We start from the raw sequence: 57,671 nt of genomic DNA on the forward strand, positions 1-57,671 counted from the left end.
ATCGCGATAAAGTGTAATATCCAGTTCACCCAGTTCTATTTCCTTGCCTTCTATTTGATTGATGCGCTTTGCAAGTCGGTCAGCGAGGAAAATCCCGCGTGTACGTATCCCGATTAAGACGCAATCTTCTATACCCTTATTTTTCTCAATAATTTCATGGGCAATTCTCGTCAAGGCTCTGCTAATGGCCTTCTCATCAAGTACTATGGCTTTCTCATTCAACACGTCGGCCACCCCGATTCCATTTTTCTGATAGGTCAATTTCAACAAAAAAATCCTCATGCCAAGAAGGCATGAGGATTTTATCGCCATGGGCATAATTATCCCATTTTGCGTATCCGTTTCCTTCTCAGTCTCTCTGAACTGTGTTAAAGGTTCTTATTAAGTTGTTATTATAATATATCAGAAAAACGAATTTGTCAATCCTTACTTCTACGCAATTGATTAATTAGATTTTCTAACTCTTCCGGAATCGGAGCTTCGAATTCCATATACTCATTTGTACGAGGGTGAATGAAACCTAGAAGTCCGGCGTGCAATGCTTGTCCATCTAATTTCAGGGTCTTTTTCGGACCATATTTAGGATCACCCGCTAGCGGGAAGCCAATGTATTTCATGTGAACACGAATTTGATGTGTCCTTCCTGTTTCAAGCTGGCATTCCACTAAAGTGAAATCCTTGAAGCGTTCGATGACCCGGAAATGCGTGACAGCATTTTTGGCATTCGAATCTGTTACAGTCATGCTTTGGCGATCTTTTTTATCGCGGCCGATCGGTGCATCGATCGTTCCGAAGTCATGTGGGATCACACCATGAACTACAGCTTGATACTTACGGGTAACCGTTTTGTCCACAAGCTGCTGTACCAGTTTTTCATGTGCCATATCATTTTTGGCAACCATCAATAGACCTGAAGTATCTTTATCGATTCGATGGACGATTCCAGGCCGCATGACACCGTTGATTCCAGAAAGGTCCTTGCAGTGTGCCATCAATCCATTTACAAGCGTACCGGATACATGACCAGGTGCAGGATGGACGACCATACCGCTCGGTTTATTAACCACAAGTACATCTGCATCTTCATAATAGATATCCAAATCCATTTCCTCTGCTACCGCATCCAATTCCTCAAGTTCAGGAATCGTCACTTCGATTGTATCGCCAGGAACAGCTTTGTAATTCGTCTTTATCGCCGTGCCATTTACCAAAACATGATCATCCTTAATCCATTGCTGGACCTGAGTACGTGACCATTCCTCATTCAAAGTGGAAAGAGCCTTATCAATCCTGACTCCTTTTAGTGTTTCATCGATGCTGTATAACCTTTTATCCATTATCTTTCTCCTTAGCGTTTTTTTCTTCTAAAAACATATGAATCACGAGCAGTCCGACACCAATTGAAAGCGCAGCATCAGCAACATTAAATACCGGGAAACTGTAGCTGAAAATATAGGTATGAACGAAATCCACCACTTCTTGACGAACAACACGATCGATGAAATTACCAATCGCACCGCCTAGCATGAGAGCAAGTGCAGCTCCAAGCAAAACGCTTTCCTTCGCCATTTTCTGAATATAATAGACAAGTCCAATAATGACAGCGATGGTGATGATGTAGAAAAACCACATTTGACCTTGTAGAATTCCCCATGCTGCCCCACGATTACGATGCGAGGTGATATATAGAAGGTTTTCAATAATTTCAATGCTTTCTCCGTACTCCATTTTTTTCACAATCATCCATTTTGTCAGCTGATCGAGAGCTATGACCAAAAGGGCAATCAAATAATAAAACACATTTTTTCCCCCAAACTAATCAAATCTTCACTTTTGAATTGTAGCATAAACTAGAAATAATGACTAATCCGAAAAGCAGAATCTGCTGTCGGTACCTGAAGAATATAGGGCAGATTGAATAAAGGCAATTCCCTATGGAGGTTAAACACAAAAAAGCCGGTCCCTTCATGAAGGGACCGGCTTTCCTTTTTTGAATTATTGATTCACGTAATGCTCTTTCACGACTGTAGCACAACGCGGGCAAAGTGTCGGATGTTCTTCCACTTGACCTACTTCCTTCGAAACATTCCAGCAACGTTCACACGTTTCACCTTCTGCTTTTGTAACAAGGATCGCTATATCCTCAAGTTTAACCGCTTCTGCCGGGGCACTTCCCACATCACCAGCGATTTCGAATTCGGATACGATGAATAGCTGTTCAAAGCTTTCCTTGATGCCATCAAGCAGATTCTTCGTTTCTTCATTAACATAGACCATCACTTTAGCGTTCAGTGATTTTCCGATGACCTTCTGGTTACGGGCTTCTTCTAATGCTTTAAGTACATTATCACGGACATCCATGAACGCCGTCCATTTTTCTTCAATGACTTCAGCATCATCAATTGAAATTTCTTCAGGCATCAATGTCAGCTGTACACTTTCTTCCGTTACACCCGGAATGAACGCCCATACTTCATCAGCTGTATGCGAAAGGATCGGTGACACCAATTTCGTTAAGCTGACCAATGATTCGTAAAGGACCGTTTGAATGGCCAAACGCTCTTTACCATTTGGTGCTTCACAATAAAGAATGTCTTTTGCATAATCAAGGTAGAATGAACTTAAATCCTGTGTACAGAAATTATTGACCATATTATAAATTGTAGCAAACTCATAATTTTCATAACTTAACTTCGACTGTTTGATCAGTTTATTCAATTTAACCAGCATGTATCGATCGACTTCAGGCAATTCTTGAACTGCCACTTTATCGGTTTTTGGATTGAATCCATCCAAGTTCCCTAACAGGAAGCGGAATGTATTACGGATTTTACGGTAAACTTCCGAAACTTGTTTTAAAATAGGATCGGAAACCCTGACATCCGATTGGTAATCCACCGAAGCTACCCAAAGGCGTAAGATATCTGCTCCAAGTTGGTTCATGACCTTTGATGGCAGCACAACGTTCCCAATTGACTTACTCATTTTACGGCCTTCTCCATCCAATGCGAACCCGTGGCTAAGTACACCTTTATATGGCGCTTTGCCTGTAACCGCAACACTTGTTGAAAGTGATGAGTTAAACCAGCCGCGATATTGATCGGAACCTTCTAAATAAAGGTCAGCAGGACGCTGCAAGTCATCTCTTTCTTCAAGTACCGCTTGATGGGAAGAACCGGAATCAAACCATACGTCCATGATATCCGTTTCTTTCGTGAAAATACCATTCGGGCTGCCTTCATGTGTATAGCCTTCAGGCAGAAGTTCTTTCGCTTCACGCTCAAACCAGATGTTTGAACCGTGTTCGCGGAATAGGTCTGAAATATGGTCGATGGTTTCATCCGTAATGATCGGCTCGCCATTTTCTGCATAAAACACTGGAATTGGCACGCCCCAAGCGCGTTGGCGGGAAATACACCAATCCCCGCGGTCACGAACCATATTGAATAGGCGCGTTTCGCCCCAAGCCGGTACCCATTTGGTTTCTTCAATCGCTTCCAGAAGCTCACTGCGGAAGTCTTTGATTGAAGCGAACCATTGTGCTGTTGCACGGAAGATCGTCGGCTTCTTCGTCCGCCAGTCATGTGGGTAAGAGTGCGTAATGAACGTCAAGTTCAATAACGCGCCTGCTTCAGTTAATTTTTCGGTAATTGGTTTATTCGCTTGATCATAAAATAATCCGGCAAATTCCCCTGCCTCTTCCGTCATGACTCCTTTTTCATCTACAGGACAAAGTACGTCCAAGCCATATTTTTGCCCAATGATAAAGTCATCTTCACCATGGCCAGGCGCCGTATGAACACAGCCCGTTCCAGCTTCAGTCGTTACGTGCTCACCTAACATCACTAAAGATTCGCGGTCATAAAGAGGATGTTTGGCAACAGCGCGGTCCAACTCGCTACCTTTTACCGTTTTTTCGATAGACGGGTTTTCCCAGCCTAATGTTTCCGTTACCGATTCAAGCAGTGCCTCAGCAAGTAAGAATTTTTCATTTTCGACAGCCACTACTACGTAATTTAATTGCGGATGCAATGAGATACCAAGATTGGCAGGAATCGTCCATGGAGTTGTCGTCCAGATGATGATTTTGACGCCTTCATCGATTACACCTTTGCCATCTGTGACTTCAAAAGCAACATAGATCGACGCAGAGCGTTTGTCTTGATATTCAATTTCAGCTTCGGCTAGCGCTGATTCACTTGAAGGGGACCAGTAAACAGGTTTTTTCCCTTTATAAATGTAGCCCTTTTTCGCCATTTCACCGAATACCTTGATTTGCTGCGCTTCATATTCAGGCTTTAATGTGATATAAGGATTATCCCAATCACCACGGACCCCTATTCTCTTAAACTGCTCACGTTGATTGTCAATCTGACCATAAGCATACTCTTCACAAAGCTTTCTGAATTCGGCAACGCTCATTTCTTTCCGTTTCACGCCTTTTTTCGTCAATGCCGTTTCGATTGGAAGACCATGCGTATCCCAGCCAGGTACATATGGTGCTTGAAAACCGCTCATCGATTTAAATCGGACAATGAAATCCTTTAAAACCTTATTCATTGCATGGCCCATATGGATATCGCCATTGGCATATGGAGGTCCATCATGCAAAATGAATAAAGGACGTCCCTCCGTTTGTTCTTGCACTTTTTTATAGATGTTCATTTCTTTCCATTTTTCTTGGATTTCCGGTTCACGTTTCGGTAAATTCCCCCGCATTGGAAATTCAGTTTTAGGCATCAATAAGGTATCTTTGTATTCCATCATAAAATCCTCCATCCGTCTTTTAAAAAAATTCATTCGAACCGATGACTTGATATCCGGCCAAAATAAAAAGCCCTCTCATCCCTGAAAAAGGGACGAGAAAGCTTTGCTTCCCGCGGTACCACCCTGGCTAGAAAGATCCACATAGTGAATCCAACCTCTCGAGCATTCGTAACGTGAATGAAACGCTTCATTTACTTGCTGCCTAGGCAGTTTCAACTCAGAACTCAAGGGTGATCTTCAATATCTTCGCTTATTCCGGGCTTTCACCATCCCCGGTTCGCTAAAAATAAGTGTGTGAAGAATTTACTTTCCCTGTCATCGTCTAATTTCATAATGAATAGTATTGTTAAAAAATTATATGCGAAAAAAGTGTTCAAAGTCAAGGAATCGTTTAAATTTCCTCTTCCACTCTCTCATTTAATTCTATTTCAGTCGCATCCACTTCATAATCCAGAAGATGATCCCAATCGTCATTATCCAGCAAATCCAGCTGTGCACCGACAAGCATTTTGAAACGTGTCCGGAATACTTTGGATTGCTTTTTCAAATCCTCAATATCCATCGCTATTTTCCTTGCTTTCACAAGTGACTCATTGACGATCCTGTCAGCATTTTTCTCTGCTTCCTTTATGATCAGTTTCGCTTCTTTTTGGGCATTGCGCCTTAATTCTTCGGCTGCTTCCTGAGCGACAATAATCGACTTGTTAAGTGTACCCTCAATTGTCGTAAAATGTCCCAAACGATCAAAAGTCTCGTTCAGTTTATCTTCAAGTTCTTTCTTCTCCCTCAAAATCAGTTCATAATCTTTAATGACCTGGTCGAGAAATTCATTTACTTCATCTTCATCATACCCACGAAATACTTTGTTAAATTCCTTGTTATGTATATCTATCGGGGTTAAGGGCATTACGGCACCTCCAGAACGGTTTCTACTCTAGTATGTTAAAACTCTATATTCGACAATAAATTTATAAATCCTGCTTTTTATTGAATTATTTTTGTCTGCCTAACGAGATTCTCCACTTATCCTTCTTGGTTTTCCCATCGATTGAAGCTATTTTACACCTGCCAAAACCTCTGATGGAAAGTGTGTCACCTTCACGGCATTCTTCCGAAACGTTTTCCGTTTGCTTGAAATTCACCTTTACTTTTCCTGACGTTATCAAGGCCTGCGTCTTTTGACGGGACATATTCAGGACGGACGATAGCACACTGTCAAGTCTAAGGGAACTGACGGTGGTTACTTGCTCTTCCCATTTTTCCTTAACTTGAACGATATTCTCGATTGGAAGCCGTTTGATGGAAACGGAAGCGTTACCTATTTTCTCAAGATTTCCAGTGAGATATGAATCCATCTCTTCGGCAGCTATAAATTGAATATGCTCCTCCGTCACTATTATATCACCAAATTTTTCACGCTTTACCCCAAGTGACATCAAGGTTCCAAGTATTTGCCTATGTTCAAGCGTTACAAATTTTTTTGGATAGGAGATATCGTATAAGGAGATATTGAAATTCGATGGATCAGGAGAGTAATAATCAGGATAGATAAGCACACGTTTTCGCTCTACGAAATCACTTCCGCCATTGAATTGCAGTTTCACATCCGGATCATTCCCAATTAAGGAAGTAAGGATTTCCTGCTGACGCGGATCAAGAAAATCAGATAGTTTCGGAGCGTAGGAATTTTTAACCTGATCAATCCAATTCATAGCCTGGTCAATAAAATCTTTTTCCTCCGGCCTGAAATGCTGATAAATACTCATGATTGAATAAATGCTCCTTAGTTATCAAATTAATGGTCGATCATAAGGAATGAATTAAATTCATTCTGCGTTGCTACTACACAGCGGAGGATCTTCCGACTGTGTAGTAAGATGCATGTCAGGTTAATTGTCGATCATCCTATCAAAGTCTGTAAGTAATAGATCCCATAACCGCTGGCAAAATTAAGAACCAGCAAGGCCACAAGTGGTGAAAGATCAATCATGCCAAGCGTCGGAATGAACTTTCTGAACGGTTCTAAATATGGTTCGCAAATCTTTTCCAGAAATTGACCAATCGACGTCTCCCTTGCATTGGGGAACCATGACATCAATATGTAAACGATTAATGCCATTGAATAAATTTCAATTAAATAATATAAACCCTGAAGCACTAAACCCATTAACCATTACCACCTCGCTTCTTCGTACTCCTCTTCGGCGGCGAAGCCGGTAATATTACCGGAAACATCGACGTTGTCCGGGGTACATAAGAATATATCTGTTCCGATTTTTTGGATATCCCCGCTGATTGCATAGACAGTCCCACTTAGAAAATCGATGATTCGCTTTCCTTGGTCATGCTGGATTCGTTGAAGGTTCACGACTACAGCGCGCCTGTTTTTTAAATGGTCAGCTACCTCCTGGGCTTCTGCATAAGCACGAGGCTCCAATAATACTACTTTAGAAGATTTCTGTACGCTTTGCAAACTTACGATATTCTGATTTGTATTATTCCCTGCAGAAGCTGACTGCTGCTGTTTAGCTGACTTCACGACTTTTGGTTCAGCCTCCTCTTCTTCCACTACTTCATCCCTGTACTCATACTCATCATCCAGCGCGAAATAAGATTTAAATTTTGATACGAACGACATCTATTGCGTACCTCCTTAAAATTATTCGCCTACAAGTGCTGTACCAATCCTGATCATTGTAGCGCCTTCTTCAATGGCAATCATGAAATCATTGGACATTCCCATGGACAATTCAGTGCAGGGGGCATGCTTCAACGCTAAATTTTGTATTTCAACCTGGATGCCCTTCAGTTTCCGGAAGCATTCCCGCAAAACCTGTTCATCATCGGTCAATGGAGCCATCGTCATCAATCCTGCAACATTCACCTTATCAAAGTCGGATAACCCTTTTATGAAATCCATTGTCGCGTCAGGATCCAGACCATGTTTTGATTCCTCACCAGAAACATTCACCTGCACTAAACAGTTTATCGGCTCTTTTGCGCGCTTTTGAATTTCTTCTGCCAAAGAAATGCGATCCAATGAATGGATATACGAAATTTTATCGATGACATTCTTTACTTTGCGTGTTTGCATGGAACCAATATAATGCCAGGTGGGCTTGTCCTTGAGCACTTCATATTTAGTCAAAAGCCCTTCGTCACGGTTTTCACCCAAATCGAGTATTCCCGCTTCCAAAGCTTCATTCGCTCTATCGACCGAAACATATTTCGTTACTGCGATCAACTTTATCGCTTCGCGGTCCCTTCCACTATTTTCACATGCTCTATTTATTTTTTCTTCGATGTTTTTTAAATTGTCCACTACTTTCACTATTACTCTAAATCCTCCTTCCAACCGATAAAGCTCATCAATCTGCCTGTCTTCCCGTTATCACGGCGATGTGAAAAAAACAATTCATGATCACAGCTTGTACAGTATGATGTAACGTCGATCTGACTTTTTGGAATTCCTGATTTTTGAAGAATCAATGCATTAAGTTGCTTAAGGTCTAACTGATATTGTCCTTCACTGATTAAATTATAGGGCTTTTCGTCAATATCTACCAGCAAATTCTGCACTAAATCCATGACATAATCATCAACTACATAGCATTTCGAACAAATCGACGGTCCAATAACAGCAAATATCTCACTTGCTTTTATACCCTCACTAAGCCAAGCCTCAACCATTTTTCGTGCAATTCCATTAACGGTACCCTTCCAGCCAGCATGTGCCACCCCAATCATACCATGTGCCGGAGCAAGAAAGTATAAGGGCACGCAGTCTGCATAGCATAGGGTCAATAGAGCGTTTTGGTCCTTCGTATAGAAGCCGTCAGTCGCTTTAAAGGCAGAATCATAATCCATAGCACCTCTCCCGCCATCACGGCTGGTAACTTGACGGATTTTCGTTTCATGTGTCTGCTCGGCACCTATCCATTCATTAAGCGGAAACATCAGCTTATCGGCTATGATCCTGCGGTTTCCCTGGACATCTTCAAGTTTATCACCGACATGAAAACCGGTATTCAATGTTTGAAAATCACCTGTACTGACTCCCCCATTTTTTGTGGTGAAGCCCGCTACGAGCTGGAGATTTTTTTGTCTCCAGCTGTCAATGAGCATATATTGATCTTTTATTAAAACAAATGGCTCTTTCATGCTATAAACCTCTTTATTTTTAGTCTAGTGTATCATATATTTGCGCCATGCACCTTAAAACCGTTCATCTTTCAGTTCTGCTTGAAATACCGTCTGATGTTCAACAAGTATGACATCTGCACCGATTTTTTTTATTTTGCGCCACGGAATCACAATATCCTGATCCCTGCCAAAAAAACCCATCAATCTGGTTCCATTCGAAACGACGATGGCCTCTATTTTCCCCGTGGCCGTATTGATTTCAAGATCTGACATATTACCTAATTTCTTACCATCCGCTATATTGACGATATCCTTAATTTGAAATTCGGAAATCCTGGTCACATCACTCAGCTCCTCAAAATTTCATCATAGATGAAGGTCCTATTCCTATGTATATGACATGATGCGCTCAAGGATGAAGAATACGATAAATAAACGTCCATTCGATTCACGGAAGGGCTTTTCTACAAAATAAAAAAGCCGCTATGGATAAGTAGCTGATAAGCGGGTATCGACATTTTTGCCCTACCCGCTTCAGCTAACTACTTCTCATGCTCAGCTTCTACTGTTGGATATTTTTATTCATTTGCTTGATTGCCGCTTTTTCCAATCGGGAGACCTGTGCTTGTGAAATGCCGATTTCCTCGGCTACCTCCATTTGCGTCTTCCCTTGGAAAAACCGTTTACGAAGGATCATTTTTTCCCGGTCATTCAACCGTCTCATGCCTTCATTTATAGCTATTTCATCAATCCAGGTACTATCTTTATTTTTTTCATCACTCAGTTGGTCGAGTACATAAATCGGATCCCCGCCATCATTATAAATCGGTTCAAAAAGTGAAACTGGATCTTGTATAGCATCTAGTGCAAAAACAATTTCTTCATGAGGTACTTCCAACACCTTGGCGATTTCTTCAGCTGTCGGCTCACGAAGGGTCTGGCTTATGAGCTTCTCTTTTACCTGCAAAGCTTTGTAAGCGATGTCTCTTAAAGAACGGGATACCCGAATTGGATTATTGTCACGAAGATATCTTCTGATTTCTCCAATAATCATCGGTACAGCATACGTTGAAAACTTAACATTTTGACCTAGGTCAAAGTTATCTATCGACTTCATCAACCCTATACAGCCTACCTGAAATAGATCATCTACATACTCTCCCCGATTGTTGAAGCGTTGAATTACGCTTAGAACGAGTCGAAGATTCCCGTTTACCAGTTTCTCTCTTGCTGAAATATCGCCATCTTGCAGTTCTTTAAAGAGTTTTCTCATTTCTTCATTCTTTAAAACCGGTAATTTTGATGTATCCACACCGCAGATTTCAACCTTATTACGAGACAAAATTATTCCCTCCTCACAGGAGCGCTGTACAAAAAACAGTATCTCCGCGGGAGGAAAAAATATGCACATGGCTAGAACAGAAATCCGCCATTATTTTTCAATATAGCTACCAAAGTATTGATTTGATTGACATTTAAGCAAAATTATTTTTTTACACCATTTTATTAAATTCTTTACGAAGCCTCTTAATAATCCTTTTTTCCAAACGCGAAATGTAAGATTGGGAAATCCCCAGCATGTCGGCAACGTCCTTTTGGGTTTTTTCTTCTCCGCCCGCAAGTCCAAAACGGAGTTCCATTATTTGTTTTTCACGTTCGGATAACTGTGTAAGTGCTTTTGTCAGCAGCTTACGGTCAACGTTTGCCTCAAGATCTTTCGTGATAATGTCATCGTCCGTTCCAAGTACATCGGATAACAGAAGTTCATTACCATCCCAATCAATATTCAGAGGTTCATCAAAAGAAACTTCAGAACGGATTTTGTTATTTCTGCGTAAATACATTAATATTTCATTCTCGATGCATCTCGAAGCATATGTAGCCAGTTTTATTTTCTTCTCAGGATTGAATGTATTCACAGCTTTGATTAAACCTATGGTACCAATGCTGATTAAATCTTCAATATTGATGCCGGTGTTTTCGAATTTCCTGGCAATATAAACCACCAGCCTTAAATTACGTTCAATCAAGATCGAGCGTGCAGCTTCATCGCCATTGGGTAATTTATTGATCAGTATTGCCTCTTCTTCCTTTGAAAGGGGAGGCGGCAGTGCCTCACTCCCTCCTATATAAAATATTTCGTCCGTTTTCAATCCGAGCTTGAACAATAGTTTGTACCAAAAATAAGTGAGCCGAAGAATGAATTTCTTCAAAATAATTCTCCCTTCTAATAAACGGATTATGGGTCAAATTTAAGAGTGAATCGATGGTTCAGGAGGCATTTTGCACCGGTATCCCGGTTAACATTTTCGGGTGAACGATAGATTGATAGCTATTGTCTGGAGAGAGTTGCTGAAAGGTAAACGAAACGAGACCCTGCTTGACGTGAAATTCCTTTTCTCCTTGAACGATTTTGATGTAATCCGGTTTGATTGCGGTTAACAGCTGATGTTCATGACCCACGACTTTATAAGGGATGACACGCATTCTTCCTGTCCATGAATATTCGGGCTGCTCTTCCTGACTAATCAGGTTATCAGGGTTTTTAAAAAGCTCCAGCATATCGTCCGGAATTCCTGCTTCCCCGCCAGAAAGAGAGATGATCATTACTGGGGAACGTGTAATCGGGTCATATAGTTGATTGCCGCTATCCACCAATCCATGAAATTTTCCTTCGAAGTCAGAAATTTTAACCGAGACCGAAACCATTTGTTCATGTGTAAGTTTTGTCATCTCCATTCCTTCAAGTGTTCGCTTGGAAAATTGCCATGCGAGCGGGAACCCGATCATTACGAATATCCAGCTGACAGGATCCCCAAAACGGTTGATTCCTGCATATTGACCAGGGTCCTTTGACACGATTTGGAATTCAAATAGGTAATGTAGTCCCAGAAGGATTCCTCCCGATAAAAACGTCACGAAATATAAAGTGGCCACCGATTTCATGAAAAGTTTTAACCTATTAAACCCAAAGGTTGCCAGCACCATGACCAGGGATACTAAAATCTTCATATACACTCGGTCGGCAATTGCATAAAAAGGAGTGAATGCCAATACGATAATGAAGGAACCAATCAGCCCGCCGATGCATACCCGCCAAAGAGCTACCCTTCGTTTGAGAATAATTGCGGTCCAATATAAAAGGAGGCAGTCAAATAACCAATTCAACAACCAGATCACATCTAAATATAAAGTCAAAAACCCTCCCCTCCTTTTATGAACTAACCTTCCACTAGCAAAAAGTATAGCGTACCTGCCCTTAGAAAGTGTGTCACTTTTTGTACTGAAAACTTAAGAGTTTTTCAGTCATTTTTACCCTTTTTGTAGAAAAACAGCTATTGATATTTTCATTACAGTCATGGAGACTATCCTGCTCCCTTTTACTTCTGTCGATTTATGTTATAAAAGTTTAATAATTTATTGCTCTCATCTTTTTGGATTCCTTCTGCCAAGGCGATCCGTCAGATACCGCTGAGTGACATGCAGGCAAGAACAAAGATACTATTATGCAGATTGCGCCCTGCACTTCGGTCAGAGTGATAAAGCTGAAGAATGCCCCCATTATGATTGGACACTACTGCTTTTAAGGAATTCATTTAAACGACAAAAAACCGTCCCCAAATTGGGACGGCATGTGACGTCGATATTAACGGCGTCTATTACGGTTACGGAGGAATGTTGGAATATCCAAGGCCTCATCACCTTGATTTGCATTACGTGCAGGCTGTTCATTGACTTCTTCCCTTTTCACTTCCCGCTTCACGTTTTGCTGTGGCGTTTGTTGTTGTGTCTGAGGTCTTGATTGCTGCTGTTGTCCGAGTGTTGGACGTCCAGTAGGCCGTATTGAAGCTTCAACCTCGTTAAAGCCTGTTGCAATTACCGTAACGACGATTTCATCTTTTAAGTTTTCATTGATAACCGAACCAAAGATCATGTTTACGTCTTGATCGGATGCAGTAGCCACGATATCGGCCGCTTCCTGGACTTCAAATAGACTTAGGTTCGTACCACCGGTAATATTCATCAGTACGCCTTGGGCACCATCAATCGATGTTTCAAGCAACGGACTGGAAATGGCTTTTTTCGCCGCTTCCGCCGCACGGTTTTCCCCTGATGAGATCCCGATTCCCATAAGTGCGGAACCTTTGTTGGACATGATGGTCTTCACATCGGCAAAGTCCAAGTTAATTAGACCTGGAACAGCAATTAGATCTGAAATCCCTTGTACACCTTGACGAAGCACATTATCTGCTTCACGGAATGCTTCAAGCATTGGCGTGCTTTTATCGACGATTTCAAGGAGGCGGTCGTTTGGAATGACGATCAGTGTGTCAACCGATTCCTTCATGGATGAAATGCCGCCTTGTGCCTGTGTTGCACGTTTTCTGCCTTCGAAGGTAAATGGACGCGTAACTACGCCCACTGTAAGTGCTCCTAGATCTTTAGCAATGCCCGCTATGACAGGAGCAGCCCCCGTTCCCGTACCGCCGCCCATTCCAGCCGTTACGAATACCATATCGGCACCTTTAAGCGCTTCTTCGATCTGCTCTTTGCTTTCTTCTGCAGCTTTTTTTCCTACCTCGGGATTGGCACCTGCACCCAAACCGCGTGTAAGCTTTCCACCGATTTGCATTTTGATTTCTGCTTTTGATAGATTAAGAGCCTGTGCATCAGTATTGACAGAAATAAACTCAACTCCCTGTACACCATGCTCGATCATTCTGTTTACCGCATTGTTTCCGCCGCCGCCAACACCTATTACTTTTATCGTTGCTAATTGTTCTAGATTAGAATCAAACTCCAACATGACAATCCTCCTATTTTGACGAAATTCCCGATTCTTAATGATTGTTATTCAAAAAAGTAACCTAGGATTTTTTTGAATTTAGATTCACCTTTTTCACCTTGTTTTTTAGCCGTGTTCTCTTTGTTTTTCTGAGAAACCTTCTGGCTGCGCTGGTCGTTATCTTCTTGTGCTTGTCCAGCTGCTACAGGAGTTTTATTAGCGGTGTTTTTTTGCATTCTCTCTTTCTTGCATGCGTGTTTAATCAAACCAACAGCTGTCGTGTATTGAGGTTCCCTGACACCGATGTAATTCGGTTCAGCTGTCCTTACGCGGTTTTGGAACACATATTGAGCAAGCTCCAGGACTCCTGGCATCTTGACGACGCCCCCGGTCAAAACGAAACCACCCGGTATATCCTGGAAGCCAAGTCTCCTCAAATCATCTTGAATCAACTCGAATATTTCGGTCACCCGTGCTTCAATGATATCCGAAAGCATTAACTGGTTACAGGTCTGCTGCTGATCGCTGCCGATGATCGGTATTTGGAATACTTCATCTTCAGACGCGTCATCATAAAAGGCATGTCCATGCTTCACTTTTATTTTCTCAGCTTCTTCCATCGTCGTCCTTAGAACGATGGAAAGATCCTTCGTAAGTGTTTCCCCGCCTATAGGTATCACAGACGTATATTGTAAATAGCCTTGTTCGAAAATTGCCAGAGTCGTGGAACCTCCGCCAATATCGACAAGTGCCACACCAAGTTCTTTTTCATCCTTGGATAATACAAGGGAACCTGCGGCTAAAGGCTGAAGGGCGATATCGGTTATTTCTAACCCTGCCCTTTCCACACAGCGCAGCGTATTATGTAAAATTGTCCGAAGACCTGTGATTAATATCCCTCTCATTTCCAACCGGACACCTATCATGCCCCTTGGATCACTGATTTCATCAAGTTCATCAACTTTGTAATGGATCGGCACCACGTCGATGATTTCCCTGTCGGATGGTATCGTTATTAACTCCGCTGCTTCCCTGACACGGAAAACGTCATGCTCGGTAATCTCTTTATTGTCACTGGATACCGCTACTACCCCATGACACGGCTGAAGCGTCACATGATTTCCGCTTATGCCGACGATTACCTTTTTTATCTCCATCCCTATCATCCGTTCTGCTTGCTCTATAGCCTTTTGAATGGATTGGACGGTTTCATCTATGCCGACGATCGAACCCTTTTTGAGCCCCTCTGATTTAACATTTCCCACGCCGATTATATTTAATGTGTCATTGACCATTTCCCCAATGATAACTTTTACACTGGATGTACCGATGTCAAGACTTACGTATATTTCGTTGCTGTTCATTCCATGGCACCTCCTTCAGTTTTATACATGTATTAGTAGAATAACATTTTTATATCGAAGACTTATACATTATAGAATAACAGAACTGATTACAACAACTGACGAATTACATAGATAAGCGTTTCATTTTGTATTTCCCGAACAAAACTCGTACTTTATGGTGCATATTGTTCGCTTCTCTACGAGACTGATTTACTAAAAAAACTAGATACTGCCATAAACTATTCGTCATTTATAACTTAATTCCCTTTAAAATTATCGATTTTTTTTCTGCTTTTTCCGGGAAATGGACCATTTTTCAATCAGGATCCTTCTAATCAGGGCAATATTTTGAAACAACCTTACGCCGAACACAAAGATTGCGGCTAAATATAAGTCTACACCAAGATGTACACCTAGAAAAGCCAAACCTGCGGCTAAAATAATATTAAAGAAGAATCCCGTTACAAATACTACTTCATCATAAAGATTTTGCAAATGAGCCCGTATTCCCCCAAATAAGGTATCAAAAGCAGCAAGCACGGCTATGGAGAGATAATTTGAATATTCATGGGGAATATCAAAATCCACCAAAAAACCAAGCGTGATCCCAATCAATAGTCCGAAAACCGGAAGCCACATTACGATTCCCCCCCATCCATAATGGGTTCCATGTGTTTTACATCAATATCATTTTGGTAGGCCGGCAATGTCAAACCACCGGTAGGCACCTTAATCTGCACTTCAAAATTATCTATAAAGAAATCATCCATAAGTTCGGAACCTTCTATGCGCTGCTTCAGTTTCATTGGATTAACGGTTATTGCCTGCAGTTCGACCGGGTAATGAACAAGAGGATATCCGTCCATTTTCGGCTGCCCATTAATATCACGAATAACCGATGTTGATATATACCTTTGTCCTGAAATGGAAATTTCGTCAGCGCCATACCTATACATTTCATTAATGAGCCGAATGATCAATACAGGTGAAATATACTCGACCTTCTCACCAAGAAGGATATCCTCTTTGATAGGCTGTATGGAAATGATGACCCCTTTACCTTTTATTTCCGTCAAACCTGCGTCAGTCTTTAATTCGATCAGGGTGTCACGCAATACTTCTTCTTTACTCTCATTTTTCTTTGTTTCATAGGATGCTATTTTTCCCTCAAGCTCACTGATACCCTCTATTAACTCCGCCTGGGTCTGCTGTTCTTTCAATAAATCATTTTTCAGCTCCCACATATCCCTTGTATCGGATATGACAGGCTGATTCACCAAATTGAATTGAATAGCGAGCATGAAGCCGGCAATCAATGTAACCAAACTAAAAGAAAGCTTTTTATTCATTTCCAGTTTCTCACCAATCTTTCATCGAATCCGGCGGTCTGATCACCCTCCAATAATTGGATCAAAAATGATATTCTTTTGCTTTTCGACTGTAAAGATAATATTCTCATTAACCAGCTGTTCCTTGATGCCACCGGGCAGGTCTAGTGAAGCAGCCAGGACATCCGGGTCCCCTATCGCAGATATGATGAAGGGAGCAGGATGCTGATGGCCATCGATTGTAATCACTGGCCCATTACAGATTATGTATGAATCATGATTTAACCTTTGACCGTTAATCGCAACTGCCTCTGCACCTGATATGTATAGTTCATTGACGACCTTGAAGACATGCTGTTCATGAACGAGGTAGTTATTAACATTGGCTTCCGACTCCATATCTGTACCATCTTCAAGCGTCACCTGAAGGCCTGATCCTTTCACCTTCACTTTTCCGAGAAACATCCGGTATTTTTCCGTTTCCTTTGCCAAATTGAAAAAAAGCTGCTTTTCCTGAGCTAGGTCTTTTTCTATTTGGGATACATTTTCTTGCTTCTGGAGGAGTTCCTTCTGAAGTTCGCGGTTCTGCTTCTCTTGTTCGATCAGCTGCTGCCTGAGCTCATATTCCTGGTCCCAGTCTTTGTCCTTCCCTGCACCTTCACCTTCTTTGGTCAGATTGTAAGAGAAGGCAATCATGAATCCGAGAACCACGCAAACCAGGGGCAAAACCACCCGTTTGCCATTAATTTTCCTCATTGGTGTCTTCCTTTTGTTCAGCGTCTTCATATGCTTTAAAATAAGAACCCACTTCCAGATCGATGACTCCCTTTACCTCTGGATCCAACTGGCTGACTATCGATGGATAGTGAATCATTTTCTCGTATAAAGTACGGCTTGTCGCACTTACTTCAAACCCATCGTTCATATACATGACGATATGATAGTCATCGGTTTTGGTTGGAGAATAATGAATTTCTGAAATGGCATTCTGAATCTCGACAGGAAGCTTGTCCAGCTCTTCTAAAAGCAACTTTAATGCTTTACCCTCTTTGAAACCAATTAAAACAGGGGCAAATACTGGAATTTCGCCTGTTGCTAGCTCCTCTAAAACGGACCCGTTTTCCAAAATGGGTGCAAACTTCCCATTATTGGACAGATATGCCATCCTGTTATGTTCCGAAACCGTGATTTTAATGGAATTGGGAAATACCGGAGTCACCTTAACGCTTTTTATTTCTTGATTTTTTTTGATATTGGCTGCTGTTGCCCCTGTATCAACCTTCCAGATGCTTCGATCCTTCTTCACCTTACTCAATTTAATGATCTGTTTGGAAGTAATATAACGATTCCCCTCTACCTGCACGGATTTCACATAGCTCAACGGGGATAAGAAATATAGCACACAAGCAACAAGAATGAAGAAAAGGGAAAGCAAAAGAACAAGCCGCCTGTTTGCTTTGCTTTTTCTTAATTGTTTTAATTTCGGGATGCGGTCCTCAATGGAAACGATTTTCCCCTTTTCCATCCCCTTCACCTCTTCCTGAAAAAATGGATGGTTCTTGAAAGTGTGAAATCAAGACAAACTCAATATTTGGCTATTTACAAACTTTAAAAGGTAACACATTATATCACAATATTTGGATATAATGAATCCATTATTTTCTGCCGATAATTTCCACTTCTGTTTCCATTTCAATTTCAAATTTATCATACACAGTATCCTTCACATGCTGTATCAAGGCTTGAACATCAGCTGCACTTCCATTACCTGTGTTAACGATAAAGTTCCCGTGCATTGGTGAAATCTGGGCTCCTCCAATAGAATGTCCCTTCAGGCCTGCATTCTCGACCAATTTACCTGCATGATGTGGAAGTGGATTCCTAAATATGCTCCCGGCACATGGAAGATTATACGGCTGGGTATCTTTACGGTAATTCTTGTTATTCTGCATTCTTTCGACGATTTCGGTTTTATCGCCCTCTGTCAATTGAAATATTGCTTCCAGTACGATACCCGGTCTTTTCTTCTGAAGCAGAGAAGTTCGATAAGAAAACTCCATTTCTTCCTTCGAAAGCCATGCTAAAGTTCCATCTTCGAAAAGAACATGTGCCTCCTTGAGAATTTCACTCATATCGGAACCGTGTGCACCAGCGTTCATATAGACTGCTCCGCCGACGGAACCAGGAATTCCACTGGCAAATTCCAATCCTGCATACCCTTTTTTACTGATTTGCACGGACAGGCTGACAAGTGATACCCCAGCTCCTGCTTTTATCTCCGTCCCATTTATCTCGAGATGATCAAGTCCTTTACCCAATTTAAGAACGGCACCTTCAATTCCGCCATCACTGACAAGTAGGTTCGAGCCCCTGCCGATTACCCTCCATGGCATCCCATGATTTTTAATGACCTGCATCGTTTTTTCTATATTTTCAATGGATGACGGCACGATGAATAAATCAGCCGGCCCCCCAATTTTCATAGTTGTATGATTCGCAAGCGGTTCCTGTTCAAGAACTTTGCCGATTTTCATTTCAGTTAATTGCTTTATCACATTATCCATGATAAACCTCCTTGTTGTTCCAAAATTCCAAGTTATAAATTTTCATTTCCTCTTCATGAGGTCCCTTATATTACAAGATTAATAACGCCTTTTAGCAGAAAAATGAACAGAAGCAAGCCCCAGTACGGCCTAACCCTCTTATACTATAGTCTAAACAAAGCCGTATTGCCAATATTTATTGTGGATTCCTCAACATTCATACATGGTAATATTTAAGCGACATTTCATTTATTTCTAAATTTCGGCAAGGCTCCCTCCAAAATCGTTTTCCGGCAAGGGTTTTCAATGTAAAAAAAGGGAAGCCCTGCGTTTAACAGGACTTCCCTTTTGCTCAACCATATATTTTTCTTATTTCAGAACCTTGAATAACGGCTAATATTCAGGAGCACCCCAATCGCCATCAACATGAGCGTCAGTGATGAACCGCCATAGCTTAAGAGGGGCAAGGTGATCCCCGTAACTGGCATCAGTCCCGTTACCACCCCTATATTAATCATCACTTGTATGGCGACCATCGCAATGATTCCCACCGCTACAAGGCTCCCATATAAATCAGGGGCACCAAGTGCGATCCGAATTCCCCGCCAAAGCATGAGCGCAAATAATAAAATGACAAGAGAGCCCCCGATGAAGCCAAGTTCCTCTGAAAGGATGGCAAAAATGAAATCAGTCTGCGGTTCTGGTAAATAGAAAAACTTTTGGCGACTTTGCCCGAGTCCCAGGCCGAACAATCCACCGGGCCCGATTGCATAAAACGATTGAATCATTTGAAACCCGCTGCCTAAAGGGTCTTCCCAAGGATCCAGGAAAGACGTGATCCTCTTTATCCGGTAGGGCGCCGACAAAATCAAACCGATAAAACCTGCTACCCCGATTAGCCCCAACCCGACAAAGTGACTGATCTTTGCCCCGGAAATAAAAATCATGACGATGCACGTTCCAACCATTACCGTTCCCGTTCCAAGGTCCGGCTGTAACATGATCAAACCAAATGCCAAAAACACTAAACCCAAGGATGGAAGCATCCCTTTTTTAAAGGAGGTGATCAGCTTTTGCCGTTCTGATAAAAACTTAGCTAAAAAAGCGATCATTGCCAGCTTCATGAACTCAGAAGGCTGGACCGAAAAGGCACCTACACCAATCCAGCTCCTCGAACCATTTCTCGCCATCCCTATACCCGGTACAAGTACAGCCAGTAACATAATGAAACAAATGATGATAAGAATCTTGGCCCATGTCCGCCACGTCCAGTAATCCACATTCATGATGAAAAACATGGCTATGACACCAACGCACGCAAACAGCAACTGTCTTTTAGCAAAATAAAACGAATCATCAAATTTATATGTTGCCCATATGGCACTCGCGCTGTAAACCATGATTAATCCAACAGTCAAAAGACTTAAGGTGACGATAATGAGAATGAGATCAGGATTCGATTTTTTTAATGGCACGGACATCCACCTCTAGGAAGTTTTTCGAGCCTGCGAATATAAACATCTTTGCTGATTGCTTGTCAGCACTTTAGTCAAAAAAAAAGCGATAACGGCTCATTATCGCTTTTTTCCAAGGTGTCAACGTAGAAGTAGGTTCACTTCTCTTTTGCGTAAGCTCTTACTTAAGTTTATGCACGGCCTCCATAAACATGTCTCCTCTTTGCTCAAAAGTTTTATATTGATCCCAGCTTGCACAAGCTGGGGAGAGAAGAATGCAGTCGCCTTCATTTGATAATTCAAATGCAGCCGGCACGGCCTTTTCTACATTATCGACACGTTTTATATTCGCTATTCCTATTTCTTTTGCTATCCGTTCAATTTTTTCTGCAGTTTCACCAAAAGTTATCACGGCTTTGACATTTTTCATCGCCGGTTTCAACTCATCGAATTCATTTCCGCGATCCAAACCGCCTGCCAATAAGATGACAGGTTCCGTAAAGGATGTTAATGCTTTGGAAGCTGCAAGAATGTTCGTCGCTTTCGAATCATTATAAAATTTACGGTTATCTATCGTTGCGACAAACTGCAGACGGTGCTCCACACCATAAAATGTTTTCAGTACAGTCTGAATGGCTTCGTTAGCTACACCCTTCAGTTTTGCCGCCGAGATGGCCGCGAGCACATTTTCCAAATTATGCTTTCCGGGAAGGGCTATCTCTGAAACTTCAATGATTTTTTCTCCTCGGAAACAGGCGGCGCCATTTTCCACATAGGCTCCATTTTCATGTTTCACTTCAGCTGAAAAAGGAACAAGTTCAGCCTTGGTCTTTTTCGCCATGGATAAAACAAGATCTTGATCTGCATTATAAATCATGAAATCTGAGGCTATTTGATTTTTTGTAATGGCAGCTTTTGCTTCGACATATTCCTGTTTGGAACTGTGATAATCCAAATGTGCATCATACAAATTTGTCACGATTGAGATTTCAGGACGAAATTCGTCTATTCCCATTAACTGAAACGACGATAATTCAATGACGATCGAGTCATCGGGTTTTGCTTTTTGGGCAACACCAGAAGCAACTGTCCCGATATTACCGGCAATCAGCGGGGATTTTTCACCGGTTTTCAACATTTCGTATATCAATGTTGTCGTGGTCGTTTTCCCATTTGTACCTGTGATTCCTATGAAAGGTGCCTCACTTATCTGATAGGCCAGTTCAACTTCCGTTATAACTGGAATCCCTTTTTCCAATGCCCCTTTTATAATAGGGTTCCGATAAGGGATTCCCGGGTTTTTCACGATCAGCTCGAAACCTTCATCAAGGAGCTCGATCGGATGACTGCCGCAGATGACTTTGATTCCCTGTTCAAGAAGTCCTTGAGCCTCAGGATTTTCCGATAATGGCTTCATGTCATTGACTGTCACGAATGCACCTAATTTATGTAGAAGCGAAGCTGCCATCACTCCGCTTTTTGCCAAACCCAATACTAATATCTTTTTCTCTGAATACTTTGCAGTCTCTTTCAATTATATCCACACCTCTAAATAGATTCCGAGTACCGCACACAGCAGCCCCACTGTCCAGAAAGTCACGACGACGCGCCATTCCGACCAGCCGGAAAGCTCATAATGGTGGTGAAGCGGACTCATTTTAAAAATACGTTTACCAGTCGTTTTAAAAGATCCTACCTGCAGGATGACCGAGAGCGTCTCTATGACGAAGACTCCGCCAATGATTACCAGGAGGATTTCAAGTTTCGTTAACAAAGCGATGGTTGCGATCGCTCCTCCAAGGGCCAAGGAACCCGTATCCCCCATGAAAACCTTTGCTGGGTGTGCATTGAATACCAAGAATCCAAGTACTGCACCGACAACCGCCACCGAAAAAATAGCGACATCATATTGTGACTGACTCCAGGCCAAAATGGCAAAAGCACCAAAGGCAATGGCTGATGTTCCTGAGACAAGTCCATCAAGCCCATCCGTCAAATTGACGGCATTCGAAAAACCTACAAGCCAGAAAATAACGATAAACAGATAAAACCAGCCAAAATCAAAAGCAAAGTCAGTGCCTGGAATCGTCAATTCAGGATTAAAACGGTCTGTCTGCTTAAAGACGAAGTAAAAGATGACCGAAATCACAATTTGTCCAAGCAGTTTTTGCTTGGAGGTCAGTCCCAGGTTTCGCTTCATGACCACTTTGATGAAATCATCCAGGAAACCTAATAAACCAAAACCTAAAGTAACGAATAGTAATAAATACGTTTCGGTTGATGGTGCCGAGAATTTCAAAGTCATGATCAGTGTAGCGATGGTAACAGATAATAATATGACCAGACCGCCCATGGTGGGTGTTCCCGTTTTCTTCAGATGCGATTGTGGGCCTTCTTCCCTGATACTTTGCCCGAATTTCAATCTTCTTAAAAACGGGATGAAAATCGGCGAAAGAAGAACGGTTACTAAAAACGCCACCAAAATCGTATAAAAAATCACTTGTTCCAACATTCCTTACTCCCTCATTCCTAACACAATTCAAATATAAAATTCTGCTTGATGTCTTTTCTTATTTGCTCCAGGGCAATCTAGCGCCGGTTCAAACTGAACCTAAACGACTTTGAATCGCCTTTTCCGCTTCTTCACGGTCATCGAAGTGAAGCACTTCGTCACCGACCAATTGATATGTTTCATGACCCTTTCCAGCTATTAATATAACGTCGCCCTCTTCCGCCTTGGAAACAGCGTAAGCTATCGCCTGCCTGCGGTCTTCGATAACCGTATATTCTTTGCCTGCTACACCAGCTTCCATATCCCGGAGGATCTGGGCAGCATCTTCACTTCGCGGATTATCCGAAGTGAAGATCGGGTCAGTCGCCAATCTGCAAGCAATTTCGGCCATGATGGGACGCTTTGTCTTGTCTCGGTCCCCGCCGCAGCCCACTATCACAAAGATTTTCTTTCTAGCAAACTCACCAACAGTTTTGAGTACATTTTCTAAGCTGTCCGGAGTATGAGCATAATCAACAATGACCGGGAAGTCCTGATTCGCTGTAATGAGCTCAAAACGGCCTGCAACACCTTTTATTTCCTCGATGGATTTAATTGTCTCATCCAGATCGTTACCGGCGCACAGAGCGGCAGAGATGGCAGATAGTACATTATAAACACTGAATTTACCAATTAGCTTCAGCTGAATGTAACGCTCTTCTTTACCTGCTGTCAAGGTGAAAGATGTGCCATTTGCATCAATTTTTATATCCGTGGCCCTGATATCCGCTTCTTTGTCTATGCCGTATGTTACCACTGTCGCAGCAGTCGCTTTAATGAAATCGGCTGTTGCCTCATCATCAGCATTAAGCACAGCATATTTAGGACGATTTTCTATGTAAGCATTGCCGAGCTGTGAGAAAAACAAGGATTTTGCTTGCCTGTATCTGTCCATGGTCTTATGAAAATCCAAATGATCCTGTGTAAGATTCGTAAAGACGGCAATATCATAATCACAGCCATGGACGCGTCCAAGCTCAAGTGCATGAGATGAAACTTCCATAATGGCCGTGGTAACTGATGCTTCGGTCATTTCATGAAAAGCCTTCTGCAGCGTAACGCTATCTGGCGTCGTATTCTTGGTTTCATATACCGTATCGGCAATTTTTGTATACATCGTGCCAATCAAGCCTGTTTTTTCTTGTCGATCCTCGAAAATCTTTTCCAATAAGTGACTGGTCGTCGTCTTTCCATTCGTACCTGTAATTCCGATCAAGCGCATCTTTTGAGTCGGATGGCCATAAAATGCATCGGCAAGCACCGCCATCGCCCTGCTCGAATCCCTGACTACGATCACGGGAACATCGAGGTCAAGCGGCCTTTCGGCAATGACTGCTGCAGCTCCATGTTCTACAGCAAGTTGGGCAAAATCATGACCATCGACTGTATAACCTTTTATACAAACAAATAAACTTCCGTCTATGACTTTACGGTTATCATTTTCAATGGAGGTGATTTCAGGATTCTCTCCTTCATACGGAAATAAGGAGTGTAAATAAGATAGTAATTTGTGAAGCTTCATTTTTCCATCCCTCTCAACTTAATTTGAGGATTCATTATATGTGATTAGCCTCGGCTTGTCGAGAAAACCAATTTCAATTATACGGGGTTATCCCGACTCCGTAAACAAAGCGGCTGATGATTCTTCAGCCGCTTTAACTATTCATATATTATATTATACTTATTCTGTATTTTCGCCAAGATAAATTCTTATTGTAGAGCCTTGTTTTACTTTAACGCCTGGATCCGGGGCTTGATTTATGACTTTATCCCCATTTCCGGCAATATCCAGCTTAAGGTCGATGAGCTGGGTTTGCAACTCTTTTTTGCTGAGACCCACAACGTCAGGTACCTCGACCATTACGGGATCCGTCCAGACCGTTTCCTTCTCAATCTGGTTTTTCCTTGGCTTGACGCCCATGGCCCTAAGTGAATCCTCCATGATGTTCCCAACGATCGGTGCGGCTACTACCCCACCGAATTGTACCGTCCCTTTCGGATTATCCACAGCTATATAAACGACGATTTGCGGATCATCCGCTGGAGCGACACCTATGAATGAGAGAATATAATTATTTTCAAGGTATCGGCCATTTTCAGCTTTTTGGGCGGTACCCGTTTTCCCGCCGACCCGGTACGACTCCACGAAAGCTCCTTTACCGCTACCTTGGGCGACAACGGATTCAAGTGCTTGACGGACTTTCTTAGAGGTTGCTTCTGAAATCACCTTTTTCTTCGCCTGTGGGGTCTTTCGCATCAGCACTTCCCCATTTTTGGGGTTCACTAGTTCCTTCGCGATATAAGGTGTATACAAAGTTCCGCCGTTCACAGCAGCCGATACCGCTGTCACCTGCTGAATGGGCGTTACGGCTACACCTTGTCCAAACGCAGTCGTTGCCTGCTCAACCGGACCCACTTGATCCATGTTGAACATGATTCCTTTTCCTTCTCCGGTTAAATCTATCCCCGTCTTTTGCCCAAACCCGAAATCATTTATATATTTAAACAGCTTGTCTTTACCAAGCCGGTTCCCTAATTCAACAAACCCCGGGTTACATGAATTCTCGACGACTTCAAGAAAAGTTTGGTCACCATGTCCTCCGCTTTTCCAGCAGTGCAGTGTAGACCCTGACACTTCCACATGACCGGAATCATAAAAATGTTCCTTTTCTAAGTCGACCTTCCCTTCCTCAAGCGCCGCAGCAAGCGTGATGATCTTAAAAGTCGAACCTGGTTCATATATACTCCAAACTGGTAAATTACGATTATACACTTCCGAAGGTACATTTTGGAAATTGGCTGGGTCGAAGGTCGGCCTGCTGGACATTGCCAATATTTCCCCGGTATTCGGGTTCATTGCAATGGCAATTATCCCATCGGGATCATATGTCGCCTCCGCATTATCGAGCTCCCTCTCCACGATTGTCTGGATTTTGCTATCGATTGTTAGCTTCAGGTTATCGCCATCAACAGGAGGCTTATAGTCATCGGCCATATTCTCAAGCCTTTTCCCTTTCGCATCCGAGTAAAATTTAACGAATCCTTTTTCCCCGCTTAGTTCCTTATCATAAGACAATTCAATACCCATCAACCCTTGATTATCGGAGCCCGTAAAGCCAAGAACATGCGAAAGGTATTCACCAAATGGGTAATGCCGCTTTGAATCTTCAGCGATATAAACACCCTTTATCCCTAATGCTTTAATTTCCTTCGCCTTTTCATGAGATATCTTTCTGCCTTCCGGAATCCTGACGCTCATCGCCTGTTTCGTTAACCATTGATAAGCCTTTTCCTTTGTCATATCCAATATTGAAGCAAGCTGTTCCGCCGTCTCCCCTGGATTCTCAATCTGCCTTGGGATGACATAGACCGTTGGCGCAGATATATTCGTTGCCAGCTCGACACCATTCCGATCGAGGATTTCTCCTCGTTTGGCTTCAAAAGGAATATTCCTGCTCCAGGAATCTTTAGCCAGCCCCGTCAACTTATCCCCAAGATAAAACTGTACAATTCCCAATCGGATATCAATGATAAAAAAAACAACGATACCGATCGCCAATGCGATTGCCAGCCGTTTTCGGACAGTAACATTCGAAACACGCAAAAACAGGCACCTCCATTTCATACATGCTTCAATATATGCTTGTCTAATCGATGCTAGACTAGAAACCTTGAAAGAAATAAAGAGGGAATCCATTTGGGATCCCCTCTTTATCTTCACTCTGTTTTCTCTTTAGTCGGTATATCTACACCAGCCCCTTCAGGCTGGGATAATTCAATATTGATGGTTTCTCCTTCCTTTACTTTTTTCCCGGCCTCAAGACTTTGTTTACTCACATATCCAGCACCTTCAGTTTTCAGATCCAGTTTTGCAACCTTAGCCAATTTCATAACATCGCGCAGGGACCATCCCTTCATGTCAGGAACATTCATTTCTCCTTCAGTCCGAAGTATTATCTTTTCACCCTGTAAGAGTATACTCCCGGCTTTTGGTGATTGATCGAGTACTTTACGCCCACTCCCGATCGTACTTGTATCATAGCCAAGTTCCTTCAGTTCTTTGACAGCTGAACTCTCGGTTTGATTCGTATAGTCTTTGATTTTATTTGCTTTTTGTTTTTTAACATCAGAAGGTTTGATGTTTAGATATTGCAGGCTATTTTGCATGACAGGATTAAATATCTCTGACAATGGATCAGCCCCAACATAAGATGCACCTAACTTCGGCTGCTTGACCGCCACATACATGACCAACTGTGGATCATCTTTTGGAGCCATGCCTAAAAAGGAGAATACATAGTTATTTTTCCCTTCTAAATACCTACCTGTCGGACCTGGAATTTGTGCGGTACCGGTTTTTCCCGCTACTTCATAACCATCAATGGCATATTTTTTCCCAGTTCCTTTTTTCGCGGAAATTACCGTTTCCAAATAATCACGTACCTGTTTTGCAGTTTCTTCCGAAATCGGTTGCCCTGTCACTTTCGGCTTTGTCGTTTTCAAAGTTTTTCCGGTATCTTGATCGGAGATGCTTTTTATTACGTATGGCCGCATCATTTTTCCGTCATTGGCTATTGCGGATGCAGCTTGGATTTGTTGAATTGGTGTAACGGTCGAACCCTGTCCAAAGGCAGTAGTCACTTTTTCAAGCTTATACTTGTATTGAATTTTACCGGTTATCTCGTTCGGCAGGTCAATTCCCGTTTTTTTATCAAATCCGAACTTAGTCAAATACTCACGAAAAGTATCCGCTCCTATTTTATCCATTGCAAGTGTAGCGAAAGCGACGTTGGAGGAGCGCTGAACCCCTTCAAGAAAGGTCATGCTCTTCCCTCTTTCGATTCCGCTATGATCTCCGATTTTCCCCGATCCGGCTTTGTAGGTTCCTGCAACAAAGCTTTCATTCGGATTAAAGACCCCTTCCTCAACAGCCGCGGCAAGGGTGAATGTTTTCATGGTTGATCCCGGTTCGAAGGTTTCTTCAATAGCCAGGTTACGCCATGTATCCGTAAGCCCGACTTTCGTTGTCGGATGGAAGGTAGGCCTTTGCCCCATCGCCACAATCTCCCCCGTTTTTGGATTGGAGACAATCGCTATGATTTGTTCGGGATCGTATTTTTCCTGCACTTTGCTCATCGAGTCTTCCAAGAACGTTTGTATTTTCTTATCGATGGTCAGCATGACATCATTGCCATTATCTGGGGCAACCACCTTTTCCTCCTTATCTGGTAAAAGGAAGCCCCATGAGTCACTGTCATATGTCAGCTTCCCATCCGTTTCCTGCAATTCTTTATTGAGGTACCTTTCAATGCCGAACTTACCAGCCATTTCTTCTGTTTCTTCATCCTTTTCTACATAGCCAATCAGATGGGAGGCGAAAATCCCATTAGGATAGAAACGTTTATTGGTTCTTCCGAATGTAATTCCCGGCAGTTCCAATTTTTCTATTTTCTGCTTGACGACCTGAGTCAAGTCCTTGCCGGCACTGCCAAATTCCACCTGGTATGCCCCGTTCGTAAGTCTTTCATAAATGTCCTGTTCATCCATGTCGATATATTTTGCAAGCTTACTAGCGGTCATCTCCGGATCCTTGACATGCTCGGGCTCCTTTTCACTGAGTACAGCCCTTAAGATATAGGAGGAAGTATCCTCGGCGATGACTTCCCCCTTTGTATCGAGTATGCTTCCCCTTTTGGCTTCTATGACCTGTTTTTTTTCATATTTCTTGTCGATTTTTGAAGCCAGTACCTCCCCGCCTGCTGTTCCCGTCACCTGAATATACAAAAAGCGGCAGACTAATACAAAAAAGAGCAGGCCGAATAAGAAGAATAATCCGGCTGCCCCATGCTTCATATTTTTTTGTTTCTGCATTATCACTGCACACCCTTCACATTATTCTCATTTAACTTGAACCCTAGCGCTGCAGCTTTTTTCCAAATTCTTTCGTATGTACTAAGTTCAGCAACCTGCACTTTCAAATCATCATTCACTTTACCCTGTTCTTCAATCGACGTTTCCACTAGCTGGATCTCTTTATTCGTTTCATAGATGGCCGCTTGATTTGAGACTATTTTCACTCCCATGAAGGTAACCATGATAGCAAGGGCACATAGTAAGAATACTTCACCAATGGATATCTTCGCTTTACGGATGACCACCGTTTGATGTGTCTGTTGCTGCTGTTGGTCTTCATATTGCTGTTCTTGTATTTTTTTGGCTATGGAACTCATTCATGTTCCCCCTTACTGTTTTTTTCTGTAATTATTGCTTTTCGGCGATTCTTAGCTTGGCCGACCGGGAACGATTATTCCCTTCCAATTCTTCTTCCGAAGGTAAAATCGGTTTTCTCGTAATTATTTTCATGGTTGGCTTGAATTCATCCGGGATAACTGGAAGTCCAGGCGGAAGGTCAGGAATGCTACTGGCCTTTTTAAATACCGTTTTACAAATTCTATCTTCAAGAGAATGAAATGTAATGACAGATATTCTTCCCTCTTTATCCAAAAGCGATATGGCCTGCTCCAAGGAGTCTTCAAAAACACCAAGTTCGTCATTCACAGCGATTCTTATTGCTTGGAACACTCGTTTCGCAGGGTGTCCGCCTTTACGTCTTGCCGGGGCCGGTATCCCATCCTTTATTAACTCCACAAGCTCGAACGTCGTTTCAATCGGTTTTATTTCACGTGCCGCTTCAATTTTCCTGGCAATTTGTTTCGAAAACTTTTCTTCTCCATATTGGAAGAAAATTCTCAGCAAATCATGGAATGACCAAGTATTCACGACATCATAGGCAGAAATGGCAGCACTTTGGTCCATCCTCATATCCAAGGGTGCATCATGGTTATAGCTGAAACCACGCTCTGGTGTATCCAATTGTGGGGATGACACGCCTAAATCATAAAGGATCCCGTCCACTTTCTCGATTCCCCGGGCATTCAACTCTTCTTTTAAGTATTTAAAATTATTAGGAACAAGAACAATACGTTCGCCATAGCTTTCCAATTTTTCCTTAGCATTCCGAATTGCCGTTTCGTCCTGATCAAAAGCATAAAGCCTGCCTTTATCAGAAAGCTGTGAAAGCAAGTATTCGCTGTGACCGGCTCCTCCTAAAGTACAATCCACATAAATTCCATCAGGTTTGATGTTCAATCCATCAACCGTCTCTTTTAATAACACTGTTGTATGTTGAAACATGCTAGACATCCTTCCAATCGGTTATTGAGTGACTCTATTTCTGAGGGCAGCCTTAAATATCAAAGCCAATCATATTTTCTGCTATCTCAGCGAAAGAATCCTCCGAAGCTGAAAAATAGTTTTCCCAAAGGGATTTGCTCCAAATCTCAATACGATTGGTAACACCAAGAATTACACATTCTTTTTCCAATTGGCCATATGAAGTAAGCGGCGTGGGGATATTAATTCGCCCTTGTTTATCAATTTCGCATTCTGTAGCTGCTGAAAAGAAAAAACGGGTAAAGGCTCGGGCATCTTTTTTTGTTAAGGGCAGGGCTTTCAGCTTTTCTTCAAGCAGCTTCCACTCTTCCATAGGATAACCAAATAAACATTGATCGAGTCCGCGGGTAAGAACAAATTGCTCCCCGAGATTTTCCCTGAATTTCACCGGGACTATCAAACGGCCCTTAATATCGATGTTATGATGGTACTCTCCCATGAACATACCCACTACCCCCACATTCTAATCTCAATGTACCACATTCCCCCACCTTTCTCCACTTGTTTTTACTTTCTCCTTCCAAGTAAAAATTCCCTTCTTTTCTTCTTAAGTTTATTTAGGCAAATTATTCAAAGAACCGCGCGTTTCCCTCGAATGGACTCAGACTAAGACGCAGACCCTCTATTACTGTCGAAGGACTACCGGACAAGTGCCCAGAAAACAAAAAAAAGACAGGCTTTAGCACCTGTCTTTTTTTTTACTTTTTAATCCCTCCGTCAGGATTGGTAAGTCGCAACCCATAAAAAAAATGATTAGTCCGCCACTTTTCCCCAAAACGGATGATTTTCTAAATGAAAATCAATTTATGCTGATTATTGAACCGGTATTCCAGTTTCATCATATCCCGAACGAACTCTGGCCCATATTGATTCAAGTAATAAAACACATTCCAAATCCGCTCCTGGGGTGATTCAAGAGGGTAAAGTGAATTTGCTATCCGTTCATATTTCTTCAATATGACCGAATGCCGTTCCTTTGTACGGTCACCGATTTTGCCATACATGAAATTCAATTGCTTTTGGATGAATTCGATGTTTTTGTTCAACATCGGCTCAAGTCCTCTATCTAAAGAGACAGCATGGACAAATAGCTTTTCATGGTTCTCTTCAAGCTGCGATTTCAGCGTCCCAAACAGATTGTCAATCGTCTCATCCTTTACGGAATCAAGGTAACTTTTCACCGCATTAGCGGTTCCTTCAGTCAGAACAGTTTCCAAACTGAGTTCCATTTCTTCAAGATCGCTATGGATACTGCGCTCCACCAGCGTGATGTTTAACCTAGGAATGATTGGCGGCATCTTCATGGAAAACAACTCAAATACCTTTTTCAATTCGGCCCAATAAGCTATTTCCCCTGGCCCCGAAACGAAAGCCAATACAGGGAAAAGCATTTCCTGCATAAGCGGGCGTGTAATGACATTGTTGCTTAATCGTTCCGGATGGTTTTTGGCTATCTGCAAGAGTTCCAGCTCGGTAAATGATACCTCACCGTTTTTTCCGCTGAAACCGCCTTCTACACGCTCGAGTAAACATCGATCTTTTTTTTCTGGATCATAATAAAATAAATTAGCAGCCTGTTTATCCATTTCAATCATTTTTGCATACCCTTTCGCATGCATGAATGATTGCTGTTCCTCGACCATTTCAGCAATCCGTCCACTTTCATTGACCATCGATTCAAAATATGCCTTCTCAATTCGCCTTAATTCCGGATCTCCGGCATCGACTAGTAAAAGTCCATATTCTTTGAACCATTCATGAATCAGCCTGGCGAAGAATTCGACGAAGGTATTCGATTGCTTAATGGTTTCCTTCATATCAATCAGGAGTTTATTCGTAAAGGCCGTTTCTCCATATGTTTCAATGATTTCCTCAAGCCATTTCTCTGCCTTTTCCGTTTCCAGCTCCACGTCAGAAACCATTGTTTTATACGGTTGATAGGAAGGATAGGTTTTTTTATCGGGTTTACCATTTTTCATGACATAAACATGATTGACTTCAGCTAAATCATGATCTTCTCCAGCTATCCAAAAAACTGGAATGACTGGCTGCCCCAATTCTTTTTCCTGTTCTTCCGCAAGCTTAATGATCGAAATTACTTTATGAATGGTATACAGCGGCCCTGATAATAACCCAGCCTGCTGTCCTCCAATCACAACCACGGAATCATCCCTGCGCAACCTTTCAATATTCCCATTAACTGCCTCACTGAATGAAAGACGAGACATGTATTGTTGTATGTAATCCGACAATTCATCACGTGAAAAAGAGCGGTTCGTCAATTCACTATATCTATTGTGATAAATGTCAGGCTTTGCTAAGTCATAGTGAAAATAATCCTCCGTTTCAAGACGGTTTTGTAAATAGTCCGATGCAAAACGGTTTAAAGATGGTAACGCGAGATCTTTCATCTCCATTTCTGTTCTCCCTTTCTCTGCAACTACAATTCTTTTTAGAGTATAACATTCCGGTTTAAGAAAACAAAAGAAGTTGCCCAGCAGCAGAAAATTGATGCGATGTTCTATGTTATGTAGTCAATATCTTCGTAATACTTGTTATTATACCAATGGAAAATAATAGAAGGTAAGCCACAAAAAAGAAGGCGAAGTTCACTCTCCAAAAACCCTTTAATACCTTATGGAAAATGATTTCTTCTTTTACCTTGTAATGGACAAGGACCACCAAGAATGCGTTAACGATCATGATGAGCATGATCACCCAAAGAATTTGCTTATCCCAAATCGTAATGATCAAATAATGGACGGATAATACGAACAGCAGCGTACTCATGTCCATTGCAAATTGAACGGAGCGCCTATGGTTCCCAGTGAATTGTTTGGCACTAATAAAAAAAAGTATATACCCTGCGAAAGGCAAGGTAATAAATATCGCGGCAAGGTTTGAAACTACGTACGGCACATCCTCATCCCCCCTGAGACTCTTTTCCTTTGACCATCTTATATAGAGAAGACGTCAGGCAATAACTTTTCCCTTTGCTCTTTGCCTCCGAGAGGATATGACCCAAAATGGCATCAATTTCCGTTTGACGGCCATTTTCCAAATCTTTTAGCATCGATGATCGATTTCCAGCTGTTGCCATACAAACGGACCTAACATTTTCGAATGACTCATCCTTATTTTGAACTTCCAAAATACCGGAGACTTCTTCAAAAAGGTCTTGAAACAATTGGTAATAAAAAGGATTGGTAATCAAACCTCCATTTTCCACGCCAAGTATCGCTGTTAATGGATTTATCACTGCATTGACGACAAGCTTATCCATCAGCATCGAGTGAAAATCCTCACTCTTCATAAAAGGAAAATGATCGATCCTTTCATCCACTAACGATAGTTGCTCAAGTTCCCCTTTAAAGGAAGCGATCCTTGTTATGCCGAGCCCTGTATGCTCGACGGTATTCCCGTCATGTTTCAATGCCCCATGCTCCACTACCCCCACATATATGCTCGGGGATTGAAGCTGCTTTAAATAAGAAATATGCCCATAGCCATTCTGCAAGAATAGCAATGGAACCTGAATACCTTTGATTCTAGGCAATATTTGCGGCAGGTGATATTGCTTGACGGCCAATATAAGAAAATCCACATCCGATATCCCTTCATCCAGCCCCATAGAAATGATGCTTGTCAGCAGCCGGCTTTCACCACCCGCAATAAGGCGGATTCCATCACGTTGGATGATGGACGCCTGATCAGCAGTATGAGTATAGAGAGTCACACTATGTTTCTCACTTAAATGAGACGCAAACAGCAGCCCGATGGCCCCTCCCCCAATGATTCCAATTCTCATAATACCCTTCCTTACTTTTTGAAATATATTTACTATTTTATCACATTATCTTTTTTATCCTGCATCAATTTCACATCAACAACTTTGGAAACGCCGTCAACCTGATTGCATGGAGTTTACCCGCCATCAACAAGGCTCGCCATAAAATATCAATGGAAAGAATTATTAATAAGCCATTGAAGATATATTCTCTTCTTTAAGCGTTAATTTAATGGTATATTAGATACGAAAAGCTTAGCCATTTTGAAGACTTTATAGGAACAAAAGATAACTCCAATCTCTACCCACGAATTTTGAAGGGAAAAGAGCGGGGGATAAAAGGCTATAAGCATTTATCAGCTAGGATAAATCGATGATGTCATACTAGATATAACCTAAGCTGGAATTCCACATGGTAAAGGTCAGTGGGATGACTTTCAAAGGGTACTATCGGAAGAGGTTTATCAGAATTAAGGGGGAGCTTTTTTATGGAATACAAGGTTGAACGATTACTTGTAAATTTTAAAACGCTTGAGGAATTCAAAAAATTCAAAGAATACGGGATACAGGAACTGTCCATGCTCGATGATTTAGAGGCTAACATCATTGAAAATGACAGCCAATCACCTTTTTACGGAATCTTTTATGGCGACAAACTTGTAGCCCGCATGAGCCTGTATAAAAGAAGCGCTAAATTTGACCGGTACTTTGACAATTCTAGGGACTTCCTTGTTCTCTGGAAACTTGAAGTCCTGCCTAACTATCAGAAAAAAGGTTATGGAAGAGCTTTGGTTGAATTCGCCAAAAGCCTGAACATGCCTATCAAAACCAACCCAAGAGTTCATTCACAAGACTTTTGGAAAAAGATGGGCTTTTCTGCTGTTTCCTATGATTTGGACAGGGACCTTGGAGAAAACCCGCTGATTTGGAGCCCATTTGACATACAAGATAAAAAAGAAATAGATACGCAGGAATAGGAATACCAAGAAAAATGCGGGCGGATTTTCCCACCCGCATTTTTCATTTATTGACCCTTTCCAAATTACCATTCTTATCCATTTGGAAACTCACCTTCGGATTCGTCTTTTCGTCCTCTTGTACACTAAGCTTTCTTGCACGCTCCATGATCTGCATTAACGCACGATAATCTTCCTCAACAGCTTTCAAGTTTTCTTGGAGCAAAGCATTCTCTTCCAGCAATCGGACATTTTCCTGTTCAAGAAATAAGGACCGCTCAGAAATCAGTTCTTTTTCCTTATTATCAACCTGAAAGAATTCATCCATTTTGGTTAAATATAATATAACTTCCTGAAGGGTGATAGATTCTTTATCTTCATGCCGGGGGGGCTTTTCTTCAATCGTGACATTTTCCACCGCCGCTACCGAATCCCTTTCCATTTCAGGATTATTGACCACCTGTTCTTTCCTTTGTTTTTTCGCCAGCTCTATCCCTGATTTATATTGCTTCCTTACAAATGAGTTCCAACGGAACCCACAAGCAGCAGATGTTCTCGATAGCTGTTTCCCCACTTCTTCAAACGCCTTTAATTGTGTACTGCCTTCTCGTATATGCCTTAGCACCACTTCAGCCAACAACAGATCCTCATCATGAGTCCATGCATCTTGTCTCGCAATCGTCATCTCTCTACCTCCTTAGCAAGTTTTAATTCATAATATGCACATGCTAGGGAAGATAGAAGATATATAGAGCGTGTAATATTTATTTTTTCTTATTTAAAAAACGATCGACTGCAGCGTGATGCTCATCACTCGCCCACAGTTTAGAACATTCCCGGATTTCCGCATCCATTCTTCCTCTAAGCCCGCTACCCTGCCATTTATGGACCAGCAATCGCTTATAAGCCATCAATACCCCTGTCTCATGGCGAAGAAAATCTTCTGCGAACCTTTCCCATTCATCGGCACCTTCTCCGACTATCTCATCTACGAAACCCAATTCCTTTGCTTCCTCGGCTTTATGTATTTTTGCATCCAATAATAGCTTTAGCGCTTTTTGCCCTGATATTTTTTCAAGTAAAAGTGAAGCTCCGCCCCAGCCTGTCGTTATTCCCAGAGTACCTTGTACAAACCCCAGCTTAACTTCCCTCTTTGCTAATCTGAAATCACAAGCTGTCGCAATTTCGCATCCACCGCCTAAAGCACTTCCATTGATGAGCGCTATTGTTGGTTTTGGGAAAACTGCTAGTTTATACAGAATTTCACCCATTTTCGATAACATAGCAAAGGCCTCTTCTTCTGTACGCAAATCCTGAAATTCCCTTAGATCCCCGCCTGAACAGAATGCCTCGGAGCCCGCCCCTGTCAGGACCAGCAACTTAACTTCATCATCGCATGCAGCTTCTGACAATATCGACTCGAGTTCGTCCATCAATTGATAATTCACGGCGTTCCTTTTCTCCGGTCTATTAAACAGGAGCTTCATGAAACCGCGTTCATCCTTTTCAACATTAATTACTTGATCCACGTAAACACCATCTCCGAAACCATCGGCAAACATAGATGATTCAAAATATTCTGCCAAATGTATTTGTAAAAAAAGCACAGAGAAAAATCCCTGCGCTTTGATTAGCGTGTTGCATCAAGAAAGCAAAGCTCTCAAGTAGGTCAAGAAATTATTTTGCGACAACTTCTTTTCCTTTATATGTTCCACATTCTTTACAAACGTGATGTGAAAGAGTCATTCCACCACAGCTCGGGCATTCTACCATACCAGGTACTTGAAGCTTGAAGTGTGTACGACGTTTTCTTTTTACAGTTTTCGACGTTCTTCTAAAAGGTACAGCCATTATTCCCACCTCCTTAAAAAATATAAAAAAGCTGGAAAAATCGGATTAACGATTTTTCGTTCCAATCAAGATTCTTTATTGTTGTCAAAAAAGTCGGCAAGCTTTGCAAATCTCGGATCAACCTTATGCTCATTTTCCTCTTCAGAAATAACAGCCCAGTCTTTTCCGGATTGAGGAGCAGCTTCATTCGAATCGACATCCTCACAAAAAACCTGCATCGGAATTTCTAGCAATAAATTTTCTTTAATTACCGGTATTAAGTCTACAACGTCACCTTCCACAACAGTGACATCGTCTCCGTAGAAATCAGCGCCATCTGCCTTTAAAAGAAAGGTTTCCTTTGTATCAATATCAATCGGATATTTAACGTCTACCAGTGTACGGGAGCAAGGTAATGTTAATTCACCTGAAAGATGCAAGTGAAAAGTAATCTCGGTCGAGCTGATATCAGCTCTTCCTGCTACTCTGATCGGAGAAACATCGCGAATTTGCGGGTCTCTTTCTCTAATGTCCAAGACATCCACCAGTTCATCAAACCGTAAATCTTTGTCCCGAATTTTTTGAAGTTGACTAATCGTCCATTTCAATTGAAATCACCTCAAGGCAACAAAAATAATTATAGCTTTCAATTATAAGTTTGTCAATATTTTTTCTTTACACTATAATGTAGTCATCCTAACTGATTGTCTAGGTTTAAGAATCATTACAAACAAAAAAATCCGGACGAATACTTATAGTTATTTTACTTGAAATACTATTTTAGCACTAAGTTGATAAAATACAAAGTTTTTCTCTGAGGTGATCAAATGAAAGCTTGCGGTTTAGTAGTCGAATATAACCCTTTTCATAATGGACATGTTTTACATGCAAGAGAAAGTAGAGAAAAAACAGGGGCAGATGTAGTGGTGGCTGTCATGAGCGGGCCCTTTTTACAGCGCGGCGAGCCCGCTATCGTCAGCAAGTGGACCCGTGCCGAAATGGCCTTGAATGGCGGCATAGATCTTGTCATTGAACTTCCCTATGCTTTCGCGACACAGAAGGCGGAGATATTTGCAAAAGGATCTATTTCCCTTTTGGAATCCCTTGGCTGTGACTCCTTTTGCTTCGGAAGCGAAGATGGCCGAATTGAACCATTCATCACCGCACACAGAATTCTTTCGGATAATTCCGATGAATTCAATACTGCAATTAAATCGGCTATGGATGCCGGTAATAGTTATCCGGCCAGTGCTGCCCAGGCTTATCGTTCGATCATCAATGATGAGGCGGCATTGGATTTGACGAAGCCAAATAATATTCTTGGAAAGGAATATGTAAGTGCTGCCCTATCAAATGGCTACTCCATTCGCCCTTATACGATTCAAAGGGTCGCTGCCGGATACCATGAAACAAAGTTGTCCAAAGACCCTATTGCCAGCGCAACGGGGATACGTAAAGCCATTCATGAACACAGGGAATTAAATCCTGTTTCCAGTTATATTCCTCAGCCGACAATGAATGGTCTTGAGCAATATTTAACGCGCTACCAAGCCTTGCATGACTGGGAAATGTATTGGTCCCTTTTGAAATACCGAATCCTTTCTTCCTCTTTAATCGAATTGGCAGGGATATACGAAATCGAGGAAGGCATAGAACACCGAATAAAGGAGATGGCCAAACAATCTTCGAGCTTTTCTGGATTCATGACAGATCTGAAGACAAAACGCTACACATGGACACGACTACAGCGGATGTGCGTCCACATACTGACCCATACATTAAAAGAACAGATGATTCACAATGAACAACCAGCCTATATCAGACTTCTTGGCATGAATGGCCGGGGACAAGAATACCTTAGCAATGTAAAAAAAGGCTTACCCCTCCCGCTCATCTCTAAACTTTCGTCCTATCAGAAGCAGGACATCGATACGGACTTGCGAGCGGCACAGGTGTATGCACTTGGCTTGTCCGAACCGTATCAGGCTGCCTTGATGAAACGGGAATATGAATCCCCCATCATTTTCAAATGAAGAAAGGTTTAAGCTTGACCCTTCCATCCTTAATAGTAAAAAAAAGCGCAAACAGTAGTTGACTGCCTGCGCTTTTTTTCATTTTTCCTTTCCTTTCAGCTTCGTTAAATAGGCTATTGCATCATCAAAGTTGTCAACCGGTACGATCTTCATATCCGTGTCGATATCCTTTGCTGCAATGAGTGCATCTTCATAATTCGAACCTGCTGCTCCGTTTTCATTTGGGGCAAAGAATATTTCCGCTCCAGATTTATCGGCTGCAACTATTTTCTGTTGAATTCCGCCAATTGGACCGACTGTCCCATCATCAGACATCGTTCCCGTACCCGCTATGTCATAGCCACTTGTAAGATCGCCTTTTGTTAATTGATTATAAATCTCCAATGAAAACATTAAACCAGCCGAAGGACCGCCTATTTGTTCTGAATCTATGGCAATCGCCGGTTTTGTGATCACTTTTCGATTGTCATCCAGCGAAATGCCTATTCCGACCCTATTTGGGTCATTTTTAAAAGGCTGCAATGAAAGAACGGCCGTTTTCTCCGTCTCTTCCCGCTTATACACTATTTTCACTTCATCTCCAGCCTTTTTTCCGTTAATGTAGTCCATGAATTCCTGTGCAGACTTGAATTTAACGTCATCGACCTGTATGATTTGATCGCCCGCTTTCAGTTCTTTAGCTGCCGGCATTCCTTTTAGCACGTCCAAAACATATACACCCAGGTACTCGTAATCGACTTCTTTCCCTGCTTTTTCATATGCGATCTGAATGGCATTATTTTTAGAACCATCCATTAAGTGCAGCTGCCTGATATTATATTCTTCATCTGTTTCATCTTCGCTTCGAATGGAGGTTTCCGGATAAAGCTCCTGATATTTGCTCCATTTCGCCAGCATGTAGGAATATATATTCGCCCGGCCCATCCTTACAGTGGTTAACATAAAGCTTCCTTTTGCTTCATCTCCTCCGGATACCTCAATGATTGGCTCCAATTCTTTAGCCATTCCTGGTTTTGATACATAAAAAGGTAGGGAATAAAGGGCTGATGCTATGAGAAGTATAGCCACCACCAGGAAAGTGCGTACATATATTTTACGGCTCATCTTCAAAGGACTCCTTCCAAGTAACAATACACTGCTTAATTTGATCTATCTTACCTCTTGCAGCTTCTTCTCCAATACTAATTATTTCCTGAACGTTTGTAAATGATTTAGAGCTGTATTTCTCAACCCTGGGGCGTATCATGACGTCTGAAGCAAACTCCCTGCTTTTAACAAGTTCCATTTGCAGGATATCGAGGCTTTGCATGATGACATCATAGATGGAGTTTATCTCCATATCCTGTTTCACGTGGGCTACATCCACACCAATTATGATGTCTGCTCCCATATCCTTCACGACTGAAACAGGAACCCTGTCAACAACGCCGCCATCAACAAGCAGTCTGTTTCCGATTTTTTCGGGAATGAAAATGCCGGGAATGGAAATGCTTGCCCTTACAGCCGGTGCGATTGGGCCTTCCTTAAAAATGACTTTTTCCCCAGTTTTTATATCAGTGGCGACGACCGCCACAGGAATATCAAGTTCTTCAAATTTCTTGCCATATGTAAATACCCTGATTAAATCCTTTGTCCGTTTACCCGAAATGAAGCCCATTTTAGGTATGGTGAAGTCTAAATAATACTTTCGCTTAAATGCACGGGACAACTTATACAGCCTCTCGATATCCGAACCCGCTCCATAAAAGGCTGCAACCATAGCTCCCATGCTGCTTCCTGCAATCATATCTATCGGAATGCCTTCTTGCTGTAATACCTTTATCACGCCAATATGTGCAAACCCCCTAGCTCCTCCTGACCCAAGTGCAAGCCCGACTTTTGGTTTCGACAAAGATATCCCTCCCGCTATAACTAGTTCAAAATATTGAAATAACACTCATTCAAAGTTATGGTCTTAAACGGATTTATAGAAGCATATTATTTATATTGACAGTGAAACAAGCATGGCAGATATAAACTATCCCAGCCAATAAAGTGCAGGGTTTCATTGAAATTCCATTGTGAGGAACATCCTCATTTATACATGTCGGAACAATCCACATTTCATCATGCGCTTACTTTTCGAGAAAAGGAAGTTCATATTTTATTATATACGAAACGAACTGCCCTTATTTAGTAACCTTCAAGAGGAGGCTGAATTTTGCTAAAATCAAAATCTAAAACAGTACTGTTAGCTACCTCCGTCACGATGATGGCAGTTGGCTTGATCATCTTCCCCCAAGAATCCTTTGAAGCTTCCAAAGGCGGACTCAATATTTGGTGGACAATTGTGTTTCCTTCGCTTCTACCTTTCTTGATTTTCTCGGAGTTATTAATCAGTTTTGGGGTTGTCAGGTTCATTGGCGTCATGCTAGAACCATTTATGCGTCCCTTATTCCGTGTACCAGGAGTGGGCGGTTTCGTTTGGGCGATGGGACTTGCATCAGGATTTCCAGCTGGAGCGAAATTCACCGTGAGGCTTCGTCAGGAAGAACAATTGACCCGCATTGAAGCTGAAAGACTCGTTTGTTTTACTAATTCATCTAATCCATTGTTCCTGTTCGTTGCCGTAGCCGTAGGTTTTTTCCACAATCCTCATTTAGGGATCATCCTTGCACTTTCCCACTACCTAGGAAATTTTTGTGTAGGCATCATCATGCGTTTTTACCGTTGGAAAGAAGAAAAATCGCATACTAAAGTAATGACCAAGCTCCCCTCCATAAGACTAGCTTTTAGCCAAATGCATCGAACCAGAATAAAAGAAACAAGACCATTTGGCAGTTTACTTGGAGATGCGGTACTCTCATCCATCCAAACCCTATTAATGATCGGGGGATTCATCATTCTCTTTTCGGTGGTGAACAAGCTTTTATTTCACATGAACATTACCGGATTGCTAGCATCGTGGGTCGGAGGAATTTTACATATTTTTAATTTCCCGGATTCCTTAAGCCTCCCCTTCATATCAGGCATGTTTGAAATGACTCTTGGTTCAAAATTAACCAGTACGGTCGAAGATGCGACACTCTTTCAGCAAACTGTGATGACTAGTTTCATCTTAGCTTTCAACGGTTTTAGCATTCAAGCGCAGGTTGCCAGCATCATAGCCGCAACAGACATTCGTTTCACTCCCTTTTTTCTTGCTAGGATAGCACATGGCCTTTTAGCATCCATTATTACCATCTTGCTTTGGGAGCCATTCTATAAAGGCAAGATGTACAGCGGCAGCCCGTTAAACGCATTCCCAGTCAGCGGATCCGGTGAACACGTGAATTCCCTATATCAGAACATGCTTGATTTCGGCCCCATTTTAACACTCTTGTTCTTGATCCTATACATCATCATATTTACCAAAAGGCTATTCAAAGGCCTTTCTTAAACCGAAAAAAAGAGCATTGCGCGTAGGCAATGCTCTTTTTTCTATCCTTTCAGTTCCTCGTACTTTTTGGCCAGGGCTTTCTGGACGACGTTTGGCACTAGTTCGGAGATATCTCCGCCATACTTCGCTACCTCTTTCACGATACTTGAACTCAAGAAAGAATATTGATTTTTCGTCATGATAAAGAATGACTCTATTTTATTGTTTAGGAATCGGTTCATTGAAGTTCCCTGCATTTCATATTCAAAGTCGGAAGTCGCCCTCAATCCCCTGATAATGGCATTCGCGGAAACGCTTTCAGCATAGTCGACCGTCAATCCCTGATAGAAATCCACTTTAACATTCGGCATATGGGCAGTCGCCTCAGTAATCAATTCCAGTCTCTCCTCCACTGTAAAAAGTGAATTTTTCGCTGAATTGTTCACGATGACCACATATACCTCATCAAAAACATTCGCTCCCCTTTGAATGATATCAAGATGACCAAATGTTATTGGATCAAAACTCCCCGGACAAATCGCTATTTTGGACATTCATAGTTCCCCCTGTTCGTGTACATTTCCCCATTGATAAATCGTAACGGCAATGACGCCATAAACTTCTTTTCTCTTAACGGTAAAGTCACCAACTTTTTCTGGCAATGTAACATCATGGCCATGCTCACAAACAATGTATCCCATATCGTTCAGCAATCGGTATTTATGTATTTCTTCAAGAATCTCGACTAGCTTTTGTTTCTTATAAGGTGGATCAAGAAAAATCAATTCAAAAGTCATTTCCCTTTTCACCAAAGCCTTCAGTGCACGCTCTGAATCATTTTTATAAACTTCTGCACGGTCTGAAAACTTGCATAGTTCCAAATTGGCCTTAACCGTTTGATTTGCTTTAAAATCCCGGTCGACAAATATGGCTTTATCCATGCCTCTGCTTAACGCTTCAATTCCCAGTCCACCGCTCCCGGCAAACAAGTCGAGGACCAGCCCTCCTTCGAAATAAGGACCAATCATATTGAAAATGGATTCCTTGACTTTATCAGTAGTCGGCCGGGTTCCTGTACCCGGTACAGCCTTAAGTGGTCTTCCTTTGCAAATTCCGGAAACGACCCTCATAATCCTCACCACATTTTATGACAAATTTCTGTTACTTTCCTATCCTAACATATTAGAAAAAGCTAGCCAATATTTAAACCCATTTGGCTTCATTTCCAAGATGAAAATCAACGTATCATTTTGGACCATGGATTCTTTTTATAAATCTTTTACATTTTGAATAATAATGTGTTTTTTGGCAATAATGTGAATAACAACATTCCTTTTTAGGTGTTGTTGCCAACCGCGGAGAAGGCTTACGTTTCCCCATAAGCTCTTCCTCCGGTTTCTCCTCTCCCTTTGCCTTCTGGTCCTTAGTTAGACATAGAAGGACCCTGCATATTTTTGCAGGGCTTTTTTTTGTTAAATCTCTGATATCTAAGTGTCTTTGTCATGCTTCATCAATGAAGTTGTCCTTCTCTTTTATGAGGGATAATGATAAAGTAATGAATAATAAGTTAGTTAGGAGAGGTTTAATTGATTCAACGTTTTATTGAAATTGGACAAGGATATTCCGATATATATGAGTTGCTGGAAGTAGGACGCAATCAGAAACATCGAGTTGCAAGGCTTTTGTCTATGCATACTACTATAAATGATAAAAAGGTAACGTCATTGGTAATCGTCATGCACCCAACGGATCCCGGGAAATTCCAGCCGCTTTACATTTGCCGCGAAGGTATACCGAACCCTCATGCCACCAAAAACAAACGCTATGAGCTTTTTGAGAGCTTAGCGGAGGAACTGGATAGACCGATTATTGAAATCGACGTGAAACCTTCGGTGCTCTTTGCAGAAATCGAGTTGTACTACCAACACTTAATCGGCATTTTGCGAATGAATAGATATCTGCCCCCATTAGGTTGAGAAATGTTGATGCCCTGAAATGAAAAAGGCTGACTCCGCATGAGTCAGCTTTTTTTAAATTCCCATTTTATAATCATATTCTTTCGCTTTATCCGGTTTGGAGTTTTCGAACTCCACCTTCAAAAAAGGCTTGTAAGAAAGGTCCACTTTTTTAACGAACGAATAATTATTCAGCTTTTCCACTAGTGGCTCCACTTCATCCATATTCGTATAAAGCACCACATATTTCAACTTTTTTGAAACATAATGGATATTTCCAAATTTCCTAAGCATTTTGGCTTGTTTTAATGTATGTAAATAGACGATGATTCCCTGTCTCGCTCCAAGCATATCAATAACTCCCTTTTATAAAGGTTTTAACTAAGTGTAGCATAGCAGAATCTTTACTTTCAACCAAGAAAAAAGATTATAAACGAAATTCTCTCACTATTATGAATATAAACACTGTGAAGGGAGCCTAACAAACGATGGATTTAAATCAAATTTGGCATCAATTTATTGATCATCTATTAGATAATGAAGAAATTACACAAGCTTCGATAAAAAAGTTCACAGGTATACCATTTTTATATATCCATTATCATCCGGCTCAAAATAATAATAGTAAGCTTTCTTTTTTAATAAAAAAAGCCGCAAGCCTTTCAATGCGTGGCAAGCAGCTTCATTGTGAAACCATTTTCGTACGGCAGGAAGAACATTTATATGTATTCCGGCACCGTTTTTATGTGCCGCAGCAAAAGATGTTTTGCTGCGGCAACCTATGTCCGGATTGTATTTTATATCGCAGTTAATCCCTTTGTCACGTATCCGGAATATAAATAACAAGAAAATCTTTATACATTCATCGGTTCATTGAACAATGTCTCGACGAAGGTTCCTTACATGACACAGCCACCGAACTCCGTAGTAATTTCGAATTTCGATGGCTGCATTCAATATACCGGCCTATTGTTCACAATATGGCCATTACCTTAAGCAGAGCATCCGCAGCTTCCGCCGGTTCCGCAGCTTCCCGTTGAACATCCACCTGATGAAACAAAAAATGGATTCCCCGCTGGAGTTTTGACCTGTTCAGAAACAGCTCGGCCAATCCTTCCGCTTATTTCATCAAGAACGGATTGCAATTCGGTCTCAGCCCGCTTAAACTCAGCAACGGCAGGATGCATATCCATGTCTCGTTTAGCTTGCCTGGTTTCTAAATTGATGCGTTTATAATCCGGATGATATTTACCGAACCTTTGAACATCTTCAAATAGATCCTTTAGCGAAGTAAACTTGGAAATTTTCCGCTGGGCCTCTTTGTCGCTTTGTAATTTATATAAACTAAGGAGGTATTCTTCTCCTATTTCAGAATGAAGGATCATTTCAGCTAATCCATCAGCCTGTTGTAAAATGTCGATGATTTCCATAGTAGCAAGCATTAACAAGCTCACCTCCACAACCATTTTACCATTTCTCCCTGTTAGATGCTAATGGTTTGATTAAATCGAGGAAGTGATATGTACCTCAATCTCTTTTTGCAGCCCTGTTTTTTCACCTGAACCATTCAAAATCTCCAGCTTGATTTTATGCTTGCCATTCGGGACTTCCTTTAAGATAAATGCTGCCGTATTCATATCGACTTTCTTTTGATTATCAATAAATACGGACACAGTTGCCAACTGTTCTGGATTTGATTCAGAAAAACCATAGTTTTTCAAGTAGCACTCTACATAGACAGAGTTGCCTTTTACAAAAGTTTTTACCCGAAAGTCCTCATCTGAATTTCGGATGCCCGATACAGTGGTGGCAGCTTTAAGTGTAGAAACACTCTGCATGGCTACTCCTGAATTCTCAGGTTCCGGTATTTTCTTCCCACAACCCGACGCTGCCATCAACACTGTTAGAGCCAATATCAACTTTCTCATTCCATCGTCCCCCTTTTGCCTTTATTGTTCGCCAAAAGGAGTAAATTACTCTTTTTTTCTTCATTCACCTGAAACATTCATCGCTTGAAACATATGAAGCATCATGGAGGCGACCTGAACGCTTTCCGAAAATTTAGAGACCCGATGCGGAATCGACTTTTCAAAATAATATTTCGCCTCGGTTTCAAACACATCCACTTCATGGGGATTACGCATTAACCTTCTGTACCATCCAGGCTGAACCCTCAAGTAATTTCGCATATCTTCGTTTGTTTGGATGAATTCATATATATTCTGACGCATGAAAAACCCTCCTTAATCTTTTGTGAATAAAAAAGGGTTAGCTCTCTGCTCTTTTTCTTTTGGGGGAGGACTTGTATCACCTGATTTATTCCCTTGGAAAGCAGATAGCACTCCTTGGATTGCACCGATGGCCTGATTTGCATTCGTAATATATTGTTGAATCTGCCCCATATCCATATTTTTAACTGCACTCATTAACGAACCGATCAACTCAGTGCTTTGGTCCCCCTTTTCGTCCGGCGGTGATGGGGATTCTGTATTCACTTTGGTCTCACCCACACTGCCTTCAGCCTGCCAGCGTGGATGATCATCCCCGAGTAAATACCACTCTTCAAAAAGTTCCTGCCATGTTGCTTGTTTGCTTCTCACTTCATTCACTAAATGAGGATGCTCCTTTACAAACTCCCGAAATCGATCCACGGAGGGCCGTTTTCTTTTTGCCATTACTCTCACCTCACACTTAGACATCGCCTATTGCACCATATGCTAAAGGTAAATAAAAAGTGCATCACATTCCATTTTAAATCCAATTGGATGTTCCAAAGCAAAAAAGGATGTATTTTCATGCGCGTGAATGTGATTTAATCAAAGACATCCAGAACCTGCCTGAAGCTGCAGATGAAATAGAGTTATCTGATTCATCGGGAATTGTTTCAGGGTTAAAAGCCAAAGTAGAGCAAGGGAACCGCTCTTATTTTTCAATCCCGCTGCAATTAAATAAGGATGTAAGCGAACAGGGGACGACACTCACGATGGCCATGCCTGACACACCTCTTGATTGAACATGACTCATGAAGGCATGATGGCCACCTTCCGTTACTGCGGATATCCAAGTTCGTTACGTAATACCTTCCATTGCCGTTTGCGTGCAAATGAGGGAAGGTCCAGCGCGAGGATGGATGGGGAACTTTGCGCTATATCCAGAACAAGAAAACGGACCCAAATCGGATCCGTTTTTTTTATCTCTTTATGAAATTCTGAGTGTAATACTTTTTATATACCCCGACGCCCAGACCTGTAAATTCCTCGTTCAGCATCGCATCCCGATGACCTTTGCTATTTAGCCAGCCTTCCATGACTGCAGCTGCGTCCACATAATTAGCCGCTATATTTTCACCTGCTGCCCTGTATTTTACATGACCTGCATCGAGACGCTTTTCCAAATCCCCATTTGTTTCAGAAACATGGGTTCCTTCAGGTGTGTCCGTCATTTCACGGCTATGAAGGTAGGCAACCCTTGCTGTTGGAGCATCCCATTCTAAAGGCTCCAAATCAAACCGGCTGCGCATTATATTCGTAATATCGAATATTTGCTGCTCATTGCCATCTTCCACTTTCGCCATGTCTTCCTCAGAAAGATCCTTAATTGTCACAAGCTCACCATGATAGGTCAACTCATACGGCTGTTGTTTCAATAGGGCCGAATCATTCAAAAATCGGATGCTTGAAACAGTCCCTGTGAATTTATCCAAATAAAGCTGAACATTGATATTCCCTAAATCAATCAACGGTCTCATGTTCATGTCTTCCTCCGACAATTCGAAACGATAGGAACTGTCACCCACTTCAATATCAACAGTAGGTTCCACATATAAGCTGGAATAGATGGCATCAATCGATTGTCCAATTTTAAAAGGAGCGACATTGACCTCATCACCGATCCCATAAGCAGATACCACTTTTTCATTTTCAACGGCTAATTGAAAATAATTATTATAATTCTTTTTATATACCCACCATTCATATCCATATGCGGACATATCAATTCGATCTGGCTTACCGTATTCCTTTTCTATCTCTTTTGCATTTTTCCCGATTGTTACTGCCAGACCTTCTGTCACTTTAGTAACCCCTTCCTTTTCAGAGGAAGGGCTTTTTTCATTTATATGTCCATTGGGGTTAACACCTTTGTTACCATCAATAAGAGGGTTCCCTTCATCTTCATCGCCGATATTAAGATAAATACCGATTACGAAAAAAATAACGATCAACACCAACACCTTACCTAAATTGCGCAGAGGAACACTCCCTCTCTCTATCTAATTTATGTATCCAATGCAAAAAACCTTTCTTTCCTGATTATATCACTGTTCAATCATAATTTTCTAATTTACGATAGACTACCCCTTCATTAAATTTATTTTAAAAATGGAACTTTTGTGAATGATTGAAATACCATGGTTGAGTTCATTGCAACTTCCACCATTTCGTACTATTATAAAATATAGGATAAAATGGTATATTATAAACATACTTGGAGATTTTTAATATATTCATGTACATAATATTTTCCCGGTATGTCATTTTAATTCCCAATAGTAAACATAGGAGGTACTACTCGTGAAATTTGAAAGCTTTGGAATCGAAAACATCACAGCCGACTTAAACCGATTAGATGACCTAATGCCGCAATATGGTTTAATACGTGCAGAACAATGGGATTACGAAAGAGTCAGTTACGATCGTAAGTTCGAATTAAAAGAAGGCACGTTTTACCTGAGAATACTTGGCTATGCTACAGAGGGCGATGTAGGCTCTCACAGGGCCGTCATTAAACTTATGGTCCCTCTATTAGGAAAACACTATTATCCACACGGAGTTGAATATGGAGAAGGAGAGGATTTCCCTGCATCACTAGTTAAACAAAGTGAAAAAATCCTCTCTCAAATCAAAGAAGAACTTACACAATTCAACGGCCTGTAAAAGCCGTAAGTTAAAAGTGAGGTACAAAGAGAGAGGATCATGTGTGATGCTCTCTTTTTTCGTATCCATTACAAAAGCCTGATGCTTTTTTGCACCAGGCTTTTTCGTTATTTTAAAATCCTAGGATCGCCTTTATTAAAGATGTTGTTTCGCCGCCATGATAAATGACATAAAGCAGGATGTAAACAGCTACACCTGTAATCCCAGTGAAAAACCAAATGATGCTGGTAGCAGGTCCGATTTTTTTATGAATGGCGAATTTACCTTTAAAACCAGTGGTAAGCATGATGATCCCCAAAACTGCTCCAGTTGTCGCAAGCGTTATATGGAAGATCAAAAAAATTGTATAATAAATTTTAATGTCATCGGGTCCGCCAAATGACGTACTGCCAATGAAGACCGTCCGGGAAAGATATATAGTGAAAAAGATTACCGCAAAAACCGCAGCTGCCATCATGGTTTTTTTATGGGTCTCGATTTTGCGTTGTTTAATTTGATACCAGCCTATTGCAACAGTGATTGCACTTAATACAATGAAAGCTGTACTTATCGTTGGAAGGATTGGTAAAGACATATGTATTGTAGTCCTCTCTATATTTATTAATCAACTACCATTTTATAAGAGGCACTCATAAAATTCAATAAAATCAAGGATTATTAACAGAATGCTCACTTTTATAGAATAGCCAAGTCGAATCACTGGCTATTTGCTTTAAATCAAAAAACAGGCAAGGCAGATAAAAGACTTGTCCGTCCCAAGACAAGTCTTTTATCGTACAATTATTCTACAGTCTGAAAATCCGAAGGTATCGGATCGATATCATTTTGGCCGCCATTCTCCTTTTTGAACCAAGCAAAGAAAATGACACCTAGTACATAGCCTAAAACAATTTCTTGGATTACCTTCATCAGAACCCCACCAAGCTGTTGATCCTCAAGCAATGGCAGTCCATTGAACATTTCCGGGCCACTGAGCGTTAAGCCGGACAGTGCTGAAGCCGGAACGCAAAGCTCCATGGCACTCGCCCAAGATTCCGCATTGGTGAATGTATCATACATCGGATCATTAGCAAAAATGATCAAAGCGCAAGCAGGGGTCATTAGAATGCCACTGCCGAAAATATAAGCTACTTTTTTCACACCTGATAGACTTTCACGTTCCGGAAGTTGATTGACAAGCGGGAACCACATCAAAACAGCAGTGGTAAATAAAAGGACCGTGTATCCGGCATGAAGCCACATCCCCGTTTTGATAAAGTCGAACACTAACGGGATATGGTACAACGAGAAAAGAACATTAAACAGTAAAAGGGCGACAAGAGGTTTCGTGAAAAATTGAAATAACGGCTTCACTCCCCTTGAGTTTATGAAAGTTCTCATAAGCCAATCTGGAATCGCTATGATAAATAAAGGCGGAATCACGAGATAGAGCAGTGCCATTTGAAACATGTGCGCACTGAACATGATATGGCTCAATAAATCCATTGGCGATCCTTTTACTGCATATAGAAGGAACATGGCTATCAAAAAATAAGTTGCCTGTTTAACGGATAGGACTGAACTGCCCGAAAACTTCTCCCTTTTTTTTGTCACCAGCCAAAAATAGCCAACGGTTATAAGTACGAGGACGGCAAAATAATAAGGACTCCACAAAGCGCGAAATCCGAAAATATCAATAGACAAAAAAATCACCTCGTTCATAAACTTTTTCTTACTTTCATTATACCTAAAATGAAACATGGTAACAAATATAGATAAACTTGGATTCTTTTTCTAGCTAATCAACACATAAAGAAAACCGGCTATCATTCAATAGCCGATTTCCTTTATGGTTTATAACCAAACAATCGTTGTGAACACAAGGACAGTTATCAAGCCGACTGCAAGGCCCGAAAATAAGAACAATGCAATGGTGCCATGCCCTTTATGCTTCATATGCATGAAATAATACAATTGGAAAATCACCTGTACAACTGCCAGCAGCAAAATGACTGGTTTAATGAACCAATGTGAAAAACCCTCGATTCCTACAGCAGCAAAAGCAAGTAATGTAAAGAAAATCATAAGTGTAAATGATATCACTTGGTGTTTCATCTCTTCAGCATTTTTCTTACGGCGATATTTTAAATCGACATTCGGGTTCGCTGAATTTGATTGTTCATTCGCCATCAGTTATCCCACCATTCCCATTAAGTATACGACAGTAAAGATAAACACCCAGACTACGTCAATGAAATGCCAATAAAGACTCGCGACATAAAATTTAGGAGCGTTATATAAATTCAAGCCCCTTCTTGCATTACGAACCATAAGAGATATGATCCAAACCAGACCGAAAGCAACGTGTCCTCCATGAAAACCAACTAACGTATAAAACGCGGAGCCGAATGCACTGCTCGTAAATGTATGATGGAATTCATGAACATAGTGATTAAATTCATAAATCTCGAGACCTAGAAAAGCAAAGCCGAGTGCAACTGTAATCACAAGCCATGCTTGCATTTGTTTAAAATGGTTATTTTTCATATGGTACATCGCATATACACTGGTTAATGAACTGGTCAATAAAAGCATGGTTGCTACAAAAGTCAGCGGTAATTCGAATAAGTCTTTAGCTAGGGCTGCATCACCATTTGGAACTTTATCCTTCAATGCAAGGTAAGTTGCAAAAAGTGAGGCGAATAGTACCGTCTCTCCACCAAGAAACAACCAGAATCCCAAATACTTATTTTTACCTTCTAAAGTCGCTTTCTCGGGAGATGCAGGCCAAGTGGCATCCGTGAATCTTTCATCTGCTTGCATTATGCCTTACCTCCCTTGTCTTTATTGTCCATAAGGTCTTCTTTATGAATGTGGTATCCATGATCGTCTTTAACGGAACGGATAAGCATTGAACCGAATGTGATCAAAAGTCCAACAATAATTATTGGCAGGGTCCATGTCTTATCATCCATATTATATAAAGCACCGAATGCGGCAACAAATAAACCCAAGGCAATCGTTAAAGGTAGTATGGATGAATTCGGCATATGGATATCCCCCAGTGGTTCTGCAGGAGTCATTTCCTTTTTCCCTTCCATTTTTTCAACCCAGTAAGGATCTAATCCGCGGACAAGCGGAAGTTGTTTGAAATTATAAAACGGCGGTGGTGATGGGATGGCCCATTCCAGCGTACGGCCGTCTCCCCATGGATCATTGCCGACTTTCTCATTCTTCACGGATGTAATGATTATATTGATGACCATAACCAAGACCCCAAATGCCATTAAGAAGGCTCCAACTGTACTAATCATATTACCTGTATTAAGACCTTGATCGTCCAAGAATGTAAATACGCGACGAGGCATCCCCATCAAACCTAAGAAATGTTGAATGAAGAATGTTAAATGGAAACCGATCAAGAACGTCCAAAATGTGATTTGTCCCAATTTTTCACTTAACATCGTTCCAAACATTTTCGGCCAATAAAAATTGATTCCAGCCAGTAAACCCAATACAACCCCACCAACGATTACATAGTGGAAATGGGCAACAACGAAATAACTATCATGGTATTGATAATCAGCTGGTGCTGATGCGAGCATGATACCTGTCACGCCACCCATGGTAAATGTAGGGATAAAGGCAACTGCATAAAGCATCGGTACCGTGAACTTGACGCTTCCGCCCCACATTGTAAAAATCCAGTTGAATATCTTAATACCTGTCGGCACCGCAATAGCCATGGTAGCCACGGCAAAAATCGCATTCGCGATAGGTCCCAAACCAGTCGTAAACATGTGATGCGCCCAAACCATGAAACCTAAGAAACCGATTAAAACGGTTGCAAATACCATCGATGAATATCCGAATAATCTTTTTCTTGAAAATGTAGCGAAAATTTCGGAAAAAATACCGAAAGCTGGAAGAATCAGGATATATACTTCCGGGTGACCGAATATCCAGAATAAATGCTCCCAAATGATCGTATTCCCTCCCGCTGCTACATCAAAGAAATTCGAGCCGAACATCCTGTCGAACATCATTAACACCAATCCTACGGTAAGCGGAGGAAAAGCGAATAATATCAATGCGGAAACAACGAAAGTTGACCATGTGAACAGCGGCATACGCATATATGTCATACCAGGCGTACGCATATTAATAATGGTTACAAGAAAATTGATCCCCGCAATTAATGTTCCCAATCCTGATATCTGTAATCCCAGGACGTAAAAATCAATACCATGGCCTTCGGAATGTAGGGAAAGTGATGCATATGATGTCCAGCCTGCATCAGGAGCCCCCCCTAAAAACCAAGAAAGATTCAGAAAGACTCCTCCAAAGAAAAACAACCAAAAACCTAACGAGTTCAAAAATGGGAACGCGACATCACGTGCCCCTATCTGTAAGGGTACAACCGCATTCATTACAGCAAACACCAATGGCATGGCTGCCAGAAATATCATAGTTGTACCGTGCATGGTCAATATTTCATTATAAAATCCGGCACTTACGAAATCATTATTTGGGATTGCAAGCTGGATACGGATAAACATCGCTTCCAAACCGCCGATTACAAAGAATAATCCGCCAGAGATAAGATATAAAATGGCGATTTTCTTATGGTCCACCGTCGTCAGATAATCCCAAAGCGTAGCGCCAAATCCTTTTTTATTAGCGTACGTACTCACGATTTAACCTCCTTAATCAATGTTCTATTTGTCTTCCACCTTAAGCTCTAATAGATAAGCTGCCAGTGCATTAATATCTGAATCCGAAAGTTCGCCGTAAGTACCGGTCATCGTGTTGCCCGGTTTATACTTCTCAGGATCCTTGATCCATTTTTTCACATTCTCTTCCGTATGGTCCAATACGCCAGCCACTTTTTGGCGTTCACCGAATGTAGCGAGATTCGGAGCCTGACGAGCAGCTTCAGGCCTGCTGTCATTTGGTGTCACCGCATGGCAGCCTATACAACTTTGATTAAAGACATCTTCACCCTGTTTGGCTAGATCACCTTCAACGACAGGTTCCTTCGCGGCTTTCATATCTTTAGTCCAAGCTTCAAAATCGCTTTTGGACTTCGGTACGACCTTAAAATCCATCAAAGCATGTGAAGGACCGCAAAGTTCAGCACATTTTCCGTAAAACAAGTTGTTTGAATCTTCAGCCTTTTCACTATCGAATTCTAAGAAAAACTGATTGACCCCTTCTGTATTGGTATCCATCTTTCCTCCGACAGACGGTACCCAGAATGAATGCTTAACATCTGAAGCAGTTAGATTGAAATACACTTTTTGATCGGTTGGCACAACCAAATCCTGACTTGTTACAACGCCAAGGTCCGGATATTCAAACTCCCACCAATAAAGGTTCGCCCTGACATTCACGACAAGTGCATCCTTTGTTTTTCCATCCTTATCTTTCTTATCCATTGCCTTTGTGTCGGCTAAGTCGAAAGTCGTGACGACGGTTGGAACAGCCAGAACAATTAAAAGAAGGATAGGAATAACAGTCCAGATAATTTCGAGTTTATGACTTCCTTCAATTTGTTTCGGTATTGTTTCGTCGCCTTCCTTCCGACGGAAGCGTAGTAAAACTACAACGAACAAAATAATCACAACAATAATAACCAGTACCATGATTAGTGTACTCAATATCAGTAAGTCATACTGAGATTGCGCAACATCGCCAGCTGGCTTCAGCGCGGATAGAAATGGTTCGCCGCAGCCCGAAAGGACAAGTCCTACAATACCCAGCAGAGCAATTAGGCGCCATTTGTGCAGCCTTTTTTTCATAGCTTCAGAAACCCCTCTTTCGTCAAAATTTTCTCACAAAAATAAAAATGGGCGCAATTGCGAATATTCTCTCTATGTCAATTTCTAAAAAGAAAGAATCCCTAAACTAAGGAATTATTAAGATGATCCATGTAACCGCTCTTATGTATGACCCCGTTGGTTCCGTTAATATGTATGAGTCGCGGTCAGTGCAATATATATATCAGTAAGCTGGAGCCTGTAAAAGAACAGGCCGCCAGCTTATTTTAACCAAAACTAGATGAGAGTGACAATAACCATCGCTACAAATAAAATGGTCATATAATTTAAAGAATATACAAACATGGATGTTGCCCATTTAACATCATCTTTCTTTTTATACCCCTTAATTCCCAAAATAAGCCACCCCGTACTCAATAATGCAGCAAGAATAACTAGCGGTGTTCCTAATGGAGTTAAAAAGAAAGGTACAAACATTAAACAGACGATCCATAGCATGATCGACCTTTTTGCGGCCTTGAAGCCTTTTACGACCGGAAGCATAGGTACCCCGGCTGCACGATATTCTTCGACACGCCTCATTGCTAGAGCATAAAAATGAGGCGGCTGCCACAAGAACATGATCGCGAACAGGACCCAGGCGATCTTATCAAGGCCCGGGTCGACTGCAGCCCACCCGATAAGTGGAGGCACGGCTCCGGATATACTGCCTATAATCGTATTCGATACAAATCTACGCTTGAAAACCATGGTATATAAAACAACATAGGCGAAGACGCCGAATGCACCTAGTATGGCAGTTGTCATATTAGTCAATGCAAGTAAAATCAGCCCTGCAGCAATTAAGCCGAAACTTAACGCCAATACCTTTGAAGGCTGTACTTTTCCAGTTACCGTTGGACGGTTTTTCGTTCTTTCCATTAAATGATCGATATCACGGTCATAATAATTATTGAAACTGCAAGATCCAGCCATAATGAGCGCCGAACCTGCAAGTGTATAAAACACTACATCTAGATTGTTTAAGAAGCTAAGCCCCGAAAAATGAAGAGCTAACCACACGCCGGTAAAAGCTGTAATTATATTTGAATTGACAATCCCCACTTTTATAAGTGCGAGAAAATCCTTCCAAGCTGTTGTTTCAGGTATATCCGATTGAAGGGCGGCTTTACTGTCCTCCATGACAGCTTCTGACAAACCCCTTGTTTCTGACATTTGTTTTCCTCCTTTAAATCATTCAGCACAGACGCAAATGCAAAAAAATACTTACATATGCTATAGAACATTATTTCATACTTTTCGATATTTGTAACCAAGGAAGCGTAAACAAAAAGTAAATTATTTACCAATGACCGTTGTCAATGGAATCCATCGAGAGCTTTCATTCTTAATATCATGCTTAATAACAGTAAAATTTAGTAAAATCATTTCTTCAATATATTAAAACACATTTTTGGAAGCTTTTGTGAAATTTTTTCGGATAATTTTTGACCAATTTGTGTCTCAATAATTTACTGCTGTTAATTAGATGTTCATCAAGAACATGAATAGTATGCTGTTATCATCATCCCCTAGGCTCTATCCCTATTTTGCTCCTACTTGAAGGTTTACACTCCCTTTATTTCTATCAAAGTCTTTTGCAACTTTCAACTATTTCAGGCATTTTAATTAATAGCTATAATATAAACTGAACTTGTAAAATCATTCTATTTTGTGTAATATCGAGGAAGTTCGACAAATATTATGAAAAACCTTATGCTATTATTAATTTTAAGAACAATCCTATTTGCTACAGAGAAAAAGGTGGGACTACTAGTGAAATCGTCTCTTAAATGGTTTGCTGTTTTAACAACGATTGTAATGCTTTTCATCTTACTTGGTGGAGCTTTAGTCACGAAGACGGATTCCGGCATGGGTTGCGGCAGGTCCTGGCCATTGTGCAATGGCCAATTGATCCCGGACAAAATCACGATTGAATTGGTCATTGAGCTTTCCCATCGGCTCGTTTCAGGTGCTGGAGGATTCTTGGTTTTAATTTTATCGTACATGTCTTGGAAAAAAATCGGTCATATTCGTGAAGCGCGTTTCTTATCCGTCCTTTCTTTTGGTTTTCTGTTACTGCAAGGGTTGATTGGAGCCGCTGCCGTCATTTGGTCACAATCCGATTTCGTCCTTGCCCTTCATTTTGGCATATCGCTCATTTCCTTTGCTTCCGTCTTTTTACTGACATTGTTGATTTTTGAAGTAGACAAGAAGTTCGAAGCCGAAAAACTTATAGTTGACAAACGTATGAAATTCCATATTATTGGCGTATTGATTTTTTGTCTGGCAGTCGTCTATACGGGTGCTCTTGTAAGGCATACAGAATCCAGTCTTATCTGTAAGGATTGGCCTTTATGTGTAAATGACAGCGCTGCACTCCCCTCCAACCTTTATGAATGGATTCAAATGGGGCACCGTGCAATGGCAGGCGCTATTTTCATTTGGGTATCATATGTGGCTTATATCGCCAAAAAACATTACAAAAATCAAAAAGTTTTATATGGCGGTTGGATTGCTGCATTCATTCTCGTATTTTTACAGGTCACCGCTGGAGCCTTTATCATTTTCTCAAGGCAAAACTTATATATCGCATTGACACACGCATTGTTCATTGCCTGCTTTTTTGGTGTAATGAGCTATTTGATGCTATTGACATCAAGAAGTAAAAAAAATGCCCTAGCTCAGCAAAAAGGGAACTCCACGCACGCAGTCAAAGGGCAGGATGAACAGGATATAACACCAACGGTACCCGCCCGTTAATGTCTGATTGTTCAATCAAATTCAAAGAGACAAAACAAAAACCACCATTCCCGGGAATGGTGGTTTT

At 41.4% G+C, this 57,671-nt stretch carries 62 protein-coding genes (1 of these 62 only partly in view); 8 read left to right on the top strand and 54 right to left on the bottom strand.

Annotation, left to right across the window (positions count from 1 at the left end):
* The 33 genes from pyrR to ACWF5P_RS21165 form a co-directional block, all read right to left on the bottom strand.
* Nucleotides 1-222 carry the start of a bifunctional pyr operon transcriptional regulator/uracil phosphoribosyltransferase PyrR gene (gene pyrR / locus ACWF5P_RS21005; protein ID WP_434169636.1) on the bottom strand. The gene continues 321 nt to the left of window position 1, outside the view, so the window shows 222 of its 543 coding nt (coding positions 1-222); its start codon is at nucleotides 220-222; its stop codon lies off the left edge, out of view.
* Nucleotides 223-419: 197 nt separating this feature from the next.
* On the bottom strand, nucleotides 420-1,337 hold the full coding sequence (locus ACWF5P_RS21010) for an RluA family pseudouridine synthase (protein ID WP_402941751.1): 918 nt from the start codon (nucleotides 1,335-1,337) through the stop codon (nucleotides 420-422).
* Nucleotides 1,330-1,800, bottom strand: a complete 471-nt coding sequence (lspA, locus tag ACWF5P_RS21015; RefSeq protein ID WP_101224594.1) for a signal peptidase II — start codon at nucleotides 1,798-1,800, stop codon at nucleotides 1,330-1,332. Before lspA ends, ACWF5P_RS21010 begins: the two co-directional genes overlap by 8 nt.
* A gap of 195 nt (nucleotides 1,801-1,995) precedes the next feature.
* Nucleotides 1,996-4,764, bottom strand: coding sequence for an isoleucine--tRNA ligase (ileS, locus tag ACWF5P_RS21020; protein ID WP_434169635.1), 2,769 nt, complete (start codon nucleotides 4,762-4,764; stop codon nucleotides 1,996-1,998).
* 394 nt (nucleotides 4,765-5,158) lie between these two features.
* Entirely contained in the window at nucleotides 5,159-5,674 is a 516-nt protein-coding gene (locus ACWF5P_RS21025; RefSeq protein WP_034313857.1) for a DivIVA domain-containing protein, read from the bottom strand.
* Nucleotides 5,675-5,759: 85 nt separating this feature from the next.
* Nucleotides 5,760-6,533, bottom strand: a complete 774-nt coding sequence (locus ACWF5P_RS21030; RefSeq protein ID WP_434169047.1) for a YlmH/Sll1252 family protein — start codon at nucleotides 6,531-6,533, stop codon at nucleotides 5,760-5,762.
* Between the two features lie 134 nt (nucleotides 6,534-6,667).
* Entirely contained in the window at nucleotides 6,668-6,934 is a 267-nt protein-coding gene (locus tag ACWF5P_RS21035; protein WP_101224591.1) for a YggT family protein, read from the bottom strand.
* A 6-nt stretch (nucleotides 6,935-6,940) separates the two neighbouring features.
* Nucleotides 6,941-7,405 (bottom strand): cell division protein SepF, encoded by a 465-nt coding sequence (locus ACWF5P_RS21040; protein ID WP_034313864.1) that lies wholly within the window; start codon nucleotides 7,403-7,405, stop codon nucleotides 6,941-6,943.
* Between the two features lie 21 nt (nucleotides 7,406-7,426).
* Nucleotides 7,427-8,098, bottom strand: coding sequence for a YggS family pyridoxal phosphate-dependent enzyme (locus ACWF5P_RS21045; protein ID WP_434169046.1), 672 nt, complete (start codon nucleotides 8,096-8,098; stop codon nucleotides 7,427-7,429).
* A 2-nt stretch (nucleotides 8,099-8,100) separates the two neighbouring features.
* Nucleotides 8,101-8,928 (bottom strand): peptidoglycan editing factor PgeF, encoded by an 828-nt coding sequence (gene pgeF, locus ACWF5P_RS21050; protein WP_230177547.1) that lies wholly within the window; start codon nucleotides 8,926-8,928, stop codon nucleotides 8,101-8,103.
* A 54-nt stretch (nucleotides 8,929-8,982) separates the two neighbouring features.
* On the bottom strand, nucleotides 8,983-9,252 hold the full coding sequence (locus ACWF5P_RS21055) for a YlmC/YmxH family sporulation protein (protein ID WP_101224588.1): 270 nt from the start codon (nucleotides 9,250-9,252) through the stop codon (nucleotides 8,983-8,985).
* A gap of 220 nt (nucleotides 9,253-9,472) precedes the next feature.
* A complete protein-coding gene (gene sigG / locus ACWF5P_RS21060; protein ID WP_034313871.1) occupies nucleotides 9,473-10,252 on the bottom strand; it encodes an RNA polymerase sporulation sigma factor SigG in 780 nt (259 codons plus the stop codon).
* 151 nt (nucleotides 10,253-10,403) lie between these two features.
* On the bottom strand, nucleotides 10,404-11,123 hold the full coding sequence (gene sigE / locus ACWF5P_RS21065) for an RNA polymerase sporulation sigma factor SigE (protein WP_034313874.1): 720 nt from the start codon (nucleotides 11,121-11,123) through the stop codon (nucleotides 10,404-10,406).
* A gap of 58 nt (nucleotides 11,124-11,181) precedes the next feature.
* Nucleotides 11,182-12,108, bottom strand: coding sequence for a sigma-E processing peptidase SpoIIGA (gene spoIIGA, locus ACWF5P_RS21070; protein WP_101224587.1), 927 nt, complete (start codon nucleotides 12,106-12,108; stop codon nucleotides 11,182-11,184).
* Nucleotides 12,109-12,556: 448 nt separating this feature from the next.
* Nucleotides 12,557-13,717 carry a cell division protein FtsZ gene (ftsZ, locus tag ACWF5P_RS21075; protein WP_230177549.1) on the bottom strand — a complete coding sequence of 387 codons (1,161 nt, stop codon included), beginning with the start codon at nucleotides 13,715-13,717 and terminating at the stop codon, nucleotides 12,557-12,559.
* A 44-nt stretch (nucleotides 13,718-13,761) separates the two neighbouring features.
* Complete coding sequence (gene ftsA / locus ACWF5P_RS21080) at nucleotides 13,762-15,060, bottom strand: cell division protein FtsA (RefSeq protein WP_137018792.1); 1,299 nt, start codon at nucleotides 15,058-15,060, stop codon at nucleotides 13,762-13,764.
* A gap of 255 nt (nucleotides 15,061-15,315) precedes the next feature.
* Nucleotides 15,316-15,681, bottom strand: a complete 366-nt coding sequence (locus ACWF5P_RS21085) for a small basic family protein (protein WP_434169045.1) — start codon at nucleotides 15,679-15,681, stop codon at nucleotides 15,316-15,318.
* Nucleotides 15,681-16,391, bottom strand: coding sequence for a DUF881 domain-containing protein (locus ACWF5P_RS21090; RefSeq protein WP_434169044.1), 711 nt, complete (start codon nucleotides 16,389-16,391; stop codon nucleotides 15,681-15,683). Before ACWF5P_RS21090 ends, ACWF5P_RS21085 begins: the two co-directional genes overlap by 1 nt.
* 42 nt (nucleotides 16,392-16,433) lie before the next feature.
* Nucleotides 16,434-17,126, bottom strand: a complete 693-nt coding sequence (locus tag ACWF5P_RS21095; RefSeq protein ID WP_434169043.1) for a DUF881 domain-containing protein — start codon at nucleotides 17,124-17,126, stop codon at nucleotides 16,434-16,436.
* The gene (locus tag ACWF5P_RS21100; protein ID WP_434169042.1) at nucleotides 17,113-17,895 is read right to left on the bottom strand and encodes an FtsQ-type POTRA domain-containing protein; all 783 of its coding nucleotides are present in this window, start codon (nucleotides 17,893-17,895) and stop codon (nucleotides 17,113-17,115) included. The genes ACWF5P_RS21095 and ACWF5P_RS21100 overlap by 14 nt, the downstream gene beginning before the upstream one ends.
* A 130-nt stretch (nucleotides 17,896-18,025) precedes the next feature.
* Nucleotides 18,026-18,934: a UDP-N-acetylmuramate dehydrogenase gene (gene murB / locus ACWF5P_RS21105; RefSeq protein WP_434169041.1), complete on the bottom strand. Its 909-nt coding sequence runs from the start codon at nucleotides 18,932-18,934 to the stop codon at nucleotides 18,026-18,028.
* Nucleotides 18,935-19,287: 353 nt separating this feature from the next.
* Nucleotides 19,288-20,388, bottom strand: coding sequence for a stage V sporulation protein E (spoVE, locus tag ACWF5P_RS21110; RefSeq protein WP_098371083.1), 1,101 nt, complete (start codon nucleotides 20,386-20,388; stop codon nucleotides 19,288-19,290).
* Between the two features lie 160 nt (nucleotides 20,389-20,548).
* Nucleotides 20,549-21,901 (bottom strand): UDP-N-acetylmuramoyl-L-alanine--D-glutamate ligase, encoded by a 1,353-nt coding sequence (murD, locus tag ACWF5P_RS21115; protein WP_230177553.1) that lies wholly within the window; start codon nucleotides 21,899-21,901, stop codon nucleotides 20,549-20,551.
* A complete protein-coding gene (gene mraY, locus ACWF5P_RS21120) occupies nucleotides 21,902-22,879 on the bottom strand; it encodes a phospho-N-acetylmuramoyl-pentapeptide-transferase (RefSeq protein ID WP_101224579.1) in 978 nt (325 codons plus the stop codon). It abuts the gene before it with no gap.
* A gap of 88 nt (nucleotides 22,880-22,967) precedes the next feature.
* Nucleotides 22,968-24,440 (bottom strand): UDP-N-acetylmuramoyl-L-alanyl-D-glutamate--2,6-diaminopimelate ligase, encoded by a 1,473-nt coding sequence (locus ACWF5P_RS21125; RefSeq protein ID WP_434169040.1) that lies wholly within the window; start codon nucleotides 24,438-24,440, stop codon nucleotides 22,968-22,970.
* Nucleotides 24,441-24,599: 159 nt separating this feature from the next.
* On the bottom strand, nucleotides 24,600-26,522 hold the full coding sequence (locus ACWF5P_RS21130; RefSeq protein ID WP_230177554.1) for a stage V sporulation protein D: 1,923 nt from the start codon (nucleotides 26,520-26,522) through the stop codon (nucleotides 24,600-24,602).
* A 113-nt stretch (nucleotides 26,523-26,635) separates the two neighbouring features.
* Nucleotides 26,636-28,789: a penicillin-binding transpeptidase domain-containing protein gene (locus tag ACWF5P_RS21135; protein ID WP_434169039.1), complete on the bottom strand. Its 2,154-nt coding sequence runs from the start codon at nucleotides 28,787-28,789 to the stop codon at nucleotides 26,636-26,638.
* Between the two features lie 2 nt (nucleotides 28,790-28,791).
* Complete coding sequence (gene ftsL, locus ACWF5P_RS21140) at nucleotides 28,792-29,148, bottom strand: cell division protein FtsL (RefSeq protein WP_101224576.1); 357 nt, start codon at nucleotides 29,146-29,148, stop codon at nucleotides 28,792-28,794.
* A 31-nt stretch (nucleotides 29,149-29,179) separates the two neighbouring features.
* The gene (gene rsmH, locus ACWF5P_RS21145; RefSeq protein ID WP_101224575.1) at nucleotides 29,180-30,112 is read right to left on the bottom strand and encodes a 16S rRNA (cytosine(1402)-N(4))-methyltransferase RsmH; all 933 of its coding nucleotides are present in this window, start codon (nucleotides 30,110-30,112) and stop codon (nucleotides 29,180-29,182) included.
* Between the two features lie 52 nt (nucleotides 30,113-30,164).
* The gene (gene mraZ, locus ACWF5P_RS21150) at nucleotides 30,165-30,596 is read right to left on the bottom strand and encodes a division/cell wall cluster transcriptional repressor MraZ (protein WP_034313914.1); all 432 of its coding nucleotides are present in this window, start codon (nucleotides 30,594-30,596) and stop codon (nucleotides 30,165-30,167) included.
* Between the two features lie 343 nt (nucleotides 30,597-30,939).
* The gene (gene bshC, locus ACWF5P_RS21155) at nucleotides 30,940-32,568 is read right to left on the bottom strand and encodes a bacillithiol biosynthesis cysteine-adding enzyme BshC (RefSeq protein ID WP_434169038.1); all 1,629 of its coding nucleotides are present in this window, start codon (nucleotides 32,566-32,568) and stop codon (nucleotides 30,940-30,942) included.
* A gap of 109 nt (nucleotides 32,569-32,677) precedes the next feature.
* A complete protein-coding gene (locus ACWF5P_RS21160; protein ID WP_101224573.1) occupies nucleotides 32,678-33,070 on the bottom strand; it encodes a DUF3397 domain-containing protein in 393 nt (130 codons plus the stop codon).
* A 4-nt stretch (nucleotides 33,071-33,074) separates the two neighbouring features.
* Nucleotides 33,075-33,959 (bottom strand): 2-dehydropantoate 2-reductase, encoded by an 885-nt coding sequence (locus ACWF5P_RS21165; protein WP_434169037.1) that lies wholly within the window; start codon nucleotides 33,957-33,959, stop codon nucleotides 33,075-33,077.
* A gap of 467 nt (nucleotides 33,960-34,426) precedes the next feature.
* Here ACWF5P_RS21165 and ACWF5P_RS21170 point away from each other — a divergent pair, with 467 nt between their 5' ends.
* On the top strand, nucleotides 34,427-34,915 hold the full coding sequence (locus ACWF5P_RS21170) for an N-acetyltransferase (protein ID WP_101224571.1): 489 nt from the start codon (nucleotides 34,427-34,429) through the stop codon (nucleotides 34,913-34,915).
* Nucleotides 34,916-34,958: 43 nt separating this feature from the next.
* Here ACWF5P_RS21170 and ACWF5P_RS21175 read toward each other — a convergent pair whose 3' ends face one another.
* The 4 genes from ACWF5P_RS21175 to ACWF5P_RS21190 form a co-directional block, all read right to left on the bottom strand.
* Entirely contained in the window at nucleotides 34,959-35,579 is a 621-nt protein-coding gene (locus tag ACWF5P_RS21175) for an RsfA family transcriptional regulator (protein WP_434169036.1), read from the bottom strand.
* A gap of 79 nt (nucleotides 35,580-35,658) precedes the next feature.
* The gene (locus tag ACWF5P_RS21180; protein ID WP_434169034.1) at nucleotides 35,659-36,501 is read right to left on the bottom strand and encodes an enoyl-CoA hydratase-related protein; all 843 of its coding nucleotides are present in this window, start codon (nucleotides 36,499-36,501) and stop codon (nucleotides 35,659-35,661) included.
* 70 nt (nucleotides 36,502-36,571) lie between these two features.
* Nucleotides 36,572-36,745: a 50S ribosomal protein L32 gene (gene rpmF / locus ACWF5P_RS21185; protein ID WP_034313929.1), complete on the bottom strand. Its 174-nt coding sequence runs from the start codon at nucleotides 36,743-36,745 to the stop codon at nucleotides 36,572-36,574.
* Nucleotides 36,746-36,810: 65 nt separating this feature from the next.
* Nucleotides 36,811-37,332 (bottom strand): YceD family protein, encoded by a 522-nt coding sequence (locus tag ACWF5P_RS21190; protein WP_098371093.1) that lies wholly within the window; start codon nucleotides 37,330-37,332, stop codon nucleotides 36,811-36,813.
* 219 nt (nucleotides 37,333-37,551) lie between these two features.
* Here ACWF5P_RS21190 and ACWF5P_RS21195 point away from each other — a divergent pair, with 219 nt between their 5' ends.
* Complete coding sequence (locus ACWF5P_RS21195; RefSeq protein ID WP_434169033.1) at nucleotides 37,552-38,757, top strand: nucleotidyltransferase; 1,206 nt, start codon at nucleotides 37,552-37,554, stop codon at nucleotides 38,755-38,757.
* A gap of 78 nt (nucleotides 38,758-38,835) precedes the next feature.
* Here ACWF5P_RS21195 and ACWF5P_RS21200 read toward each other — a convergent pair whose 3' ends face one another.
* Nucleotides 38,836-39,861, bottom strand: a complete 1,026-nt coding sequence (locus tag ACWF5P_RS21200) for a SepM family pheromone-processing serine protease (RefSeq protein ID WP_230177563.1) — start codon at nucleotides 39,859-39,861, stop codon at nucleotides 38,836-38,838.
* A complete protein-coding gene (locus ACWF5P_RS21205; RefSeq protein ID WP_434169032.1) occupies nucleotides 39,851-40,648 on the bottom strand; it encodes a patatin-like phospholipase family protein in 798 nt (265 codons plus the stop codon). Before ACWF5P_RS21205 ends, ACWF5P_RS21200 begins: the two co-directional genes overlap by 11 nt.
* Nucleotides 40,649-40,957: 309 nt before the next feature.
* On the opposite strand from ACWF5P_RS21205, the gene ylbJ reads away from it, so the two are divergent.
* Entirely contained in the window at nucleotides 40,958-42,175 is a 1,218-nt protein-coding gene (gene ylbJ / locus ACWF5P_RS21210; protein WP_434169031.1) for a sporulation integral membrane protein YlbJ, read from the top strand.
* Between the two features lie 41 nt (nucleotides 42,176-42,216).
* Here the strand turns inward: ylbJ and coaD are convergent, their stop codons facing one another.
* Together coaD and rsmD are read right to left on the bottom strand one after the other, a co-directional pair.
* The gene (gene coaD, locus ACWF5P_RS21215) at nucleotides 42,217-42,708 is read right to left on the bottom strand and encodes a pantetheine-phosphate adenylyltransferase (protein ID WP_098865200.1); all 492 of its coding nucleotides are present in this window, start codon (nucleotides 42,706-42,708) and stop codon (nucleotides 42,217-42,219) included.
* Nucleotides 42,709-43,284: a 16S rRNA (guanine(966)-N(2))-methyltransferase RsmD gene (gene rsmD / locus ACWF5P_RS21220; protein ID WP_034313946.1), complete on the bottom strand. Its 576-nt coding sequence runs from the start codon at nucleotides 43,282-43,284 to the stop codon at nucleotides 42,709-42,711.
* A gap of 456 nt (nucleotides 43,285-43,740) precedes the next feature.
* On the opposite strand from rsmD, the gene ACWF5P_RS21225 reads away from it, so the two are divergent.
* The gene (locus ACWF5P_RS21225; protein ID WP_434169030.1) at nucleotides 43,741-44,130 is read left to right on the top strand and encodes a DUF7147 family protein; all 390 of its coding nucleotides are present in this window, start codon (nucleotides 43,741-43,743) and stop codon (nucleotides 44,128-44,130) included.
* 54 nt (nucleotides 44,131-44,184) lie between these two features.
* Here the strand turns inward: ACWF5P_RS21225 and ACWF5P_RS21230 are convergent, their stop codons facing one another.
* A complete protein-coding gene (locus ACWF5P_RS21230) occupies nucleotides 44,185-44,460 on the bottom strand; it encodes a YlbG family protein (RefSeq protein WP_048684554.1) in 276 nt (91 codons plus the stop codon).
* A 137-nt stretch (nucleotides 44,461-44,597) separates the two neighbouring features.
* Between ACWF5P_RS21230 and ACWF5P_RS21235 the strand changes: the two genes are divergently transcribed.
* Nucleotides 44,598-44,921 (top strand): hypothetical protein, encoded by a 324-nt coding sequence (locus tag ACWF5P_RS21235; RefSeq protein ID WP_101224564.1) that lies wholly within the window; start codon nucleotides 44,598-44,600, stop codon nucleotides 44,919-44,921.
* Between the two features lie 180 nt (nucleotides 44,922-45,101).
* Here the strand turns inward: ACWF5P_RS21235 and ACWF5P_RS21240 are convergent, their stop codons facing one another.
* From ACWF5P_RS21240 to ACWF5P_RS21255, 4 genes are read right to left on the bottom strand one after another with little or no spacing between them, the layout of a single operon-like run.
* Entirely contained in the window at nucleotides 45,102-45,551 is a 450-nt protein-coding gene (locus ACWF5P_RS21240) for a YlbF family regulator (protein ID WP_063232132.1), read from the bottom strand.
* 60 nt (nucleotides 45,552-45,611) lie between these two features.
* Nucleotides 45,612-46,037, bottom strand: coding sequence for a hypothetical protein (locus ACWF5P_RS21245; protein ID WP_452445233.1), 426 nt, complete (start codon nucleotides 46,035-46,037; stop codon nucleotides 45,612-45,614).
* Between the two features lie 60 nt (nucleotides 46,038-46,097).
* Nucleotides 46,098-46,340: a YlbE-like family protein gene (locus tag ACWF5P_RS21250; protein ID WP_101224562.1), complete on the bottom strand. Its 243-nt coding sequence runs from the start codon at nucleotides 46,338-46,340 to the stop codon at nucleotides 46,098-46,100.
* A gap of 12 nt (nucleotides 46,341-46,352) precedes the next feature.
* Entirely contained in the window at nucleotides 46,353-46,784 is a 432-nt protein-coding gene (locus ACWF5P_RS21255) for a YlbD family protein (protein ID WP_230177569.1), read from the bottom strand.
* Between the two features lie 110 nt (nucleotides 46,785-46,894).
* Here ACWF5P_RS21255 and ACWF5P_RS21260 point away from each other — a divergent pair, with 110 nt between their 5' ends.
* On the top strand, nucleotides 46,895-47,122 hold the full coding sequence (locus ACWF5P_RS21260) for a hypothetical protein (protein ID WP_434169028.1): 228 nt from the start codon (nucleotides 46,895-46,897) through the stop codon (nucleotides 47,120-47,122).
* A 177-nt stretch (nucleotides 47,123-47,299) separates the two neighbouring features.
* Here the strand turns inward: ACWF5P_RS21260 and ACWF5P_RS21265 are convergent, their stop codons facing one another.
* Nucleotides 47,300-48,334: a CAP-associated domain-containing protein gene (locus ACWF5P_RS21265; RefSeq protein WP_434169027.1), complete on the bottom strand. Its 1,035-nt coding sequence runs from the start codon at nucleotides 48,332-48,334 to the stop codon at nucleotides 47,300-47,302.
* Between the two features lie 346 nt (nucleotides 48,335-48,680).
* Here ACWF5P_RS21265 and ACWF5P_RS21270 point away from each other — a divergent pair, with 346 nt between their 5' ends.
* Nucleotides 48,681-49,043 (top strand): YugN family protein, encoded by a 363-nt coding sequence (locus tag ACWF5P_RS21270; protein WP_101224559.1) that lies wholly within the window; start codon nucleotides 48,681-48,683, stop codon nucleotides 49,041-49,043.
* A gap of 112 nt (nucleotides 49,044-49,155) precedes the next feature.
* Here ACWF5P_RS21270 and ACWF5P_RS21275 read toward each other — a convergent pair whose 3' ends face one another.
* The 7 genes from ACWF5P_RS21275 to cyoE form a co-directional block, all read right to left on the bottom strand.
* Complete coding sequence (locus tag ACWF5P_RS21275; RefSeq protein WP_057278459.1) at nucleotides 49,156-49,617, bottom strand: DUF420 domain-containing protein; 462 nt, start codon at nucleotides 49,615-49,617, stop codon at nucleotides 49,156-49,158.
* Between the two features lie 206 nt (nucleotides 49,618-49,823).
* Nucleotides 49,824-50,726 (bottom strand): cytochrome c oxidase assembly factor CtaG, encoded by a 903-nt coding sequence (gene ctaG / locus ACWF5P_RS21280; RefSeq protein WP_434169026.1) that lies wholly within the window; start codon nucleotides 50,724-50,726, stop codon nucleotides 49,824-49,826.
* 150 nt (nucleotides 50,727-50,876) lie between these two features.
* Complete coding sequence (gene ctaF / locus ACWF5P_RS21285) at nucleotides 50,877-51,212, bottom strand: cytochrome c oxidase subunit IVB (RefSeq protein ID WP_048684534.1); 336 nt, start codon at nucleotides 51,210-51,212, stop codon at nucleotides 50,877-50,879.
* Nucleotides 51,213-51,215: 3 nt separating this feature from the next.
* Nucleotides 51,216-51,845, bottom strand: coding sequence for a cytochrome (ubi)quinol oxidase subunit III (locus ACWF5P_RS21290; RefSeq protein ID WP_101224556.1), 630 nt, complete (start codon nucleotides 51,843-51,845; stop codon nucleotides 51,216-51,218).
* The gene (gene ctaD, locus ACWF5P_RS21295; protein ID WP_101224555.1) at nucleotides 51,845-53,716 is read right to left on the bottom strand and encodes a cytochrome c oxidase subunit I; all 1,872 of its coding nucleotides are present in this window, start codon (nucleotides 53,714-53,716) and stop codon (nucleotides 51,845-51,847) included. The genes ACWF5P_RS21290 and ctaD overlap by 1 nt, the downstream gene beginning before the upstream one ends.
* A 24-nt stretch (nucleotides 53,717-53,740) precedes the next feature.
* Entirely contained in the window at nucleotides 53,741-54,823 is a 1,083-nt protein-coding gene (gene coxB, locus ACWF5P_RS21300; RefSeq protein ID WP_137018819.1) for a cytochrome c oxidase subunit II, read from the bottom strand.
* Nucleotides 54,824-55,078: 255 nt separating this feature from the next.
* Nucleotides 55,079-56,017 (bottom strand): heme o synthase, encoded by a 939-nt coding sequence (gene cyoE / locus ACWF5P_RS21305; RefSeq protein ID WP_101224553.1) that lies wholly within the window; start codon nucleotides 56,015-56,017, stop codon nucleotides 55,079-55,081.
* Between the two features lie 600 nt (nucleotides 56,018-56,617).
* Here cyoE and ACWF5P_RS21310 point away from each other — a divergent pair.
* Nucleotides 56,618-57,604 (top strand): COX15/CtaA family protein, encoded by a 987-nt coding sequence (locus ACWF5P_RS21310; protein ID WP_427574016.1) that lies wholly within the window; start codon nucleotides 56,618-56,620, stop codon nucleotides 57,602-57,604.
* Nucleotides 57,605-57,671 lie beyond the last annotated feature (67 nt).

The sequence above is a fragment of the Peribacillus sp. NPDC055009 genome (genome assembly GCF_053608705.1).

Coding starts and splice junctions, on each gene's coding strand:
- ACWF5P_RS21245 (WP_452445233.1), bottom strand. CDS start 46,037: ATGAGAAAGTTGATATTGGCTCTAACAGTGTTGATGGCAGCGTCGGGT.
- ACWF5P_RS21165 (WP_434169037.1), bottom strand. CDS start 33,959: ATGAGAATTGGAATCATTGGGGGAGGGGCCATCGGGCTGCTGTTTGCG.
- ACWF5P_RS21085 (WP_434169045.1), bottom strand. CDS start 15,681: ATGTGGCTTCCGGTTTTCGGACTATTGATTGGGATCACGCTTGGTTTT.
- ACWF5P_RS21195 (WP_434169033.1), top strand. CDS start 37,552: ATGAAAGCTTGCGGTTTAGTAGTCGAATATAACCCTTTTCATAATGGA.
- cyoE (WP_101224553.1), bottom strand. CDS start 56,017: ATGTCAGAAACAAGGGGTTTGTCAGAAGCTGTCATGGAGGACAGTAAA.
- ACWF5P_RS21025 (WP_034313857.1), bottom strand. CDS start 5,674: ATGCCCTTAACCCCGATAGATATACATAACAAGGAATTTAACAAAGTA.
- ACWF5P_RS21100 (WP_434169042.1), bottom strand. CDS start 17,895: ATGGAAAAGGGGAAAATCGTTTCCATTGAGGACCGCATCCCGAAATTA.
- ACWF5P_RS21200 (WP_230177563.1), bottom strand. CDS start 39,861: ATGAGCCGTAAAATATATGTACGCACTTTCCTGGTGGTGGCTATACTT.
- ACWF5P_RS21290 (WP_101224556.1), bottom strand. CDS start 51,845: ATGCAAGCAGATGAAAGATTCACGGATGCCACTTGGCCTGCATCTCCC.
- ACWF5P_RS21095 (WP_434169043.1), bottom strand. CDS start 17,126: ATGAGGAAAATTAATGGCAAACGGGTGGTTTTGCCCCTGGTTTGCGTG.
- bshC (WP_434169038.1), bottom strand. CDS start 32,568: ATGGAGATGAAAGATCTCGCGTTACCATCTTTAAACCGTTTTGCATCG.
- rsmD (WP_034313946.1), bottom strand. CDS start 43,284: ATGAGGGTCGTTTCCGGAATTTGCAAAGGAAGACCACTTAAGGCTGTA.
- ftsL (WP_101224576.1), bottom strand. CDS start 29,148: ATGAGTTCCATAGCCAAAAAAATACAAGAACAGCAATATGAAGACCAA.
- coaD (WP_098865200.1), bottom strand. CDS start 42,708: ATGTCCAAAATAGCGATTTGTCCGGGGAGTTTTGATCCAATAACATTT.
- rpmF (WP_034313929.1), bottom strand. CDS start 36,745: ATGGCTGTACCTTTTAGAAGAACGTCGAAAACTGTAAAAAGAAAACGT.
- ACWF5P_RS21030 (WP_434169047.1), bottom strand. CDS start 6,533: ATGAGTATTTATCAGCATTTCAGGCCGGAGGAAAAAGATTTTATTGAC.
- coxB (WP_137018819.1), bottom strand. CDS start 54,823: ATGAAAAAAAGGCTGCACAAATGGCGCCTAATTGCTCTGCTGGGTATT.
- murB (WP_434169041.1), bottom strand. CDS start 18,934: ATGGATAATGTGATAAAGCAATTAACTGAAATGAAAATCGGCAAAGTT.
- ftsA (WP_137018792.1), bottom strand. CDS start 15,060: ATGAACAGCAACGAAATATACGTAAGTCTTGACATCGGTACATCCAGT.
- ACWF5P_RS21125 (WP_434169040.1), bottom strand. CDS start 24,440: ATGAAGCTTCACAAATTACTATCTTATTTACACTCCTTATTTCCGTAT.
- ACWF5P_RS21010 (WP_402941751.1), bottom strand. CDS start 1,337: ATGGATAAAAGGTTATACAGCATCGATGAAACACTAAAAGGAGTCAGG.
- ACWF5P_RS21235 (WP_101224564.1), top strand. CDS start 44,598: ATGGATTTAAATCAAATTTGGCATCAATTTATTGATCATCTATTAGAT.
- ACWF5P_RS21255 (WP_230177569.1), bottom strand. CDS start 46,784: ATGGCAAAAAGAAAACGGCCCTCCGTGGATCGATTTCGGGAGTTTGTA.
- mraY (WP_101224579.1), bottom strand. CDS start 22,879: ATGTTGGAACAAGTGATTTTTTATACGATTTTGGTGGCGTTTTTAGTA.
- pgeF (WP_230177547.1), bottom strand. CDS start 8,928: ATGAAAGAGCCATTTGTTTTAATAAAAGATCAATATATGCTCATTGAC.
- ctaF (WP_048684534.1), bottom strand. CDS start 51,212: ATGGCGAATGAACAATCAAATTCAGCGAACCCGAATGTCGATTTAAAA.
- ACWF5P_RS21035 (WP_101224591.1), bottom strand. CDS start 6,934: ATGGGTTTAGTGCTTCAGGGTTTATATTATTTAATTGAAATTTATTCA.
- ACWF5P_RS21250 (WP_101224562.1), bottom strand. CDS start 46,340: ATGCGTCAGAATATATATGAATTCATCCAAACAAACGAAGATATGCGA.
- rsmH (WP_101224575.1), bottom strand. CDS start 30,112: ATGTTTCAACATACAACAGTGTTATTAAAAGAGACGGTTGATGGATTG.
- mraZ (WP_034313914.1), bottom strand. CDS start 30,596: ATGTTCATGGGAGAGTACCATCATAACATCGATATTAAGGGCCGTTTG.
- ACWF5P_RS21260 (WP_434169028.1), top strand. CDS start 46,895: ATGTATTTTCATGCGCGTGAATGTGATTTAATCAAAGACATCCAGAAC.
- ACWF5P_RS21275 (WP_057278459.1), bottom strand. CDS start 49,617: ATGTCTTTACCAATCCTTCCAACGATAAGTACAGCTTTCATTGTATTA.
- ftsZ (WP_230177549.1), bottom strand. CDS start 13,717: ATGTTGGAGTTTGATTCTAATCTAGAACAATTAGCAACGATAAAAGTA.
- ACWF5P_RS21240 (WP_063232132.1), bottom strand. CDS start 45,551: ATGCTTGCTACTATGGAAATCATCGACATTTTACAACAGGCTGATGGA.
- ACWF5P_RS21230 (WP_048684554.1), bottom strand. CDS start 44,460: ATGCTTGGAGCGAGACAGGGAATCATCGTCTATTTACATACATTAAAA.
- ACWF5P_RS21040 (WP_034313864.1), bottom strand. CDS start 7,405: ATGTCGTTCGTATCAAAATTTAAATCTTATTTCGCGCTGGATGATGAG.
- ACWF5P_RS21090 (WP_434169044.1), bottom strand. CDS start 16,391: ATGAATAAAAAGCTTTCTTTTAGTTTGGTTACATTGATTGCCGGCTTC.
- ileS (WP_434169635.1), bottom strand. CDS start 4,764: ATGGAATACAAAGATACCTTATTGATGCCTAAAACTGAATTTCCAATG.
- ACWF5P_RS21135 (WP_434169039.1), bottom strand. CDS start 28,789: ATGCAGAAACAAAAAAATATGAAGCATGGGGCAGCCGGATTATTCTTC.
- ACWF5P_RS21175 (WP_434169036.1), bottom strand. CDS start 35,579: ATGACGATTGCGAGACAAGATGCATGGACTCATGATGAGGATCTGTTG.
- ACWF5P_RS21170 (WP_101224571.1), top strand. CDS start 34,427: ATGGAATACAAGGTTGAACGATTACTTGTAAATTTTAAAACGCTTGAG.